Consider the following 57,533-nt stretch of genomic DNA (forward strand, 5'->3'; position numbering starts at 1 on the left):
GTGTTCCGGGGCGAGGTGCCGACCCTCTCGGACGTGCTCGGCGTTGATTTCGCCGACCGGGAGATCACCGCGGCGGAGGCCGGCCGGTACGTCGAGGCGGTGGCCGCGGTGAGTCCCCGGGTCATGGGTTCGAGCCTCGGCACGTCCTGGTCGGGCCAGTCCATCCCGTACGCCCTCGTCGGCCGGCCGGACCGGCTCACCGGGGATGCCCTGGCGCGGATCCGCGACCTGCTCGCCCTGCTCCGGGACCCGTCCGCCCCGGCCGCCCGGGTGGCCGCCGCGGCACACGTCTGCCCCGCGGTCGTCTGGCTGGCGGCCGGGGTGCACGGCACCGAGCGCAGCGGCACCAACGCGGTGCTCCGGATCATGTACGAACTCGCGGACCGCTCCGACGCCGAGGCGACGGCCCTGCTGGATGCCCTGCTGCTGGTGGTCGTGCCGGTGCAGAACCCGGACGGTCACGACCAGGGTGAGCGGGGCAACTACTACGGCTTCGACCTCAACCGGGACTGGTTCGCGGCCACCCAGGCCGAGACACCGGGCAAGCTCGCCCTGCTCGGCGAGTATCCCCCGGTGACCCTGCTCGACCTGCACGAGATGGAGGGGGACGGCTACTTCTTCCCGCCCTACCGCGAGCCCATCCATCCCGAGGTACCGGCGGCGGTCCGCCGGTCGATCGACGACGTCTACGGGCCCGCGATGGCCGAGCGGTTCCGGGCGCTCGGGTTCGACTTCGTCACCGGTGCCGAGTTCGACCTGTACCACCCGGGCATGGCCGACACCGCCACCGCGCTCCGTGGACTCGGCGCCGGCATCACCCTGGAGAAGGGTCACGCCAGCGCGCTCGCCGACCGAGTGGCCGAGCACCGGGAGGCCGCCTGGGCGGTCGTCGCCGCGGTGGCCGCCCGCCGGGTCGAGACGCTGGGCACCTGGCACCACGCGCACCGCGAGGCGGTCCGGCAGGGCCGGGACGGCGTCGTGCAGGGGGTGCCCGGCGTCCGGGTGCGGAACTATTTCCTCGCGCCCCCCACGCCGGCCACCGAACCCGACCTGCACCGGCTCGTCCACCGGCTGCAGCTCGCCGGGGTCCGGGTGTACCGGCTGTCCCGGCCACACCACGTGCCGGACCTGCGTCCGTTCGGCGGCACGGTCGCCGGCCCGGCGGTGCTCGACCGGGGCAGCTACTGGATACCGCTGGCGCAGGCCGGCAAGCACTGGGTGCAGGCCCTGCTCAGCGACGTCAGCCATGCCGAGGGGCCGACGTTCTCCGACGTCACCTGCTGGAGCCTGCCGCTGTTCGCCAACCTCGCCGGCGGCGCCTCCGCCCTGGACCTGCGGCTGGACGCGGAGCCCTGTCCGGTGCTGCCGGCGCCGCCGTCTCGGCCGCCGGACGGCGCGCTCCGGGTGGGAATCCTGCGGATGTCCTCACCGCTCTGGCCGATCGACGGCTCCCTGGCGTGGCTGCGGTTCCGGATCGAGCAGACCTGGCGGCTGCCGTTCCAGGGGTTCACCCCGTTCGTCGTCACACCGGAGCGGCTCCGCGAGGTGGATGTGCTCCTGGTGCCGGACGGGGAGGCAGACTTCTGCCACCAGAACCTCGGGGAGGCCGGGCGGGCGGCACTCGTGGACTGGGTACGCGCCGGGGGCCGGTTCATCGGCTGGCGGGCGGCGACCCGACTCGCCGTCCTGCTCGGGATCTCCGGGGTGCGGCAGGCGCCGCCCGGGTACGAGGCGGCCGGCGTGCTGATCCGGGTCCAGGCCGCCGCCGGAGGGCTGCTGGCCAGTGTCCACGGCAGCATCTGGCACTTCTGCCAGCGCGAACCGGTGCTGTACCCGGCCGACCCCGGCCACGTGGCACTCTCCTTCCCGGACGCCGGCTCGGCGCGGTGGTTCGTCTCCGGTTTCCAGCTCGGCGCCGAGCAACTCGCCGGCTCGGCGGCGCTGACCCTCGAACCCTGCGGCGACGGCGACGTGCTGCTCTTCGCCGGCGAGCCCGATTTCCGTGGCCTCGGCGACGCCATGGCGAAGGTGCTGCTGGACGGCATTCGCGGTGCGGGGCTGGCGTCCCGGCCGGCCGAGCCGAGCGCGGCGGCGCGGCGGGCCGCCCGGCGGGCCGTCGCGGAGCTGCCGGCCTCGGCCGCCCGGTACCGGGTGACGGTCGCCGACGGCGAGGCGGCGGCGGTGGCGGCGGTCCTGGCCGCCCAGGGCATCGGTCACCGGCGCCGTCGCTGCGGCGCCGCGGCCACCACGTTCGAGCTGCTCGGCCCGGCCCGCCGGGACCATGGCCCGGACCCGGCCGTGCAGGTCCTGCCGGCGCTGCTGGCCCGCGCCGGCGTGGTGCCGGCCGCGCTGGTGACGGAGTGAGGCCGGTGGGCGAGTCAGTTGCCATCGGTGTTGCACCCGGCCACCACCAGCCACTCCTAGCGTCGAGGCAACCGGGTCGGCGGTGGTCCCGACCGGCCGGAGAGGAGCTGTGATGGTCGCCGGGAAGTCACCTTCCGGGATGCCCCGTTCGCTGTTCCGGGTGGAGGCGCTGCGCTCCGACGACGAGGCGGAGGCGAGACCTCCCGAGGCGTGGGCGCCGCGCTGGCCGACCGTCGTGCTGATCGGGGTGCTGGCCGCCGACATCGCCTTCGCCGTCTCGTTCGCCGTACCGGAGTTCGCCGAGGCGACGGTGGTGACCGGCGACCAGCAGACGGCGGTGGCCCTGCTGGATCCCGCCGGGCCGGTGCCGGGGACCGGTGCGCCGGCCTCGGTGCGGGGCACCCACGGCCATACCCTGGCCGGTTCGGTCACCTCGGTCGACCGGTTGGAGAGCGAGTCCGCCCGGGCCGCCGCCGGCCTGCCGGAGGGCGTACCGGTTCCGTCGCTGGCGGTACGGTTACGGCTGGACCCCGCGCCGGCGGGCGTCCAAGCGGGCCTGCCGGCGTCGGCCCGGATCAGGCTGGGCGAACGCTCGCTGGTGGCGCTCGCGGTCGGCCTCTGGGACGGCCGGGAATGAACCGGGGCGGACTGTTCGGCCCGCGGCGGTCCCACCGCGGCCCCCGGGTGCCGGTGCGCAACCAGATGACCACCACCGAGTGCGGGGCCGCGTGCCTGGCCATGGTCCTGAGCGCGCACGGCCGAGACACCACGGTGAGTGCCTGCCGCGAACAGCTCGACGTCGGCCGGGACGGGTCCAGCGCGGAGCAGATCGCGCAGCTGGCGCGGCGGGAGGGGCTGCGGGTACGGGCCTTCTCGCTGGATCTGCCCGCACTGAGCGAGCTGGCCCTGCCCGCCATCCTGCACTGGAACTTCAGCCACTACGTGGTGCTGGAGGGGTGGCGCCCGGGCCGGTACCGGATCGTCGATCCGGGACACGGGCGACGCGTGCTGACCGAGGCGGAGTTCTCCCGCGCCTTCACCGGGATCGCGCTCGAACTGCAGCCCGGCGAGGACTTCCAGCGTCGCCGTTCCCGGGCGGCCGGCAGCGCGGTCCGGTTCGCCGCGGCGTTCCTCGGCGCGTCCCGGCGCCTGCTCGCCCGGGTGATCGCGGTCTCGCTCCTGCTGCAGTTGCTGGTGCTGCTGCCCGCACTCGCCCTCAAGTTCACCGTCGACACCGTGGTCGCGCACCAGCAGGTCGACCTGATGGCCATGTTCGGGCTCGGCCTGGTGCTGCTGCTGGCCACGAACGTGCTGGCCGGCTTCGCGCGCAGCGTTCTGCTCGTCCGCCTGCACACGCAGGTGGACGCCGGCCTCATGCGGCGGTTCTTCGGGCACCTGCTCGACCTGCCGTACCGGTACTTCCAGAGCCGGGCCACGGGCGACCTGACCATGCGGCTGTCCAGCAACTCGGTGGTCCGCGAGGTGATCACCGGACAGACGTTGTCCGTGATCGTGGACGGCATGTTCATCGGGGTCTACGCGGTCGTCCTGGTCCTGACCATGCCCTCCTACGGGCTGTTGGTGCTGGCCCTGGGCAGCCTGCAGTTCGCCACGATCCTGGCCAGCTTCCGGTGGATGCGCGACCTGGTCGCCCGGGACGTGCTCACCCAGGCGGAGGAGCAGTCCTACCTGGTGGAGGCGTTGCAGGGCATCGAAACGGTGAAGGCCGCCGGCGCCGAGGAGCGCGTCTACGACCGCTGGTCCGGGCTGATGCATCGGCAGCTCGCCGCGGCGCAACGCCGGCGGATCGCGGACAGCGGCTTCGAGTCGGCCTTCAACGTCATCAAGATCGGGACGCCCCTGGTCCTGCTCTGGTTCGGCACCCACCAGGTGCTCGCCGGCACCCTCGGGCTCGGCACCATGCTGGCGCTCAACTCGCTGGCCGGCGCCCTGCTCGCCCCGCTCGGCCAGCTGGCAACCGCGACCCGGCAGCTCCAGCTCGTCGGTTCGCACCTCGAACGGATCCGCGACGTGCTGGACGAGCAGGTCGAGCAGGACCGGTCGGCGCCGCTGCACCGGATCGATCTGCGCGGCCGGGTCGAGCTGCGCGGCGTCTCGTTCCGGTACGGGGGCACCGAGGCGCTCGCCACCGACGGTGTCGACCTGGTGGTCCCGGCCGGAGCCAAGGTGGCGCTGGTGGGGCGGACCGGCTCGGGCAAGAGCACGCTGGCGAAACTCATCCTTGGCCTGTACCGCCCCACCGAGGGGACGGTGCTGCACGACGGACGTGACCTCACCGGCCTCGACCTGCGGGCGCTGCGCGGACAGTGCGGGGTGGTGGTGCAGGATCCGGGCTTCTTCGCCGCCTCGGTCCGGGACAACATCGCCTTCGGCGACCCGGCCGTGCCGATGGCGGCGGTAATCGCGGCGGCCCGTAAGGCGCAGATCCACGACGAGATCATGGCGACGCCGATGGGCTACCACACGCCCGTCGCCGAGGGCGGCAGCGGGTTCTCCGGTGGACAGCGCCAGCGGCTCTCCCTGGCCCGGGCGCTGGTGCGCGATCCCGCGCTGTTGGTGCTGGACGAGGCCACCAGCCATCTCGACGTGGTCACCGAGCGGGCGGTCGACGACGTCCTCTCCGAGCTGTCCTGCACGCGGGTGATCGTCGCGCACCGGCTCAGCACCATCCGGAACGCCGATCTGATCGTCGTACTGGACCGCGGCCGTGTCGTCGAGCGCGGCACCCACGACGAGCTGCTGGCACGGCAGGGGGCGTACGCGGCCCTGGTGCGCAACCAGCTCGAACAGGCCCCTTCACAACCGTGACTGGGAAACGAACCGACTGGAGGTCAGAAGTGGACAATCGAGACATCATCCGGGCGTGGCGGGACGACGACTACCGGATGAGCCTCAGCGCCGGTGAGCTCACGGCGCTGCCGGAGCACCCGTCCGGCAGCGTGGAGCTGCCCGACGCCGTCCTGCGGCACGCGGTGGGCGGCCGCACCGAGTTCGCCGGGACGTTGGGCTGCTGCGGCGGTTTCACCAGGACGGAGACCGAGGCCTGCCAGGGCACCTGCGGCGACACGGTGTGGTGCTGCACGGTGACCACCCGCCGGGCGGCCGACATGATCGGCGCTATGTGCTGATAACCGGGTGCCACCGGCGGCACTCGCCGCCGGTGGCACCCGCCCCCGCTCGCCGCACCGACAACTCTTCGCGAGGGAAGACCCATGAGCAGTGACACGGTTACCGGAAGCCCGTACGTGGACGTGGCGGACCCGCAGTGGGCGCTCGCGACCTCGGTGTGGGACCGCGGTGCGGCACCGGAGACCCCGGACGGCGACGTCGAGCTGGCCCGACGCAGGTTCGAGCGCTGGCTCGCCGAGGCGGGTTTCGGCGGGGACGCCGACCGGCTGGCCGAGCGGCTCGGCGAGGCCGGGCTGGCCGAGTCGGACTTCCGGGGGCTGCTCGGCGAGCCTCCGGCGCAGCTGCGAGACCGGCTGCGGCAGCGGGAAGGCGGCGCTCCGGAGTGGCTGCGGACGCTCGCCGAGACCTACGCGGAACACACCGACGACCCACGCCTGGTGCCCGACCTCATTCACAACGAGATGGGCCTGCTGCTGGAGATCGTCGCGCCTCTCCTCGGCCGTGCGGCCCGGCGGCTGTCGACCCTGCTGGACGAGCTGGAGGCGGACCGGCCGGGCGGCTTCGACGTGCCGGCGGTGCGCCGCCTCCTGCTCCGGCAACTCTGCGCGGCACTGCTGTTCCGGCTCACCCGGGTCGCGGTGCTGGAGGTCAACATCGCCAACCTGCAGGGCACCCTGACCGCGCCGGACCCCGCGGCGCGATTCCGCGAGTTCGTCCAGCTCCTCCGCCGGCCCGAGCGCTCGGCCCGGCTGTTGGCCGAGTACCCGCTGCTGGCCCGCGACCTGGTCACCTGCGCCGAACAGTGGTGGACCGCCGGCACGGAGCTGCTGCACCGGATCGCCGACCAGCGGGACCGGCTGGCGGCGTTCTTCTTCGCCGGTCGCGACCCCGGCGCCGTGGCCGACCTGGTCTGCGGGGTGGGCGACACGCACCGCGGGGGCCGCTCGGTCGCCATCGTGCGCTTCGCCGACGGCTCCCAGGTGGTCTACAAGCCCCGATCGCTCGCCGTGGACGTGCATTTCCAGGAGCTGCTGAGCTGGCTCAACGCCCGCGGAGCCGAGCCGGACTTCCGCCCGGTGCCGGTCCTGGACCTCGGCGACCACGGCTGGATGGAGTTCGTCGCCTCCGCCCCCTGCGCCAGCCCGGCGGAGGTCGCCCGGTTCTACCGGCGCCAGGGGGGATACCTCGCGCTGATGCACTGCCTGCACGCCGTCGACTTCCACTACGAGAACCTCATCGCGGCCGGCGAACACCCGGTACTGATCGACCTGGAGGCGATGTTCCACCCCAGCCGCTCCGCCCTGGCCGCGCCGACGGTCCCGGCCGCCGGGACCCGCGCGCTGGAGGCGTCCGTCCTCGCGATCGGCCTGCTGCCACAGCGCCAGCTGGTGCAGGGACAGCCGGACGAGACCGCCGAGTTCAGCGGCATCACCGGGGGCTTCGGGCAGCTCAGCCCGACTCCGGTGGCCTGCATGGAGAACGAGGGCACCGATCGGATGCGCGTCGTCCGCCGGCGGGTCGAGATGGCCGAGGGCCACAACCGGGCGAGTCTGCATGGCGGCGAGGTCGACGCGCTGGACCATGTGACCGACGTGCTCGCCGGGTTCGAGGCGGTGGCCCGGCTGCTCAGCCGGCACCGCGCCGCGCTGCTGGCCGACGACGGCCCGCTCGCCCGCTTCGCCGGCGACGAGGTCCGGTGCATCGTCCGCCCCACCCAGGCCTACGCCAACATGCTGGTGGAGACCACCCATCCCTACCTGCTGCGCGATGCCGCCGCCCGGGACCGCTACCTGGACAACCTCTGGAGCAGCCGGGAGGTGAACGGCACCCTCAACGCCGTCTGCGGCTGCGAGCGCCACGACCTGTACCGCGGCGACGTTCCGGTCTTCACCACCCGACCGGGGTCCCGGGACATGCGGTGCGCGGAGGGGCACCGGCTGCCCGAGCGGCTCGCCGAACCGATGCTGGCGGTGGTCCGGCGGCGGATCGCCGCACTGGACGAGGCGGAGCTGCTCCGGCAGGCCTGGATGATCCGGGCCTCCTTCACCGCACTGACCCTCGGCGAGGGCCGCAGCCGGTGGCCGGAGACCACGGTCGTGGAGCGGGCCGAACCGGCGGACCCGGCCGAACTCGTCGAGGCGGCCCGGGAGGTGGGCGAGCACCTGCGGCGGCTGCGGCTGCCCGACGGCGACGGGGTCACCTGGCTCGGACTCTCCCTGCTGGGCGAGCGGGTGTGGGAGGTTCGGCCGCTGGCCGGGGATCTCTACACCGGCCTTCCCGGCGTGCTGCTGTTCTTCGCCTATCTCGACGTCCTGCTGCCCGACCGCGGGTACGCCGAGGTGGTCGAGGAAGGGCTGGGTGGCCTGCTGACCGAGCGCGACCGGGCCCTGGACCGGCTGGACGAGACCGGCGGCAGCGCGGTCGGCGCCTTCGAGCAGATGGGCGGGGTGGTCTACCTGCTCACCCACCTGGGCGTGCTCTGGGACCGGCCCGACCTGCTGGCCTCGGCGCGGGACACGGCGCTGCGAATCGCCCGCGGGCTGGGACCGGCGAGCGGGTTCGACATCATCTCCGGAGCCGCCGGGTTCCTCTGCGTCCTACTCGGCCTGCACCGGGCGACCGGCGACGAGGTGCTGGCCGACGAGATCGGCCGCTGCGCGGACCTGCTCGTCGCGCTTTCCGTGCCGACCCCGGCCGGCAGGGCCTGGCCCGATCCGGCACTGGGACCGGAGCCGCTCGCCGGGTTCTCGCACGGCGCCTCCGGCGTCGCCCGGGCGCTGCTCTGGGCCTACGAGGTGACCGGCCGGCCCCGGTACCTCGACGCCGCCGAGGACGCGATGGCGTACGAGCGGGGCCTGCTCGACGGGCCCCGCCAGAACTGGCCCGACCTGCGGGAGCTGGATCCGACGTTCGCCGCGCAACATCCGGACGGCGAGCCGGTCTTCATGACCGCCTGGTGTCACGGCGCGCCCGGGATCGGGCTCACCCGGCTGCACGCGCTGCGCTGCTCCGCAGATCCGGGAGTCCGCTCCGACCTGGCGGCGGCTCTCGCCACCACCCTGCGCGAGGGCCTGACGCTGAACCATTCCCTGTGCCACGGATCGCTGGGCAACCTGGAACTGCTCCTCGCCGCCACCCGCACCCTGAGCGATCCGGACCTCGGGTCCCGCCTCTACCGGCTCGCCGGCGGCATACTCGACGGTCGGCGCCGGCACGGCTGGATGTGCGGGGTGCCGGGCGGGGTGGAGACCCCTGGTCTGATGACCGGTCTGGCCGGCATCGGCTACGGGCTGCTCCGGCTGGCCGCGCCGGACCGGGTGCCGTCCCTGCTGGATCTCTCTGCGCCGTCGCTGGCCGAGCCCTCCGCCGGCGGGGCCTCGGAGCAGGCCGCCGCGACGGCTCACTCGGCGGCCGGGTCCGCCCGGTGATCCCGACCGGGGGGGCCGGTCGCGCCGCCCCGGTCGGTCCCGCCGATTTGCCGGCGGAGGCGGTCCGCCTCGGCGGTGCGGTGCTGGGCCCGGTACTGGCGCAGCGCCTCCCGCCAGTGGGCGTCCGCCCGGTCCAGGTCACCGAGGGCGGCATACGTGTCGCCGAGGTGTGCCAGGGTGTCGGCCTCGACGACGCGGTAACCGAGGTCCCGGGCCAGGGCGATGGCCTGCTGGTAGTAGCAGAGGGCGAGGTGGTGCCGGCCGGTGCGGTGAGCCAGGTAGCCGAGGCTGTCCAGGGCGTTCGCCTCGGTGCCGCGGTCGTCGCGGCTGCGGGCCAGCCGCAGCGCGGCCTGCAGGTGTCCGCTCGCCTGCTCGTGCCGGCCGAGCCGGGCGGCGTACCAGCCGACGCCGTTGAGCGCGTGGGCCAGCGCGCGGCCGTCCAGCGACCGGTAGAGCCGCAGCGCGACCACGGCGTGCTCGAAAGCGGGCCGATCCTCGCCGACGAGGCCGTGCGCCCACGAGATGGCCCGGTGCGTGTCCGCCCGCGCACGTAGGTCGCCGCCGCGCTCGGCCAACGTGAGGGCCTGGTGCAGGTGCTCGACGGCCGGGGCGTGCTGGCCCGCCGTGGCGAGCACACAGCCCAGGAACCGGCCCGTCAGGGCCTGAGCCGTCGGGTCGCCGGCCTGCCGGGCGGCGGCCAGGGCGAGCTGCCAGATGGCGAGCCGGTCGGCGGAGCGACCCCGCCGCCGGTAGAAGACGTCGGTGAGCCAGGCCAGTTGCCAGGCCGCGCGGTGCCGCCCGTGCTCGGCGGCGATCTGCTGCACGGCGAGCAGGCAGCGGTCCTCCGCCTCGTACCACCGGATGACGGCCGCCTCGTCCGCCAGCGGGAGTGGGTCGACACCGGCGGCGCAGTCATCCAGCGCGACCGGTTCCCGACCCGGTTCGAGCCGGCCGTCGGCGCGGTGCGCGGTCCCCAGGTAGAAGCCGACCAGCCGGTCCACCGCCGCCGTCCGCTCGGCGTCGGGGAGATCGCGCACGGCCCGTTCCGCCGCGTAGAGCCGGATCAGGTCGTGCGGGCGCCAGCGGCCGGCCGTCTGCTGGACGAGCAGTGACTGCCGGTCCAGGATCCGCAGGACGGCCGCCACCTGGGCATGCGGTAGACCGGTCAGCGCGACCGCCGCCGGCGTGCTGATGTCCGGTCCCGGGTTCAGGCCCAGCAGGGTGAACACGCGCGCGGCCGCCGGGTCCAGGGCGGCGTGCGACCACGAGAGCACGGCGCGTAGCCCGCCCTCCGGGTGTTCCTCGTCGAGCGCGTCGAGCCGGGTGGCGGCGTCCCGTAGCTGCCCGGCGATGACCGGGAAGGCTTGTCTGGACTGGACCGCCACCCGGGCGGCGGCGATGCCCAGGGCCAGGGGCAGTCCGCCGCAGGCGGCCGTCACCTGGGCCACCGCGTCCGGCGAGGCGGCCATCCGTTCCGTACCCAGCCGTCGGCTCAACAACTGCCGGGCGTCCGCCTCGGTCAGGACGTCCAGCGGCACCGGGTGTGCGCCGTGCCGGCTGACCAGCGTGGTCAGCCGGTCCCTGCTGGTGACGATGGTGGCGCAGCCGGCCGAGCCGGGCAGCAGGGGTACGACCTGCTCCGCGTTGCGGGCGTTGTCCATGACCACCAGGATCCGCCGCCCGGCCAGCAGGCTCCGGTAGAGGCCGACCTGGGCGTCCGCGTCGGCGGGCGCCGCCCCCGGTGCCACCCCGAGCGCGTCCAGGAAGCCCAGCAGCGCCGCCTCCGGCGCCGTCGGCCGGCCGGACGGGTCGAACCCGCGGAGGTCCACGAAGAGCTGACCGTCGGGGAAGAGTTCGCGATGCCGGTGTGCCCAGTGCACCGCGAGCCAGGTCTTGCCCACGCCGCCGCAGGCGGAGACGACGGCGGTGCGGGTCTGCTCGGTCGGTCCGGTCAGTACGGCCGAGAGCGCGGCCAGCTCCGCGTGCCGGCCGGTGAACATGCTGGGATCGGCCGGCAACTGCGCGGGTACCGGCCGACCGTCCGGCGCGGCCGCGCCGTGCTCGCCGCCGGCGGGTCGTACCGCGCCGGTGGACCGGGCCGGGTCCGCGACGCCGGCGGCGGGCGGCGCCGGTGCGGGGACACGGAGGGGGCCACCGGTCCCCGCCCCGGCCGGTGCCGGGTAGCCGACGGCGGAACAGGCCGCCGCGCCAGGCGGGGAACACGACGCGGCGGAGGCGTCCGAGCGGATGTCCCGGTGGATCCGCCGGACCGTCTCGCCGGGCCGGACCCCGAGTTCCGCCTCCAGCAGCAGGCACAACCGCTCGTACACCCGCAACGCCTCCGGCCGGCGGCCGGTCCGGTGCAGGGCCACCATCAACTGGCCCCACAGCCGTTCGCGCAGGGGGTGGCGGGCGGTCGCGCTGGTCAGCTCCAGTGTCAGGTCGAGGTGTTGTCCCAGCGCCAGGCGCGCCTCGACATGGTCCTCCAGCGCCGTCAGCCGGGCCTCCTCCAGCCGGGCGGTGCAGGGGCCCAGCCACCCGTAGCCGTCCAGCCCTTCCAGCACCCTCCCCCGCCAGAGGCCGAGCGCCCGGGCCAGCCGTTCCGCCGCGACCGCGGGCCGCCCCGCGGCAAGGGCGCGGCTGCCCTCGGCGGCCAGACTCTCGAAGATCGCGGCGTCGCACTCGCCCGGCGACAGCTCCAGGCGGTAGCCCTTGGCCACCGAATCCGGCCGCGGGCGCTCGGCTGGCGCCACCCGGGCCAGTGTCCGGCGGAGGTCGGAGACGTAGGAGTGCAGGTTCGCCCGGGCGGATGCCGGCGGCCGCTCACCCCAGAGGGCGTCAAGGATCTCGTCGGTCCGGACGACCGTGTTCGCCCGCAGCAGGAGCAGGGCGAGCAGTACCCGCTGCTTGCGGCGGGCCAGCGTCGCCGGCTGGCCGCCGGCATCACGGATCTCCAACGGGCCCAGCATGCGGAACGCGGGCATGGATTCCTCCACAGAGCCGCCCGACCCCTTGCGGACGTGTCCGTCCGGGGAGATCCATTGGCCGCAGCAGCCTATCCCGGGCTCCGCGGAACATCCATCGGAGCCGATCGGCTGGCCTGTTCCGGCCACTGCTGCTGACGGAGTGAGGCCAGGAGCGTGACGCGAACCCTCCTACTTGTCGTGCTGGGCCCGGTTGGCGTTGGTCGCATCGGCGGTGTAGTCCAGCGATCGGGCGGTGAGCACCAGCGCGGCCACTGCCGCCACCGCCGTGAGGCCCTGGAACACGATGTGCACTGCCTGTCGCAGCTGGTCTGCTCCGGAGCGGTTACCCCGCCGGGTGCTCGTGTGGATCATCCCGTACGAGCGGGAGGGCTGCCGATGGCGCCTAGAGATCTGGCCGGAGGGACGGGGTCCAGGTGTTCCTGCTGTCCGACCACTGGGTGGCGTCGGCGCCGTAGCGTGAGTTGCGGGACATCGGGACGCTGCGGGAATGGAGACCGCCGCCGCGACCCGCGCGAGGCGGTGGCGAACGAGCGGCTGTGGTCGTGGCTCGAGCCCCGCCGGCACCAGTCCTGGGCCATGGTCGGTGCACTCCGTCCGATCCGCCCACTGGTATTCCGAGAACTTGGCCCCGCCTCCGGGCCGGGTCGTCGTGGCGGGCGACCGTACGAGAGCCGGTACCACCTACCGTCTGGCCTGCAAGGTACGGCGTTGCAGTGGCGCGGCGACTTCCACAACGCACGTCAACTGCCGCATGCGGTGGGTCGTCGCGTCGACCAGAGACCTTGGGGCCGGGTGAGAGCGCCTGCAGCGCGCGCCGGCCCTCATCTGGCCCTCGCCTCGCGGAAGCGCCGAGGATGCGTCGAGATCCGCTAGCAGGCTCCCCACCAAGACGCCAGAGGCCAGACGGCCACTTTGCGTGCAATTTTCGGATACTGACAGCGATCAGTACCACTCGTAAGCTTCCGACTACCGCTTGTTGAGGGGTCACCTGCGGAGGGGTCGATGCTGGACGCGAAACAGCATCAGGGGAAGTTCGGCGAGGATTACGTTCGGGTGCTCGCCTCGGCGGCCGGATTGGTGGTGCTCACCCAGGACAACGACTCGGACGGCGTCGATCTGGGGTTCCGTGCGACGGGTAGGTACGGCCACGTCCAGTCACCCATGATTGAGGCACAGGTGAAGACCTGGTCAAGGCCGACCGAGTCGTCCGGCCGTCTGCACTACCGCGGTCTGAACGAGTGGCAGTTCAACAAGCTCGCCGGACCGAACTTCAGTGTGCCGCGTTACCTGTTCCTCATCTGTGTGCCGCCGGACCCGCTCGAGTACGCAGCCTTCCGCTCCGAGGGCGTCCTGCTGCGGCACCTCGGCTATTACGTCTCGCTTCGGTCCGAGGTGCCGATCGCGGAGCCCAACCGTCAACGCAGTCGGCCGGTCATGGTGCCGACGGCCAACGTTCTGACTGCTCACGAGCTGCGCAGACTGACCGAGTCCCGGACCGCGTGGTGACTCGGCATGACAACCGCGCGTTGCGCGTCAACGACATCGCCTCCTACTTGGCGCAGACCGGGTGGCTGCGCGCACCGCACGACTGGCACGGCGCCGGGGTGTGGAACCATCCGGACGACTACGAGGTCCTGGTTCCCGCCCACGACGGCTTCGGCGACGCCCGGGCCCGCATCAACGAGGTTCTGCGTTGCCTCGCCATGGTTGAGGATCGTCCGGTTCTGGAAATCGCGGCGGAGATCGCCCGGCCGGACGTGGATACCCAGCTCTTTCGGACCTTTCCCGCCGACCGGGACCCGGGCTACACGTCGGTCACCGAAGGCTACCGGGCCGTTCAAGGGGTACGTGATGTTTTGGCGATCGCCACCCGCACCGTGGTCCAGGGCCCGCACTTCGCGTTCGCCGGCCGTCCGCCCAACGTGGTGGCGGACCTGCTCCACAGCGCCGAGATGGGACCGACCCGCGCCGGTAGCTATGTGCTCGAAGTACGCCTGTCCGCTCGCGCCGCGCTGGCGGGGGGCGTCACCGGCCGCACCGTCACCGGGCAGATCTACGAGGCGATCGCCGCGGCCGGGGAGGCCGTCTCGACGAGCCGGGTGTCGGCTTTCGAGGACGAGATCGTGACGGCCGGTCTCTCCTCGAATCTCTGCATAGCCCTCAGCGACCTGAGCGGTACCGATCACGAGGCGCCGTTCGAAATCGGTTTCCGCTGGGGCCGCGCTGTGCCCACCGAATCGGGCACAAGTAGCCACCGTTTCCCGGCGGGCGCGGGCGTACTGCTCCGCGAGGCGGCCAACCGGCTCCGCAACCTCGATGCCTCCGGGACAGCGGCCATCACCGGCCGGATCGAGACGCTGCACCACGGCGCCACCCGCGATGAACAGTGGCGCATCAGCGTACGCGGCGAGTTCCGCACCGGCAGCGGGCTGGTTCGTCGGCGCAAGATCTGGGTTCGCCTGCCCGATCAGGCAGCCTACGAGCGGGCGATCGCGGCACACCACCGTCAGCTCGCCGTCCGCGTCTCCGGCGAGCTGTCCAGCTCCACCGGCCGGGTCGAGCTAGTGCCCGAGCGCAGCTTTGACCTCATCGACTGACCCCCCTAGACCGCTCAGGAGGCTGGACGTGACCGCCGAGGAAATGACAAACCGGGATCAGATGACGCTCTTCGCGCTGCTCGCCATTGCCCGCCCGGCGACCAACCGCGAGCTTCGCGACATCGCCGGGCTCGAGATCGACGCGGGCAACAAGCGCCGCCTCAAGGGCTATCTGCAGAGCACCAAACGACGCTCGACCACCGTGCATGCCATCACGAAGGCGGGCCGTGACTGGTGCTTGACGGCGATGTCAGCTGGTCGGCCCGCGGATACGAAGTTCCCGGCCGGGCCGCTCTACGCGATCCTGAATGGACTGCGCACCTACCTGATCCGTACGGACCAGGAGCTCGAGGACCTGTTCAAGCCCGACGCGGAGTCCTGGATTAGGTCCGTCTACGACGAGCTGACCGTCCGGCGCAAGGGCCAGTACGTCCGCCTAGCCGACGTGTGTGAATGGCTGGACGACGACGTGGACCTCTCCGCGGAGCTGGACCGCATGGTCGAGCAACCGGACGTTCATCTGAAGGCTGAACTGGACCAGCGGAAGCTCACCACCGAGGACGAACAGGCGGCCGTCCTGATCGGCAGCGAGCCACGTCACCTGCTGAAGATCGAATTGGCATGAGCGCCGAACTCGAGGCCCTAGAGGCGCTGGACACCTCGGAATGGGCGCCGACCAGGGACGAGATATGGAATCTCCCCGGCTACCACGTCGACAGCCTGCACCCGGAGGTGACCCGCCGGCTCAGCAAGTCGATCGACGGGCTCACGCGCGGACGCCGGCCGGTCACCGCGGTCGTCTTGGGCGAGCGAGGTTCCGGCAAGACCCATCTGCTCAGCTGGGTCCGGGAACAGGTCCAAGCCAAGAACGGCTACTTCTTCCTGCTGAAACCGGTCGCCGGTACGTCGGCCTGGGAAAGCGCGGTCGGTGACACCTGCAGCGGGCTGCTCCGCCGGTCGATCGGCGGGGCGAGTCAACTCTCCCGCCTGCTGACGGCCATCGCCGACTCCGCCGGCCTGGATCCGGCGACCCGTGCCGCAATCAGCGGTCGCGACGACCTGACCCGGGAACGGCTGGAGGAGTTCCTGGCCGGGCTACGCTCGCTGGATCCCGAGGTCGGCATCCCTGCCTCAGACACCGCCCGCGCCCTCGTCCTGCTCGCCTCGACCGGCCCAGCCGTCCAGATCGGGCACAGCTATCTCATCCGGCCGGAGGCCCACGACGCGCAGCGCGCGGAGTGGGGCATCGGCGGGCCCCGCGCGTGGCAGTTGGTCCTACGCGACCTCACCCACCTAATCGCGCTGGCCGGTCCCATCGTCTTCGCCTTCGATCAGCTCGACCCGCTCGCCCATGAGTCTACGGTCGCACTGGGCTCCCGGACCGGAGTTCGAGAGTCCTCGACCGCGCGCCGGATGCGCGACGACATCGCCACCACCCTGATGGAACTGCGCGACGAGAGCCGCCGGACGCTCATCGTCATCGCCTGCCAGACGGACACCTGGGACATGATCGCGCGATCCACACTGCTCTCCTCCCGGGACCGATTCGAGCTGCTGCCCGAACTCGGCGCGATCCCCGATTCCGAGACTGCAGCCGCGATCGTGAGCAGCAGATTCGCGCCTGGATACGCCTCGCGGAGCTTCACCCCGCGCTATCCCACCTGGCCAATCACGAAAACGGCACTCGGCCAGGTACCGAATCGCTACACCGCGCGGCAACTGCTGATCCGCGTCAACGACCATGTCCAGGGCTGCATCGAGAGCCGACGCGCGACCGAGATGACCGCTCTGGCCGGATCCGCCCCACCGCCCCCGCCCCCCGTTCCGGACGACACTGCCGATCTCAACGCCGACTTCGAACAGCTCCGGGCCGCCGCAGACGGCCAACCCTTACTGGAGCGGGTCCAGAACGACGCTATGCCGAAGCTGCTGTCCGCCGGGCTGCGCAGCCTGGTACTGGAAATGGGCGGCAGTCCACATCGGTTCACCGTCGAGGAGGACTTCGGCACGTCGGCGGAGCTGCATGCGAGGCTCCGCCTGACGATCGACGAAGAAACCGAGCAGGAGGTCCACTGGTCATTCCGGGCCATCGCCGCGACCCACCACACAAGTTTTCAAACCCAGCTGAAACGAGCCATAACCGCCGCTGGGCTGGGCCAAGGGCTACCGAGCCGCCGCCTCTTCGTCCTGCGCAACAGCGGATTCCCGCGCGGCCGGGTGACCGAGGAGTTGAAGGCCGATTTCGAGCGGCGAGGCGGCGAGGCGCTCGTAGTGACCGCGTCCGATCTTCGTACACTCGCCGCGCTACGGATCATGTTCGAACGCCGGCCCCAAGGGCTGCACCAATGGCTGCGCGGGCAGAAGCCGGCCAGCAGCTTGGAGATCTTCAGGATCATCCTGGCCGATGTGCGCGAGAACTCCGGCGACCGCGACAACTCCGTGGGACCAGCCCCAGCAGACCACGTCGCGATCCTCGTCGGGGAGACGCAACGTGGCCGTCGCCCGTTCACGATCCCGCTCGCAACGCTGCGAAAGCACGCAATCGTCATCGGCAGCACCGGATCCGGCAAAACCGTCCTGGTCCGGCATCTTGTCGAGCAGTGCGCCCTGCGCGGTGTCTCCGTCATCGTGGTGGACCCAAACGACGATCTCGCCACGCTCGGCGACCCTTGGCCCACACCACCGAAGGGATGGGGCGAGGCGCAGGAACGCGATGCCCGACGTTACTTCTCCGAAACCGAAGTCGTCGTCTGGACGCCGGGCCTCCACAGCGGCCGTCCACTCACCTTCCACCCCCTGCCCGACTTCGGACCGACGCTAGACAATCCGGACGAGTTCCGTCGCCTGATCAGAACGACGATCCTTTCGCTCGCCGGGCCGGCCGGGGCGACCGGCCGTACTCAGCGCACGACCCAGCAGCTCTCGGTGCTGACCAGGGCGCTCGAATACTGCGCGAAGAACGGCGGTCAAACGCTCGACAATCTTCTGGACGTCTTGAACGAGCCGCCCGACGGCGTAGCCGACAGTCCGGACCGGAGCCGGCTAGCCAAGAACATGGCGGCCACGTTGGACGCGGCCAGGGACACCGACCCGCTGCTCGACGAGACCGGCACCAATGCTGATCCCACGAATCTGCTCACGCCGTCACCCGGGAAGGCGGCCCGTATCTCGGTGGTCAACCTGATCGGTCTCCCGATTCCGCAGCGACCCAGCTTCGTAAATCGGCTGGAGGAGGCCCTGTTCGCCTACTTCAAGGCAAACCCGGTCCGCGATCGTCCGCTCGGCGGCCTCTTCGTCCTGGACGAAGCCCAGATCTTCGTCCCGGTCATCGGCCAGGTGCCGAGCAGCGAGACCACTCGCACTTTGATCGCGCAGGTCCGCAAGTATGGCCTGGGCATGCTGCTCGCCACGCAGACGCCGAAAGGCCTACACAACAGCGTCCCCGGCAACACCAGCAGCCAGTTCATCGGAAAATTGACCGCACCGGTGCAGCAGGCCGCCGCAGATCAGATGGCCGCTGCCCGGGGTAACACCCTCGACAACATCTCCCGACTCAAGCCTGGTGTCTTCTTCGGCGCCACCGAGGGCACCTCGTTCAGCAAAATCGAAGTACCCATCTGCCTCAGCCATCACCGCGAAGCGCTCTCTGAGGAGGAGGTCCTGCAACGAGCACGGCGGCAATAGGTAACGATTGGCGCGGAAAGCTCGATGCCCAGCATCGACATGCTCAGGCCATCTGTCGCCGGCTGCCAAGCCTCACGGAGCATGATGCGCGTAGGGCCCTGGCAAGTCATGAGCCCCACATCGTCGGGCTCGTCGGCACCCCGACCCGCGCCCCAGCGGTGCAGGGGCTTGTTCGTCAACCTACTGCATGCGGTTCTACCGCCGGGACGATTGTCAGCCGACCTGTGTGCCGACGACGAGGAGCAGGCCCGCCAGGAGGACGGCGCCTACGACGACCCAGATCGTACGGTTCGCGGTCCGCTCGCCGCCGAAGAAGCTGATCAGGGTCACGGCGGCGAAGGCGATCGTCAGGATCAGGAGGAGCATCAGGTGAGGGCCATGGCCGCGAGGGCCGTGACGCCGACCGCCAGGGAGCGGATGGACCAGGTGATCCGGGTGAACTTGCGGTACGCCACGATGTTAGCTGCCCAGATCTGCCCGGCGACCGCCCGCTCGAACGCGTCGTGGTCACCCGCCGCCTCCACCCAGGCGTCGACGAAGGCTTCCCGGTCGTCGCCGTACCGACGGGCGACATTGTCGTAGTAGTGCAGCGACCACGCGGTCGTCACCCGCCGCTACGGCGTCAGTGTGTAGAGCGCCAATACCGCGCTGAGCACGACGCAGACGCCGGCGACGAGCAGGACGCCTTTGCCCCAGAAGCCGTGAGCCGACGGCAGTTGCCCGACCAGGACCCCGGCAGCGGCCAAGACGGCGGCCGCCTTCACGTCGGCGAAGCGGATCATCTCGTTCGTCTGTTGCAGTGAGGCACGTTCCAGTTCCCTCATGAGGCTTCCAGCCGTTCCGCCAGGTCGGGCCGGTCATAGGAGGAGAAGAACTGCCCCAACTGCCCGAGCAGATATCGGCGATCGCCGTCTTCGAGCCGTCCAAGAAAGTCACCAATCAGCCTGGCGATCACCAGGAACCGGGACTCGCCGACATCACCGAGCTTCTCGGCGATCGATGGTGAGTAGCTCTTCCGGCCGGTCAGGGTGGTGGTAGAGCCAGTAGCTGCGGGCGACGTCGGGATGGGAGTAGATGCTCTCCCGCAGGTACCGGATCCGCTCCAGTTCGGCCTGCTGCTTCAGGCGTTCGAGGGCGGTCTGCCGGTTGATCTCCAGGATGGCTTCCGCGGCGGCGCGGGCTTGCGGGCTGACCGCCAACTGAACGCGGACGCCGTTGGCGATGCGGGTGTTGATCTCGTTCTCGGCGTTGCCGGCCTGCGTGACGGAATATCGGACGGTGACCTGGTCGGCCCGCTCCGTGATGTTATGCCGTGCCCTCCAAAAGGCGGCCTGGTCATTGTCCTGCCACCAGAAGTGGAAGGTTGCGGCGAACGCGACGTTCGGATGGCAGCTGCGCAGTTCGGCTCGGAAAGTGATTGGTTGTGCGGGGTCCTCGGGTCTCGCCCACAAGCCCGACAGACGGTCGCGCCAGTTCTCGCTCATGCGACGACCAGCGGGTTCGCGCGGTGCAGCCGCTCGTTGAGTCGGTCACGCATGTCGCGGGCGGCCGGCGCCTCCGCGTCGCGAGCTAACGGCCGCCAGTCGTACAGCAGGTCGGACATGCGGGCGAAGCGGCTGCTGGCGCCCTGGCCGGTCCCGCCGGCGAGGACCATCAGGTCGGTGACCAGATCCTCATACGCGGGTTCGCCGGCCGCCGCGTCCAGCCAGCGGAAGAGCGCTCCGCGGAATTCGCCCTGCGGCCCTTCGCCGGTGAACAGGAGCGTGAAGGCGTGTACCAGTCCGGTCTGCAGTTCCGCGTCGCCGGCCAGCTCGGCGAGGAGGAACCCGGCCCGGTCCGGGGTTTCGGAGATCGCCGCCAGAGCACGCAGGCCCGCGTCGCGCCGAGGGTCTTGCCCGGCGGTCCAGTCGATGACCCGGCGCAGCGCCGCCTGCCGGTGCAACGGCCGTTCCCAGAGCGATCGCAGGGCCGCCACGACTCCGTCGGTAACGGCATCGATCCCTCGCCCCGCCAGGTTGTTCAGCCGGGTCAGCACCGCCTGCGGGTGAGCATCGGCGAGCGCCCCGCCGCAGACCGCGGCGACCGCGCAGAGCAGCGGCTGACTTCCCGACTGGACGGCCCACTGGTTGAGCCGACCGCGCATCGCAGTCCGGCATACAGGAGCGACCGCCGGTGGTGAGGACGGGCTACCGGTGGGGGTTCATTCGGTTCTGACGCGGTCGGCGATGCCGGTGATGAGGTCGGGTGTGGGTAGTGACAGGCGTTTGCCGTTGCGCCGGATCAGGGTGGCCTGTTGGTCGAGGAGATCGACGGCGATGGTGAGCAGCGTGACGCTGGTGTCGTCGGCGCCGTCTCGGCGTACGCCGTCGGGCAGGGGCGCTCCGGTCAGGATGTTGAGGAACCAGGGTGTCTGGGGGTGGTCGGGGATGGTCAGGTGTTTGAGGAATCGGGCCCGGTCTTCACTGTTGGGGTAGGAGCTGGTGATGCCGGTGGGGAGGTGCAGGGCGTGGTTGGTGTGCCAGTGAAATGGTTGTGGGGGCTTTACCCGTGTGGTCCAGGCGTGCCCGGCGGCGGCCTCGATCACGGTGACGTCGGGGTGGCCGAGCCGTCCGATGGTGTAGGCGAAGCCGCCGGCGCTGGGTGTCGTGGTCAGGCGTTCGGCGACGTGGGCGGGGGTTGGCTCCCGCTGGAGGGCTCTGGCGACGAAGTGGCGGCCGGGCGCGTGGGCGGGGTGTGGGACCGTGAGGTGGTCTATCCCCCAGGCCAGACCGTTGCCGGTGAGGACGAAGGTGTTGGCTGGGATGAAGCCTGGTAGCCACCAGGTGGTGATGGGCGGGTCGCCGTTGATGTCCAGGGTGAGCAGGGTACAGCGGCCGTCCAGCCAGGCGATGCCGTCTTCGTTGTGGGCGATCACGGCTCGTGTGGGGGTGCTGTAGGCGAGGTCGGTACAGCCGGTGCCGTCGTCGGTGCCGAGATCGCCTCGAAGGTTGAGCAGGAGCAGGTCGTCGAACGGAACCTGCGCGCCTTCGGCGAGGGCGGTCAGTTCCGCCCAAACTCGTGGGTAGTGGTGCTGGCTGGCCACGCTGACGGCGGCGAGTGTCTGCGCGACGGTCGGTGCGGTGGTTCTGCGCCGTAGGTCGACCAGGTCGGGCATTTGCTCGACGGTGGCCTGTATGCCGTGTCGGGCGTGCGCGCCGAGTGCCTGGAAGACGGCAAGTCGCTCGCCGCGCAGGATCAGCCACGGGATGTCGCCGAGCTGCTGCTCGGTGATGGTTGGGTGAGTCATCGGGTGAGTTCCGACAGTGCGAGTCGGAGCCGGCCGAGAGCATCGGCGATCCACGGCAGAGCGAGCGGGTCGGTGGATCGCAGGGCCTGTGCGCGCTGCTGCGGGTCGTTGCCGGTGAGCATGCCGGTGCAGATCCGTAGGGTCAGTGGGTCTGTCGATTCGCCGAAGGTGCGGCCCGGGAGCGTGGCGATGCCGTACCGGTCGAACAGTACGTCGGCCAGGTCGCTACCGGTGTGGATGTGGTGGATGGCGGCGATCCGTTCTCGCTGGGGGGTGAGGTCTGGATAGAGGTAGAACGCGGCCTGCGGCGACGGGACGGCGGCACCCACGGTGGTGAACGCGTCGGCCACGGCCATGGTGATCCTCTGGTAGAGGTGCCGTGCGCGGGCTATGTATTCCGTTAGGTCGTCCGGTTCATCGAACGCCAGCGCCGCGGCGAACTGCACGGGCTGGGCGACGCTCGACCAGATTTCACTGGCGGCCGAGAGCATCCGTTCGCGTAGCCGGTCGCCGATGTCGCCAGCGGGCAGCCGGGCGACCCCGATGCGCCAGCCACCGAGAGCGAGACTCTTGCTCAGGCCGCTGGTAATGACCACCCGTTCGGGGGCGAACTCCGCCGGGCTGCGGGACGACCCGTCGTACACCAGGTCGCGGTATATCTCGTCGGAGACGACCACCAGGTCCAGTTGACGCGCGATGGCGGCCACACGTTCAACAGTGGCGGCGGAAGCGAGGGTGCCGGTCGGGTTGTCCGGCACGGTGAGCACCACGGCACGGACGTCGCGGCCGATATGGCGTGCGCGCCGTACGGCATCCAGCAGCCGGTCAGGGTCGGGTACACCACCTTGGCGGGGCAGTGTCGGCACCCGCAGAGGCTGCTTGCCCAACAGCGTGATCTGTGCCGCGTAGCTGACCCAACTGGGCTGTGGGATAACGACATCGCCACCAACGGCCTGCAGCACGGTGTAGAGCAGAGCCTTGCTCCCAGGACCGGTCAGGACCTGAGCAGGACTGGTGTCCAACCCTCGCCGCCGCCAGTAACCGGCCGCCGCGTCCCGCAGCTCCGCCGACCCCGCGACGGAACCGTAGCCGTTGCGGTCGGCGGCATCCGTGATGGCCTGGCGTAACCGTGGGTGCACCGGCAGACCAGCCTGGCCGAACGCCAACGGCAGGGTGCTGAGTCCCTCGGCCTGCCTGCGGCGTACCGCCTCGTCGGCGGCCAGGGTAGCTGACACAACCAAGATCCACTCCCGTCACTCGTCGTCGCTGAAACCCAGTTCGGGCTCATTGCAACGATCAAGCGGCACAAGCGTCAGGTCAAGCACGGGTCTCCGAAGCTCAAGCATAAGATTCTCTGATGCTTGACCTGCGCCGGCTGCGACTGCTGCACGAGTTCAGCCGTCGCAGGACCATCGCCGCCACCGCCGCCGCACTCGGCTACAGCCCGTCCGCCGTCTCACAGCAACTCGCCGCACTCGAACGCCAGTGCGGTCGCGCGCTGCTCGACCGCACCGCACGCAGCGCCCAACTCACCGATGCCGGACGACGACTGGCCGAACACGCCGCCCGAATCCTGGCCCAAGCCGAGGCCGCCGAAGCCGACCTCGCCGCCACGGCCGACACCCCCAGCGGGCAGATCGCGATCTCGACTTTCCCCACCGCCGCGCTGGCCCTCACCGCACCCGCCGTCCAACGCCTACGCCGCTATCCCGAACTCCACGCCGTCATACGACAGGCCAACACCGACCACGGCCTCGACCGCCTGCACACAGGCGAGATCGACCTGGCCCTCGTCGACGACTGGTTCGGGGAATCGACCCACCGACCCGCATCAGTGCAGTTCATCGAACTCCTCCATGACCCACTCGTCCTCGTCGTCCCACAGCAGCACCCACTCGCCGCCGATCACGACCCGGTCGACCTCGCGGCGCTCACCCACCAACCATGGATCGCCGCACCCCCCGACGAACCATCCCGCCGCGCTCTCGACGACCTGTTCAACACCCTGCACTCCCGCCCGACCATCACCTGGGAGTTCCAAGGACTCCACACCATCGTCAACCTCGTCGCCCAAGGACTCGGCATCGCGGTCACTCCACGCATGGCGCTGACAGACCGCCACCACAACCTCGTGACCCGAAACCTGCCAACCCCCCATCACCGCACCATCTACATCGCCATCCGCCACACCAGCAGAAAACGACCAGCAGTCACCGCCACCATCGACGCGCTACGAGCAGCAGCCAACGACCACACCACCCTCTTCGACTGATACACCCAGACCGCACTCTCATCGGTCGCCGGCCGGGCGCCACTCAGATGGGAACTGTCACTTGCGAACACATCGTCCGCGACGAGTACCCGACGTGCTGGCCCGGATGGCCGCCCTCGGGGCGGTGACGGACGCCCGCTGGCAGGCTGCTCGGCAGCCGGACCGGTCGGCGGCTCGGCGCGCGGGGAGGTCACCCGGGTACGGACGATTCGTGCGCACGGCCTGACCCTGACGGCGACGTCGCCGTCGTGCGCCGTCTGGTCCTCCGCCGCCGCCGAGACCTGGAACGGCGTCATCAGGGCGAGGAGCAACGACGCGTGCCGCGTGCCGGGGCAGTAGTGGCTGCCCGGTCTGGGTGTTGGCTCGCGCTGGGCGTCGGCGACGCTCCGCCCTGCCAGGCCAGTACGGCAGCCGCCGTTTGGGATCTTGCTGCTCGGGTGGGGTGGACGCGAGACGGCCACCGCGTGATCGTCTGTGCGTTGTGGACACGACATCAGATCTTGCGGTGGCCGCGTGCCACAGCGTAGCCGTCGTCGGGTGGGATCGGGTGCTGGCCGGCGTGCTGGGGTGCTTCGCAGGCCGGTTCGGGCGGGTGGAGCCGCGTCGCGCAGCGGCGGAGTTCGTGACCGGGTTTCTGGCTGATCTTGAGATCAAGACGTGTTGGCAGTTGGCGGAGCGGGCCGGTCACACCCGGCCGGACGCGATGCAGCGGCTGCTGTACCGGGCGGTGTGGGACGCCGACGCCGTCCGCGACGACCTGCGGCAGCTGATCACCGACCGGTTCGGTGCCCCGGAGGCAGTCCTGGTGGTCGACGAGACCGGCGACCTGAAGAAGGGCACCCACACGGTCGGGGTCCAGCGGCAATACACGGGCACCGCCGGGCGGATCGAGAACAGCCAGGTCGGAGTGTTCCTGGGCTACGCCGGCTCGGGCGGGCACACGCTGATCGACCGGCGAGTGTATCTACCGGCGTCGTGGACCGAGGACCGTCAGCGGTGCGCAGCTGCTGGCGTGCCTGACGAGATCGAATTCGCTACCAAGTCGGAGCTGGCCGCCGACATGATCACCGCCGCGGTCGACGCCGGCGTGCCGGCGGGCTGGGCCGCCGCGGACGAGGCTTACGGCAATAGCGCCGCGTTCCGCGCTCACCTGCGCGAACACCGCCTCGGCTACGTCCTCGCGGTGTCCCGCAGCCACCTGGTCCAGCTCGACGGCGACAAGACCAGAGTTCGCGCCGACCGCATCGCCGACGACCTACCCGACTCGGCCGGGCAGCGCCGATCGGCCGGCGTCGGCTCGAAGGGCCCCCGCTACTACGACTGGGCTTGGCTCGACGATGTCACCATCGACGCCGACCCCGACGATGGCGGCCACCACAGCTTGCTGATCCGCCGCAACACCACTACCGTTGAGCTGGCCTTCTACCGCTGCTGGACCCCGCGCCGGGCCACCCTCGCTCAACTCGTCCGCGTCGCGGGCATCCGATGGACCGTTGAGGAGAGCTTCCAGGCCGCGAAGGGCCAGGTCGGTCTGGACCAGCACCAAGTCCGCCGCTGGGACTCCTGGCCCCGGTTCACCACCCTCGCCCTGGCCGCCCTCGCCGTCTTGGTGATCTGCGCCGCTGACGCCGCCAAAGACGATCCGGCCGGCACTGGGTTGATCAAGCTAACGGTCAACGAGGCCCGACGACTGATCAACGCCTGCATCATCCGCCCGATCACCCAACTCGCCCATCGTCTGCGCTGGTCACAATGGCGACGCCGGCATCAAGCCCGAGCCCGACGATGCCACTACACACGCCGCCTCAACCTCGAACTTCAGCCCTGATCACGAAGGGCGGCTGCCGTACTAGATGTTGCGGGGCACGAGGTTGACGACACGCGCCTCGGACGGAATCCGGTTGCGTGGTGACCGGTGGGTTTGAGTAGTGTTGGTGGCATGTCGAGCCCTGAGGCATCCAAGGTGAGGGCTTTCGGTCACGCCGTCAGCCCCCTGAACCACTGAGTTCATAGTCCGCTTCCCGGCAGCCTTCGCTGCGTGGGCATTTGCGCGCACCCTTGGGCGCTGGCCGCGGTGACGAGACGTCTCGTCGTTCTCTCTCACCTCGGAGTTCTTGATGCCTTTGCCGCTGTACCTGCTTGCCGTGGCGGTCTTCGCCATGGGCACCTCGGAGTTCATGCTTGCCGGCTTGGTGCCGGACATCGCCGCAAGCCTCGACGTGTCGGTCGGGGCCGCCGGGCTTCTGACCTCGGCGTTTGCTGTCGGGATGGTCGTCGGCGCGCCGCTGATGGCGGCGCTTGCGCGCGGGTGGCCTGTCCGGGCCAGCCTGCTGGGCTTCGTGCTGGTTTTCGCCGTGGTCCACGTCGTGGGCGCCCTCACGACGAGTTTCGCGGTTCTGCTTATTACCCGGGTGATCGCCGCCGGGGCCAACGCGGGCTTCCTGGCTGTGGCACTGAGCACGGCGGCCACGCTCGTCGCATCTGATCAGAAGGGGCGCGCGCTGGCGGTGCTGCTCTCGGGTACGACGGTAGCCACCATCGCTGGAGTTCCCGGCGGTGCGGTGCTCGGCACGGCGTTTAGCTGGCGGGCAACGTTCTGGGCGATCGCACTGCTCTGCCTTCCCGCTGCCTTCGGCGTCGTGAAGGGCATCCCGGCCCGTGTCGGAAAGATCCCTCGGGACACTCCGGCTGACTCGTCTCTTCGGGACGAGATCGCCCAGCTCGCGATGCCCAGGCTGGTCCTGGTCATGCTGCTCGGTGCCCTGGTCAACGCTGCCACCTTCGCCACATTCACCTTCCTGGCACCGATCGTGACTGACACCGCCGGCCTGGGCGAGCTGTGGGTCTCGGTCGTGCTGGTGCTCTTTGGTGTTGGGTCCTTCGTCGGCGTCACCCTCGCGGGACGGCTCTCCGATCAGCGTCCCGGCATGGTGATCGCAGTCGGTGGCCCGTTGCTGCTGCTCGGCTGGGTCGCGTTGGCGACCCTGGCTGGCCAGCCGGTGGCGCTTCTGCTCCTCGTGTTCGCGCAGGGCACGCTTTCCTTCGCGTTGGGCAGCACCCTGATCGCCAGGGTGCTCTATGAGGCAGCGGGCGCCCCCACCATGGGAGGGTCGTATGCGACCGCGGCGCTCAACATCGGTGCTGCCGGCGGCCCCGTCGTTGCAGCAGCGACCCTCGGGGCCAATGCCGGCGACCTCGGCCCGGTGTGGGTCAGCGGCCTGCTGGTTGCGATCGCACTGCTCATTGCCCTGCCGCTCCGGCGATTCATCGCATCCCGCGTCGGCCAGGCGATTCGATGACCCACGCGAACGCTCCGTTGAGCGTCGAGGGACGGCGGCGACTCATCGAGCGATGCCGAACCCGCCCAATTGCTCATGTCGCCGAAAAAAATCGGCGGGCCGCCACTGCTGGTTGCGGCCGTCCCCTGGCTGCCGCATCGATGCGGCATGAACGTCTACATCAGGTCGAACATCGCCCGGGCAGCATCGATGACAGACACGATCTCAATCAGCGCCGGCCCGTCGGCAGACTAGCGGCGAGCGAGGCCGGCCGTCATTCGCTCGTCGGCAGTTGCGGGCGCCGGCGATATACCGTCCGCCGCCACGTTACGTAACGGGCGGAACGCGGCGTGAGCGGATACGCGATTACCGTGGCCCCAGTCGTCGGGTTCAGGCCGGGCCCGGCAAGTCTGGTGCCAGGGCTTGCTCGCGCGCGAGGATGGCGCCATGTGGGTCAGTCACCGGGCCGGGCCGGCCGATGAACCGCCGACGCCCGAGCAGATGCATCACTGGCATCGGCGGATGTCCCCGCCGGAGAACGAGTTCCCCGCCGGGGTCGGGCTCACGGCCCTGATCGGCCGGACCGACGAAGCGGCGGTCGGGATCACCCAGATCGAGGCGTACTCCACCGGCTTCCAGTTCACGCTCGCCGTCCGCCTGCGCCAGGCTCGACCGAACCGCGCCCGCGGCGGGCTGTTCATGCTCATCAGCTCTCACGCCCACCCAGGCATCGAGATCCCCCTGGAGGACCGCCTCCTGCTCGGTATCGAGTATTCCGACGGTCGCCGCGCGTCCACACTGAAGAACATGCGAATGCTGGGCCCGGCCGCGATGGCGGATGGCGGCCAGTTGGTACTCGTCGGGCAGGGCGGGGGCGGCGGCGAACAGAGCGTGCACCAGACCTACTGGGTGTCCCCGCTACCTCCCGAGGGGCCGGTGACCTTCGTCCTCGCCTGGCCGGCCTTCGGCATGCCGGAATCCCGGACCGTCCTCCACGCTGCGGTCATTCGCGCCGCAGCCGACCGCACCCAACAACTCTGGCCCCCGCAACCCGCCGTGCAGTCCGCAGAGCCGCCGCCCCCACCTCGCCCAACATCCGGATGGTTCGCCGAACCACCCGACTGATGACCAACACCGTGATCGCCGGCCTGTCAGGCGCCAACGCCTCCCACCGCCCACCACTGCGGGCCGCCACCACGGCAGAACTGAACCAGCCACTCGACAACCAGTACCCGCCTCTGTTCACCACGCTCGCCACGCCAACAATCGCCATGCGAATCGCGGTCGACCCGCCGCAAGCCGCCCACCACCGACTTCACCGCGCTCGGCTCACGGCATGAGTGGATGCGGGTCCGGCATGCGCGGGCGGAGCACCCCTGTCGGAAGCATGAGCGGGCGGCAGGCCAGACGAAGCGCGATACGAGCCGGTGTGAGCAGTAGCTGACGGCGATCGTCTACCGGGGGAACAGGGGCGTTGCGGGACTACCCTTGCTCCACGTGCCCACGTCGAGATCGAGATCACCGCGGAGCTGGTGCGGGCTCTGGTACGCGACCAGCACCCTGACCTCGCCGATCGCCCGGTTCGGCTGGGCCGCGTGGCTGGGACAACCAACTGTGGCGGCTCGGTGACGACCTAGCCGTCCGGCTTCCCTGGGCGACCGGGTCCGCGGACGCGCTGCTGCGCAAGGAGCATTCCTGGGTGCCCACGCTGGCCCCGCGTCTTCCGCTGCCGGTCCCCGTCCCGCAGCGATTCGGCGAGCCCTCCGAACGGTTCCCTCGGCCCTGGCTCATCACCACCTGGGTTCCGGGCACACCCGCCGACCGCGCCCCTGTCACACGCGCAGCGGACGCGGCCGAATCCTTGGCCACCTTCCTGACGGCTCTTCACCAACCCGCCCCCAGCGGCGCGCCCACCGGCCGAGACCGTGGCGGGCCACTGACCGACCACACCAAGGGATTCAACGCACGGCTCTCCTCAGCCACCGAGCGAGGGCTGATCAACGACCCGGACGCCGTCCGCACCGTCTGGCACGACGCGGTCACCGCGCCTCAATGGACGGGACCGGCGCTATGGCTGCACGCCGACCTGCACCCAGCCAACGTCCTCACCGCCGACGGCACCCTCTGCGGCGTGATCGACTTCGGCGACCTCTGCGCGGGCGACCCGGCATACGACCTCGCCGCCGGGTGGCTCCTGCTCCCCGCCACCACCACCGACCACGTCTACGCGGCCTACCAACCCACCCCGGACACCGCCACCATGCGCCGCGCCCGCGGCTGGGCGATGGCACGCGCCCTCAGCGGCATTCTCATCGGCGACGCCGGCACCCACGGCCGCCCAGGCGGCAAGCCCACCTGGGGGCCACCCGCCCACACCGCCCTGCAACACCTCACCGCCACAACCTGCTGACCCCTCGATCGCCACTACGTCCGACAGCCGGCGCGATCAACCATCCACACATCGCCATGAGCGGATGGCCCGTCAGCAGGCTGGTGTGAGGAGCTGAATGAGCCCGTCCGGCGTGCCGCTCCAAACTGAGGATTTTGCGCGGTCAGCCGACGAGGTCGATGGCCTTCGGGAAGTACCGGCGGCAAAACCTGGTGGCGCGCCACCAGGGACTCGAACCCCGACGCACGGCTTACGAAGACCGACCTGGACCACCATTGCTTCAGGTCTGCGGTTCCGACGATCGACCCTCGGGCAGTAGTACCCGCTCCATGACCTCAGCCGCCTTCCGCTGTGCCGGCGGCAGCACGTGCGTGTAGATCTCCGCCGTCACGCGCGAATCCGAGTGCCCCATCCGGTCCTGTCGCGCATGCTGCGGCACCCCGGCATCCGCCCCGACGGTGGCCAAGGTGTGCCGGGCGTCATGCAGTGCGATCACCGGGACACCAGCACCCTCGCACGCCCGGCCGAACCGCCGCGTGAAGTATGCCGGCGGGTAGCCGAGTCCGTCTTCCCGGCAGAACACCCGATCCTCGTCCCGGTAGATCTCGCCCGCCAGGGCCCTCTCCGCATCCTGCCGTCGCCGGTGTTCGGTCAGCACCGCGATCACCGACTCGCCAATGGCGATATTCCGGGCGCTACTGCCCTTGGTCTCCTTCTCGACCACTCCCCTATCACCTTGCCCGGTGGCCGTGGTTCGCTGCCAGTCTGTACAAATCACCCCACGGCTCACCCCACGGCGCAGGTCGACCTTGGACCAGCGCAGGCCCGCCAGCTCACCACGGCGCATCCCGCACACCACGGCCAACACCCAGACGGCGTACGGGCGGTCTTCCCGTACGGCCCCGAGGAAGGCGACGGTCTCCTCCGCTGTCCAGACGCCCTTGCGACCCTTGCTGAACCTGTGCGGCTTCCGAGGCTGACGCACGCCAGCGATCTCGACTCCGATGTCCCGCAGCGCCTTATGCAGGATCCGGTGCACGGTCCGCACCGTCCCGGCCGCCAGTGGCCGACCGCGACGAGACCCGCTTCGGAGCAACGTCTTGTAGAAGTCGTGCACAACGTTTTTGTCTAGCGATGCGACCTGGCGCGAGCCAAGGTGCGGGTTGATGTACTCCCGGATGAAGTCCCGGTACGTCGACAGCCCGGTGATCGAGAGGTCCAGCTCACGCTCATCCAACCATCGGTCCAACTCGGCCGCCACCGTACCGTCCGCGGCCAGCTCGGCCCCGCCAAACTGCGCGAGCGCTTCCTGCTGCCGCTCACGGGCGACCCGCTCGCTGGCGAAGCCGCGACGCCGCATCTGCCGCCGTCTCCCGTCGGGGCCTGCCGGTAGATCAACGACGAAGTGCCAGGTCTTGCCCTTGGGATCCCGACCAACCGCCACGACGACCTCCCGTGGTCACAGAGCGACGACTACCCATACGACGGTAGTCGATCTCCGTGACCACAGATGTGACCACAAGATCAATGACTCAGAGAATCCGCAGCTCAGCGGTAAGGCGACGGACGAGTCGACCTGTACGCCGGATTTTGTGCCCGGCACGCACCGTTGCCGGTGAGGCCGGCGGCGGTCATCCATCTCGGCCTACCGTTGCCGGCAGGCTCCAGCGGCCTACCCGCAGACATCGGGCGGGCAGCCCTCGAACGCCTGCGCAGGCCGTCGCCTTCCGGTGACGGCCGTCTCTTGGCCTTGCTCCGGGTGGGGTTTACCGAGCCATCCCGGTCACCCGGGATGCTGGTGGGCTCTTACCCCACCGTTTCACCCTTACCGAATCGGCTGTTCCGCGCGTAATGCCCGGGATGCCCGATCCGGCGGTCTGTTTTCTGTGGCACTTTCCCGCGGGTCGCCCCGGGTTGCCGTTAACAACCACCCTGCCCTGTGGAGTCCGGACGTTCCTCGGCGGCGGGCACGCGGCCCGCCGACGCGACCGCCCGGTCGACTCGTCCGTCGCGCACCAATGGTACCGATGTTCGGGAAAAGCGGACCACCACCCCGGCGGCCCGCACCACCGGGGGTCAACGGCCAAAGAACGGCACCGGCAGAAGCCGGCCGGCCATGGCACGAGCCACAGCACACCCCTACGACGAGCCGGACCGCCCCTCCGCCACTAGCCTCGGCACCGATGGACATCCCCGAGGCGCTGCTGCTGCTCGCCGCCGGGCTCGCCGCGGGCAGCGCCAACGCGGTGGCCGGTGGCGGCTCGCTGATCACGTTCCCCGCGCTGATCGCGGTCGGTCTGCCGCCGGTGGCGGCGAACGTGACGAACTCGATCGCGGTCTGTCCGGGCTACCTGGCCAGTGTGGCGGGCAGTTGGGCGGATCTGCCGGACCGGCGGCGGCTGCTCTGGCTGGTGCCGAGCACCGTACTGGGCACCGCCGCCGGCTGTGCGCTGCTGCTCTCCACCCCGGCCCGCGCCTTCGAGCTGGTGGTGCCGTTCCTGGTGATCGGCGCGGCCGCCCTGCTCGGCTTCCAGGACCAGTTGCGTCGGCTGGTCGGGCATCCGCGCCACCTCAGCGCACGGCGCGGCACTGTCGCCGTACAGCTGATGGTGGTGTTCGGCGCCGTCTACGGCGGCTATTTCGGGGCCGCGCTCGGCGTCATGCTGGTCGCCGGCCTGGGGCTGGTGCTGGACGAGTCACTGGTCCGGATCAGCGCGATCAAGAATCTGCTCTCCGCCGTGGTCGGGCTGACCACCACGGTGGCGTTCGCGGTGTTCGGCCCGGTCAACTGGGTCGCCGTGGCGGTGCTGGCCCCGGCGACCATTCTCGGCGGGTACGCCGGGGCCAGACTGGTCCGCCGGCTGCCGCCGGAGATCCTCAAGGCCGTCATCGTGATCTTCGGTTGGACGGTCGGCCTACTCCTGCTCGCCCGCGCCTACGGCTGACCGAGCCGCCCCACGGTGCCCGTCCGGCGGGCGCGCGTGACAACGGCAAGATCCCCGTGATCAGGGAGCCCGGAGCCCGACGCGCCGACGACACGCGGGAACAGGTCCCTGATCACGGGGATCTTGGGGGTTAGACCTTGGGGGCGGGTTCTGCGGAGGGGTCGGGGGTGGGGGCGTCGCGGGGGGTGGGGATCACCGGGACCACCCTGGGGTCGCCCTCGTCGGCGAAGTAGTCGTCCTGCTCGGTGCCGTCGACGCCCTCGCTCACCTTGGCCGCCCGCAGGATCAGCGTGACGAGCACGGCGACCAGCAGGTTGACCGCGACGGCGACCAGTCCGACGTAGATCGTCTTCGGGGTGTCGAAGCCGAACTTCTCCAGCGGGAACGCCGAGCCGCCGAAGTGGGCGCGCTTGCTGGCCGGGTTGGGGATCTGGTAGAGCATCCAGGTGCCCAGGCCCAGTCCGGCGGCCCAGCCGGCGATCAGAGCGCCCCGGTGGAACCAGCGGGTGTAGAGGCCGAGGGCGACCGCCGGGAGCGTCTGCAGGATGATCACGCCACCGATGAGCTGCAGGTCGATGGAGAACTGCGGGTCGAGGAAGACGATGCAGGCGACCGCGCCGACCTTCACCACCAGCGAGGTGATCTTCGAGACGTTCGCCTCCTGGGCCGGCGAGGCGTCCTTGCGCAGGTACTCCTTGTAGATGTTGCGGGTGAAGAGGTTCGCCGCGGCGATCGACATGATGGCCGCCGGCACCAGCGCGCCGATGCCGATCGCGGCGAACGCCACCCCGGCGAACCAGCTCGGGAACTGCTGCTCGAACAGCAGCGGTACCACCGTGTTGTTGTCCACGGTGCCCGGGGTCGAGCCGGGCAGTGGGGTCACCCCGGCCGCGATCGCCATGTAGCCGAGCAGCGCGATCAGCCCCAGCAGCAGGCTGTAGGCGGGCAGCGCGGACATGTTCCGCTTGATCACGTCCCGGCTCCGGGCGGCGAAGACGCCGGTCAGGCTGTGCGGGTAGAGGAAGAGCGCCAGCGCCGAGCCCAGCGCCAGGGTGATGTACTGCAACTGGTTGTTCGCGTTGAGCAGGATGCCGTCTCCGGGTGCCGGGCTCGCGTCGAACTTGGCGTCCGCGGCGTCGAAGATCTCACCCCAACCCCCCAGCTTGTACGGCAGGTAGAGGACCGCCACCAGGATCACGATGTAGATCAGCGTGTCCTTGACGAACGCGATCAGCGCCGGCGCCCGCAGTCCGGACTGGTAGGTGTACGCGGCCAGGATGGCGAACGCGATGATGATCGGCAGGTGCCGGGCCAGCGTGCTCTCCCCGGTGACCCCCATCGCCTTGAGTACCGACTCGATGCCCACCAGTTGCAGCGCGATGTACGGCATGGTGGCGGCGATCCCGGTGATCGCGATGATCAACGCCAGGGCCGGCGAGTCGAACCGCTTGCGGACGAAGTCGGCCGGCGTGACGAAGCCGTGCCGGTGCGACACCGACCAGAGCCGGACCAGCACCAGGAACACCAGCGGATAGATGATGACCGTGTACGGCACGGCGAAGAACCCGGCGGCCCCGGCCCCGAACACCAGCGCCGGTACGGCCACGAAGGTGTAGGCGGTGTAGAGGTCGCCGCCGACCAGGAACCAGGTGATCCAGCCGCCGAAGCTGCGGCCGCCGAGGCCCCACTCGTCGAGGTGGGCCATGTCCTTCGGGGCGCGCCACCGCGCGGCCACGAAGCCCATTCCGCTGACCAACAGGAAGAGCAGCGTGAAGACGATGATCTCAGTGAGATGGTCCTGCCACACCGCGGGTCACCTCCGCTTCTTCGTCATCTGGTAGACCAGCGTCGTGGTGGCCACGCCCAGCAGGACGAAGGCCAGTTGCAACCAGTAGAAGACCGGGAAGCCGAACAGCCGTGGCGAGTCGGTGTTGAACAGCGCCGTGACCAGTGGCACCACGATCGGGATGAAGAGCAGCCAGTTCCAGGGACTGTGATCCTTTGCTCGGGACACCGCCGTGATCGGCGCCGTCCCCGGGTCAGGTTCGCTCATGTCAGCACTCCCCTGCGGCGGTGGTTCCGGGATCTGTGTGTGCCGCAGGAGGGTAGGGCACCGTGACCGCCGTCACCAATCCGACGCGGTCGCGCTGCGCTCAGCGGCGACCGTCCTGCGCCGAATGGCGATCTTCGAGCGGCACAAGTCACCCGCAAGCGGACGGATCACGGTAACAGAAATTGAAGTTTGGCTATGGACGCTTGATCGGCCGTCGGCCGGTTGCCATGCTGGCCGGGTGCCGCGATTCCCCTCGTACGACGGAACGGAACTGGCCTGCCACGTCGTGGGCGCCGGCCCGCCGCTGGTCTGCCTGCCGGGCGGCCCGGGCCGCGCCTCGGCCTACCTCGGCGACCTCGGCGGGCTGCGCGCGCACCGGACGCTGATCCTGCTAGACCAGCGGGGCACCGGCGAGTCGGCGGTCCCGCAGGACCCGGCGACGTACCGGTACGACCGGATCGTCGACGACGTCGAGGCGCTGCGCCGCCATCTCGGGCTCGACCGGATGGACCTGCTCGCCCACTCCGCCGCCGGGAACCCGGCCCAGCTCTACGCCAGCCGGTTCCCCGGCCGGCTGTCCCGGCTGGTCCTGGTCGCACCCGGCCTGCGCGCCGCCGGCGTGGAGCCGGTCGGCTTCGCCGCGGCGATCGAGGCCCGCTCCGGCCAGTGGTGGTACCCGAAGGCGAAGGCCGCGCTGGACGCCTGGCAGGAGGCGGCGGCCCGGGGCGCCGGCCCGGCGGAGGTGGCCCCACTGCGCTGGGCCGCCGCCCCGTTCGGGTACGGCCGGTGGGACGAGCGGAGCCGCGCGCACAGCGAGGCCGAACAGTGGGAGTGGTCCGGGGCGGCCGCCGCCGGCTTCTACGCCGGGGTGGCGCCGGACGTCGCGGCCGTCCGGGCCGGACTCGCCGCACTCGACGCACCGGTGCTGATCGTGGCCGGCGAGCTGGACCCGGCGCCCACCCCGGAGGCCGCCCGCGCGCTCGCCGCGCTGCTGCCCGCCGCCGAGGTCGTGGTGCAGGACGGCGCGAGCCACTTCCCCTGGCTCGACGACCCGGCCCGGTTCGTCAAGACCGTCCAGACCTTCCTCAGCCAGGGGTGAGCGGCTCCGCTCAGAGCGCGGCGAGGTGCGCGGTGTCGTTGACCGTCCGGACCGCGACCCCGCCGTCCGGCCAGCTGTCCAGGATGGAGAGACCGGCCGGGTCCAGGTAGAGCCGGTGCAGGAAGGCGTCGCCGGCGGCGAGCGCGTCGCGGAGCGCGATCTTCAACGGGGAGACGTGCGAGACCACCACCACGGTCTCCCCCGGATACGTCGCCAGCAGCCCCGCCACCGCCCGGCTGACCCGGGTGCCGACCTGTACGAAGGACTCGCCACCCGGCGGGGCGACCTCCGGCGAGGCCAGCCAGGCGTCCATCTCCCGGGGCCACCGCTCGCGCACCTCGGCGAAGGTGCGCCCCTCCCACTCACCGAAGTCGCACTCCACCAGGTCCCCCTCGGTCACCACCGGCGGGTCGCCGAGCGCCTCGGCCAGCAACCGCGCGGTGGCCGTACACCGGGACAGCGGCGAAGTGACCACGGCCGCGACCGACGGGGCGAGCCCGGCCAGCCGGGCCGCCGTCGCCCGTGCCTGCGCCCGGCCCCGCTCCGACAGCGGCACGTCGCCGCGACCGGAGTAGCGCCGCAGCGCGGTGTGTTCCGTCTCCCCGTGCCGGACCAGCAGCAGCCGGGTGGCCGTCGAGGCCGGACGCGGCTCCCACGAGCTGCCCGCGGTGGACCCCTGGGCGGCGACCTCGTGGGCCCGCGCCACCCGGTCGGTGGCGGGCGCCTTCCCGGCCGCCAGGTCCATCGCGGCGTTCGCCAGCGCGTCCGCGTGCCGGTTGCGCTCCCGGGGGATCCAGGTGTACGTGACCGTGCCGAACCGCCGGACCAGGCCCGCCGCCTGCGCCGCCAGCGGCCGCAACCCCGGGTGCTTGATCTGCCAGCGGCCGGCCATCTGCTCGACGACGAGCTTGGAGTCCATCCGGACGTCGACGCTGCCCGCGCCGACCTCCTCGGCCGCCTCCAGCCCGGCGATCAGGCCGCGGTACTCCGCGACGTTGTTCGTGGCGACCCCGATCGACTCGGAGCGCTCGGCCAGCACCTCGCCACTGTCGGCGTCCCGGACCACGGCGCCGTAACCGGCCGGGCCGGGATTGCCCCGGGCGCCACCGTCCGCCTCCACGACCACCCGACGGGTCGCGCGCGCACCGCCGGCGGCAGCCGCGGTCACAGCCCCGACTCGGCGGTACGGACCATGATCCGCCGGCACTCCTCGCAGCGCACCACCTCGTCCGGGGCGGCGGCCTTGATCCGGCCGCGGTCGGCCCCGTACAACTCCAGCCGGCAGCCGCCGCAGCGCCCACCCGCCACCAGCGCCGCGCCGAGGCCGCCCGACGTCTCCCGGATCCGGTCGTAGAGGGTCACCAGGTCGGCGGGGAGGTCCCGCACCAGCGGCTGACGCCCGGCGGCCTTGAACTCCTCCTCCTTGGTGATCTCCGCCAGCGCCTGCTCCCGGCGCCGCTCGGCGTCCTCCCGACGCTCCCGGGCCGTGGCCAGTCGCTCCTCGATCCCGTCGAGTACGCCCTGCGCCGTCTCCCGCTGCTCCATCAGCTCCAGCTCGGCGTCCTCCAGCTCGCCCTGCCGCCGGTTGAGCGACGCCAGCTCGTGTTGCAGCGCCTCCAGTTCCCGGGCCGGACCGGAGCCGACGGTCAGCCGCGCCTGGTCCCGGTCCTTGCGGACCCGCACCTGGTCGACATCCCGCTCCAGCCGGGCGATGTCGCGATCGAGGTCGTCCACCGCGACCTGGGCCCGGACCCGCTCGTCCTCCAGCGCCGACAGCTCACGGGCCAGCGCCTCCACCTCGGCGTGCTCCGGCAGCGTACGGCGCCGGTGGGCGAGCTGGGCGAGCCCGGTGTCGATCGCCTGCACGTCGAGCAGGCGGCGCTGGTCCTGCGGGTCAGCTTTCATCTGCGGGGCTCCTTGGTCGCGGGGAATGCGGCGTGCACGGTCCACGGATCGGTGTCGAGATCCGACACCACGGTCTCGACGGACAGCTGGTCGTGCAGGTTAGCGGCGAGTTCGTCCAGCCAGGGCCGCTCCGTCGCCCAGTGCGCGGCGTCCAGCAGGGCCGGTCCGCCCCCGGCCAGGTGCTCGCTGGCCGGATGGTGGCGCAGGTCGGCGGTGAGGAAGGCGTCGACGCCGGCCCGGACGGCGTCGTCGAGGTATCCGTCGCCCGCGCCGCCGCTCACCGCCATCGTCTCGACGATCCGGCCGGGGTCGCCGGCGGCGCGTACGCCCCAGGCGGTGGGCGGCAGCACCCGGGCCGCGTACGCGGTCAGCTCCGCCAGCGTCATCGGACGCGGCAGCCGGCCGAACCGCCCCACGCCCCGGCCACCACCCTCGGCGGGGCTGCCCGGGGCGGCCGGGCGCAGCGGGCGCAGCCCGGTCAGGCCCAGCCGGGCGGCCAGCGCGTCGGAGACTCCCGGGGCGGCCACGTCGGCGTTGGTGTGCGCGACGTACAGGGCCACGTCATTTTTGATCAACGTGTGCACGATCCGGCCCTTGTACGTGGTCGCGGCCACCGACGAGACCCCGCGCAGCAGCAGCGGGTGGTGCGCCACGATCAGGTCGGCGCCCTGCTCGACCGCCTCGGCGACCGTCTCCGGCACCACGTCCACCACGCAGGCGACCCGGCGTACCGGCGCGGCCGGCTCGCCCAGCACCAGGCCCACCCGGTCCCATCCCTCGGCCCAGGCCGGCGGATAGCGTCGCTCCAGCCACGCCACGACGTCGGCCACGCTGACCGTCCGGGATCCGGTTGCACTCACGGCGGCCCAGCTTACCGGCGCGGGCCGACCGGCAGGGGCGCCGGCTCGATCACGGCCGCGCGGTCCGCCCCCGGCGCGCCGATCCGGGACCCGGCCGGCGGCTCACCTCAGGACCCCGGCGGACGGGTCGACCCGGACCGGACCGGCCGGTGGGTCAACTGACCTGGCCGCCGACCGAGACCCGGGCGCGCAGCGCGTCGAGCGCCATCCGCCACGGAAACCTGTCCAGGTGCCGGTCGCCCGTCCCGGGTGCGTGCAGCGGCATGACGTGGTCACCGAAGAGCACCGTGACGTCCCACTCGCGAAGCCGGGCGAGGTTCTGCCGGAACGCCGGATGCGCGGCCATCGCGGCGTTCGTGAACGGCATCGCCACGATCGGCAGCCCCTTGCCCTGCCCCTCCACCAGTAGGCCGAGCACGAGGGTGTCCGCGATGCCGGCCGCCCACTTGTTGATCGTGTTGACCGTGGCCGGCGCGACGATCATCGCGTCCGCCCCGGGCAGCACGTCGGGCTCGCCCGGATTCTTGTACGTCGACCGGACCGGGTGGCCGGTCTGCCGTACCAGCGCGGGCACGTCGACGAACTTCGTCCCGTCCGGGGTCGCCACCACGCAGACCTCCCAGCCGTCGCGGAGGGCGTGCTCGACCAGCCGACCGACGTCACGGGCCACGGGCGAGCCGCAGGCGAGTACGTAGAGGACCCGGGGCCGGGTCGGGTCCGTCACCGGGGGCCGCCCGGCCCGGCGGTCATATTCCTACTCCCATGTGCTCAGCCAACTCCGCAATCTGCGCGGGCGGCGCACCTCGTGTGCGACGCAGCACGTTCGCCATCACCTCGTGGGCGATCGGCCGGCAGCGGATCTCGGAGGGGGCCAGCCGGTCACCGTCGACCAGCGCCTCGCCCGCCCGGTCCAGGTCCCCGATCTGCGCGAAGCCGCGCGCCAGGTCGAGCATGTGGTGGGCGCGCCGCTCCGGCAGCAGGGCAGCGAAACCCTCCCGGCCCATGATCCGCTGCTCGTGGGTGTCCACCGCGTTCCGCCCCTCGCCCAGCTCGACCGCGGCAGCCGCCCGGTGCAGTTCCAGGTTGGTCGGCCCGAAGCTCGTCCAGTAGTGGTTGTGGTCCTCGCCCAGCTCGACCGCCGCCTCCTCGGCCCCGGTGACCAGGTCCCGGACGGTGTTGTTGTCACCCATCCGGGCGGCGGCCATGGCGCCCTGCAACAGCAGCATTCCGTAGACCGAGAGCTGCGCCGGGCCGGAGCCGTTGCCGGCCCCCGGCGCCAGGCGGTTGGCGACGCTGACGTTGACCTCCAGCGCGGGGCGGGCCCGGCCGAGCGCGAGCAGCGACAGACCGACCCGGTAGGCGGCCACCCCGGCCAGCAACGGGTCCTCGGCGCGCTGGGACACCGCCATCGAACGGTCGGCGGCCAACCAGGCCAGCTCGTACTCGCCCAGCTTGCGCAGCGCCGAGGAGGCGATCTGGTAGACCTGCCCCAGCAGGTGTGCGGCCCTGCGCGCGTCGTCGCCGCTGGAGCTGCTGTCCAGCGCCTGCGCGTCGCGCAACAACTTCGGCAACGCCCGGGTGAGTACCCCGTAGCGGGCGTACTGGAAGGTCAGCCAGGCGTGGTTGACGGACTTGTCCAGCTCGGTCAGGGACGGCGGGTTCGGGGCGGCGAAGAACGAGGCCATCGAGTCGTACCGCTCCAGCGCGGAGCGGATCTCCTCGACCTCGACCTCGTCGATGCAGGTGAGGCCGTCGGTCCGGCGCTCCGGCGACTTGCCGAGCAGCAACTGCGCGTCGAGCTGCAGGACGTCGGCGATCTCGTAGAGCACCGAGAACTTGTCGAGCCGGCGTACGCCCCGCTCGACCTTGTCCACCCAGCTCTTCGACTTTCCGAGTCGATCTGCGAAGACCTGCTGGGACATCCGGCGGCGACCGCGCCAGTAGGCTACGCGGCGCCCGATCGGCAGCTCGTCCACGGCCGTGCCTCCCTCCTGCGTCGTCGGCGTGCCGGCCGGTGGGCTCCGCGCCGGAAGAAGCGTGGTGCGCTCGCGTCTGGGCTGGTCGCACAGCATGTACGTCAGCCCGCGGACGACCGCTCGTAGGTTTCCATGCAACTTGCGGCTGTCTGCCCGGACAAACGACCGCGTATGGCGCCAGTGACGGGGATCAACCCCCAGAACTGACGGCGATCGCTGAATTAGGGGGTTCGTACACGATGTGGGGGAAAGTTCTTCCGCCTTCGGTCCGCCTCAGCCAACTCGACCGGGTACGCCTGCGCCGGGTCGCGGTCCGGTACGCCGGACACGGCTGGGATGTGACGCCCGGCGCCTGCCTCGCCCGGCACCGGTTCGTCTGTGGCCGGGCCGGCTGCCCGACCACCGGCTGCCATCCGGCACTGGAACAGTGGGAACAGAGCGCCACCGCCGACCCCGCCCGGGTCGCCACCTGGTGGCAGATCCGGCCGTACTCGGTCCTGTTGGCCACCGGCCGCGCCTTCGACGTGCTGGAGGTCCCCGCCTACCTGGGCCGGTACGCCCTGGAGGTGGTCCGGCCGCGGCACAGCCCGCACGGGCCGGATCCGCTGCGCGGGCCGGTCGCGGTCAGCCCGGGTGGCCGGTGGATGTTCCTGGTCCGCCCCGGCGACTCGCTCCGGCCCGAGCTGGAGCGCTGTCTCTACGTGGTACGCCACGGCCTCGGCTCGTGGATTCCCGCGCCACCGACCCGGTTGCCCGAGGGCGTGGTGCGCTGGGCGGTGTCCCCGGAGGAGACCCGCTGGCGGCTGCCCGACTCGTACGTGGTCCAGGAGCTGCTGGTGGACGCGCTGGACGCGGTCTCCCCGGCGCTGCCCGCACCGCTCTTCCCCGCCCGGCTGCCCGCCCAGCGTCGCGGGAGCTAGGCCGGCCCGTCCCACCCGTCCGGCCTGTCCCCGACCGGCCGGACGGGTGGGGCGGGCCGGATGACAAACCGCGCCCCGCCACCGGCGACGACCGACAGCCGGTACGGTCGTTAAGGCAGGTAGCGCACGGTTCCCGGGCGCTGACGGGGGTGTGGATGATGTCCAGCGAGAACGTGGTGTCCGCTTCGGGCCCGATCGAACCGACCGGCGGTCCGGCTCCGGGCTACCGCTGGGCGGGCACCCGTCCGGCCGGCTCCCGGCCCGGCGGAGCCCGCCCCGCCGGCTCCCGCCCGGCCGGCACCCATCGCCCGGTCCGCTAGCGCCGGTCCGTCGACCCCGGCGCGGTCGCCCCGCCCGGCCGCGGACCTCGCGGACCTCTCAGCCCGCCCACCGGCGCCGGTCCGCACCGGCCCGGCACAAACCCCGCCGGATCCCGTGCGCTGAGCCGTTTCCGCACGTCTCCGCCGGTAGGGCCGGGCCCGACCGTCCGAGGGCAATCCGGGCGCCGCACCGAACCGGTCCGCCGCACCGGTCGCCGGCCCGCCCGCCGGGTTATGCGGCCGGCTGGGCGAGAACGACGCGTCTGCCCGGCACCGCTGAAAACCGGCCCGGACCAGCGGGAGGAGGAGCGTGAGAGCCCACCGTGACCGGGTACTCGGCGCCGGACTGGTTGACGCCTGAGGAAAGGGCCAGCGTCATGCTCAGCAAAGAGGATCAGCGCCGGTTTGACGAGATCACGCACCACCTCCGCGCGACCGATCCGGAGTTCGTCGCCCGGCTGGGCGACCGGGCCCGACTGCGCCGCGGACGACTGATACTCGTGATGACCTTCGTACTCTGGGCCGCGGTACCGGCCCTGGTCGTCCTCGGGGGGTGGGTGGCCGCCGCGATGGCCCCGGCCGTCCTGGTGGCGGCGACCCTGCTGATGTGGCAGGCGCGCCGGCACCGGTGAGCGGCCGGGACACCCGACGGTCCCGGCCGGGACCGTGCCGGTCAGCGCCGGCCGGAACCGTGCCGGTCAGCGCCGGCCGGAACCGTGCCGGTCAGCTCCGGTCCGCACCGAACCGGTCATAGGCCCGGCGGAGCCGCTCGGTCAGACCGGGTCCGCCGATCGCCGCGCCGGGGGGCCCGAGCTGGCGCAGCAGCAGCTCCGGTGCCGTGGCCAGGGTCGGCGCCCGGGACGGCAGCGGCACCGGGGGCAGCCAGAACCGCTCCGCCTGGTCCGCCACCGGCTCGTCCGGCAGGTCGGCGAGGGCCAGCTCGGCACCGACCGGTGGCGGGCCGTCGAAGCGCTCCGCCCGCCCGGCACGGTCCGCGCCCACCCGGGTCGACCCCGCGGTACGCCCGCGGCGCCCCGCCGGACGCCGACGGCCGGCGCCGTCCTCGCCAGCGCGGCCCTGGTCCTCGCCAGCGCGGCCCTCGTCGTCACCGTCTCCGTCGTCACCGTGTCCGTCGCCGCCCTCGCCCGCGCCGGTACGCAGCGCCCGTAGCCGGGCCAGCAACCGGGTCCGGTCCCGGCCCCGCCAGTGCAGAAGCTGGAACGGGTCCGCGTCGAACGCCTCGGCCAGCAGGTAGAAGCTGGCGGCCAGGTGCTTGCACGGCACGGCGAAGTCCGGACAGTCGCACCGCAGCGCCAGCGCGCCGATCGTGGCCGGGAAGAGCGGGGCACCCGCCTCCGCGAAGACCCGCTCCAGCTCCGGCGGTACGTCCCCGGCGAGCAGCCGCGCGCTGAACAGCGCCTGCGTCGCCAGCAGCGTCTCCAGCCGCGCCCAGACCGGCTCGGGAAACGGCGGCAGGCCGATCGACACCCGGTACGGCGTGGACCGGGAACCCTGCACCACGGCGGTGACCAGGCCCGGTGCCACGTCCAGCGAGAGCACCTGCCCGGTCCGGGCGTACGAGCGGCCACGGGTGAGCCGGGTGCCGAGCGCGAACGACTCCAGCACGTCCACGAAGCGGCGGGACCACCAGGACTGGCCGATCGACCCCCGGGCGTTACGGGCGCGCAGCCCGCCGGAGACCTTGCGCGGCGGGCCGAACTCGGCGAACCTCCCCCCGCCGGTCCGCGGGCGCCGACCGGCGCCGTCCGGCCCGTCCCCGCGCTGCGGCCCGCTCATTCCACCACCGCCCCGGCCTCCAGGGCGAAGAGCCGGCGCAGCTCCGTTGTGGACATCTCGGTGAGCCACTGCTCCCCACTGCCGACGATCTTCGCGGCCAGTCCCCGTTTCTCGGCGATCATCGCGGCGACCTTCTCCTCCACGGTGCCCGCGCAGACGAACTTGCGGACCTGCACCGGCCGGCGCTGCCCGATCCGGAACGCCCGGTCGGTGGCCTGGTCCTCCACCGCCGGATTCCACCACCGGTCGACGTGGATCACGTGGTTGGCGGCGGTCAGGGTCAGCCCGGTGCCGCCGGCCTTCAGGGAGAGGATGAACAGGCTCGGCCCGCCCGGTCCGGAGGTCGGGTCGGGCCGGTCGTCCGGGCCGGACCGGCCGTCCTGGAAGCGCGCCACCAGCTCGTCCCGCTCGGCCTTGCCGACGCCGCCGTGCAGGAAGAGCACCTCGCGGCCGAACCGGGCCGCCAGGTGCGCCCGGAGCATCCCGCCGAACTCGGCGTACTGGCTGAAGATCAGGGCCTTCTCGCCGGCCGCGAGCACCTCGTCGAGGATCTCCTCCAGCCGGGCGAGCTTGCCGGACCGGCCGGGCAGCGCCGAACCGTCCCGGAGCACCTGGGCGGGGTGGTTGCAGACCTGCTTGAGCCGGGTCATGGTGGCCAGCACCAACCCACGCCGCTCGATCCCCTCGCTGGATTCGATCCGGGCCATCATGTCGTCCACCACCGCCTGGTAGAGCGACGCCTGCTCCCGGGTGAGGTTGCAGAGCACCTCCATCTCCAGCTTCTCCGGCAGGTCGGTGATGATCGAGGAGTCGGTCTTCACCCGACGCAGCACGAACGGGCCGGTGATCCGGCGCAGCCGTGCCGCCGCCTCGTCGTCGCCGTGCCGCTCGATCGGCTCGGCGTACCTCTTCTTGAAGGCCGGCGCGTTGCCCAGCAGGCCCGGGTTGGCGAACTCCATGATGGACCAGAGGTCGGCCAGCCGGTTCTCCACCGGCGTACCGGTGACCGCGACCCGGTGCCGCGCGGGCAGCGAGCGGACGGCGGCGGCCTGCCGGGTGGCGGCGTTCTTGATCGCCTGTGCCTCGTCCACCACGATGCGGTGCCAGTCGACCTCGGCGAGCGCCACCGCGTCCCGGGCCGCGATCGAGTACGTGGTCAGCACCAGGTCCGCCGCCCGCACCGCCGCGGTGAACTCCGCGCCGCGCGGGCGCTCCGCGCCGTGGTGCACGTGCACCCGCAGCCCGGGCGTGAACCGGGCCGCCTCCCGCTGCCAGTTGCCGACCAGCGACATCGGACAGACCAGCAGGGTCGGGCCGGCGTCCGGGGCGTCCCCGGCGAGCAGGGCGAGCATCACCACCGTCTTGCCCAGCCCCATGTCGTCGGCGAGGACGCCGCCCAGGCCGAGCGACTGGAGGAAGGCGAGCCAGGCCAGCCCTCGCCGCTGGTACGGCCGCAGCGCGCCCCGGAAGCCGTCCGGCGGGTCCCGTTCCGCGAGGTGCCGTTCGGCGCGGCCGGCGAGCAGGTCGCCGAGCGGGCCGTCGGCGCTCACCTCCAGCACCGGCAGCGCCTCCTGCTCGTCCTGCGCGGCGAGCCCGAGCCGGAGCAGGTCGCCGACGGTCAGCTCGCCACCGGTACGCAGCAGCCGGAGCCCGGCGGCCAGCCGTCGCGGGTCCAGCTCCACCCACTGGCCGCGCAGCCGCACCAGCGGGGTCTTCAGCTTGGCCAGCCCCCGCAGCTCGGCGCCGGAGAGCGGCTGGTCGCCCAGCGCCAGCTCCCACCGGTAGTCGACCAGCGCCTCCATCCCGAGCGCGCTGCGGGTGGCGACCGTGCCCGGCGCGGTGCGGGTCCGGGCCTGCAACCGGGCGCCGAGCCGGGCGCCCGGACGCTGCCACCAGGAGGGCAGCAGCACCCCGAAGCCGGCGGCGTGCAGCACCGGGGCGCCGTCCCGGAGGAACCGGTGCGCGCCCTCGGTGTCCAGGGTCAACCCCTCCGGCGCGGCGGTGCGCAGCGCGTCCTCCAGCTCGGGCCAGAGCCGGCTGGCCCGGCCCAGCTCGGTCAGGAGCGTCTCCTGCGGCTCGGCCAGGTGCCGGGCGAGGGCCCGCAGGGCGCTGCCGGCCGTCCAGATCCGGTCCGCCCCGACGATGAGGCTCGGCTCGTCCACCGCCTGCAACGCGAACTCGACCCGCCACCGGTCGTCCCGGGCCGGTCCGGCCGGAGCCCCCGGCTGCACCGGCCCGGCCGGTCCCGCCACGGCGGCGGTCGCGTCGGCGAGGAGTTCGATCTCGGTCGGCGCGGGCGGCTCCACCAGCCGGAAACAGGCCCGGACCGCGCTTCCGGCGGCGTCCCGCTGCCACGCCCGCAACTCCGCGTCCAGCACCGCCAGCGCCTCCGGCGGGGCGCTGAAACTGCGCTCGCGGCCGGTCAGCGCGCGCAGCCAGGCCCGCACGCCGGCGTCCACGCCGCCGGCACGGGCGGTCTCGATCAGCCGTACGCCCTCCAGCGCGCCCCGGGCAGCGGCGTCGGTCAGCGTGTCCAGGGCGTCGGCCACGATCGCCGTGGCCGGGTCCCCGCCGGGGGAACCGCCGTCGACGGGGCGCTCCGGAAGACCGGCCCGGGCGGCCGGCGGCAGCGCCATGGTCAGGGCGCGGGCCCAACCGGCGTCCGGGCCGGTGAGCAGCGGTCGCCACACCGCCTCGGCGGCGCCCGTCCCGCCCAGCCCCGGCAGCACCCGGCCCCGGCGTACCAGCTCGGTGGCGAACTCGGCCAGCCGGCCGAGGTGGCGCAGCGAGGCGCCGGGCGTCGGCCCGGCACCGCCCGGTTGCCCCGCTGGGCCGTCCGGGCCGAAGGCGAGCAGCACCGGCAGCGCCAGGTCGGCCTCGTACTCCAGGACCGGCACCCGCCAGCCGGCCAGGGTGAGGCGGCCCCGACCGGACCCGGCCGGCTCGGTCCGGACCAGTTCGGGCGAGTCCACCGGCGCACCGGCCCGGGTCGGCAGCAGGAGCGGGACGCTCCCGGTGGTCGCCTTGGCCGCCAGCTCGCCGAGCGCCTCGGTCAGCGCGGGGTGGCCCACCGCGAAGGGGTGCGCGGCGTCGCGCGGCGGCCGACCGCGGCCCCGGGCCGGACCGACCGGTGCGGTGGAGTCCTCCACCCACAGCGCGAGCCGGCCACCGAGCCGCCACACCCCGTGTACGACCAGCACGGACGGGTCCCCTCTCGGCGCGGGTGGTTGGCGGGCGGGTCCCTTTCTAGCACCTCCCGCCGACCGGCCAGGAGGTGTCGGGTGGATCCCGGCGGAACCTAGCCGCGTCGGACGAAGCCTCCGCGTGGCGCGATCAGTTCCAGGTTGTTGCCGTCCGGGTCGTTGAAGTACGCGACCTCGGTGCCCACCGAGTCCTTGGCCGAGACCTCCTCGTCGCTGAACCGGTACGGCTCACCGAGGAACTCGATGCCGGCCCGGCGCATCCGGGCGTGCACGTCGGCGAGGTTCTCGACCTCGAAGCAGAGGTGGATCGACCCGGGACGGTTGGCGGTGGCCGGCACCGGCTCGCCCCTCGGCTCCTGGAACTCGATCACGTCGATGTTCAGGTTCTCCAGCTGGAACGTCGCGTACCGCAGCTTCGTCGTCGGCAACCCGGCGCCGCGGGCGAACCCGGGTCCCTCGATCGTCTCGTTCCGGACAGCGGGTGCCACCCCGGTGAGCGCCTGGTAGAACGCGACCGAGCGGTCCAGGTCGGAGACGGAGATGCCGACGTGGTCGATCATCCGCAACCCGAACGAGGTGCCGGACGGCCCGGCACCGCTGGTCGTCGTCATCGTCATCCGCTCCCTTGTCCGAGGTGTCCGGGATTTCCCAGGTCAGCGGCGGACAAACCGCCCCCTCGCCGGGCCCGCCTGGCTCGCGGCCCCGGCCGGTTCCCCGCCCCGCGCCAATTCGTGCCGATTCCCAGTCACCAATCGAACAGTTACGAGCTCCGGTACGTACCAACGGGAAGGATGACGACAGGCGTGGATGTGTCGGCGTCGTGGACCGAGGTGGTGACCATGGACTTTCCGATCGTGCAGCGGGCCACGCCCGGCCGCTACCTGCTGCGCGGCCTGCTCGCCTGCCGGCCCTGCGACGAACTCCTGATCCCGTCCTTCTCGTCCAGCGGGCGCCGCTACTACGGCTGTCCCCGGCGGCGGTGCCCCCGCCCGTGGATTCCGGCGGAGCAGACCGAGGAACTGGTCTGGGCCCACGTGGCGTCGACGTACCCGGGGGCCGCCGGGGACGTGCCGGCGGAGCAGCGGATGGCGGTGCTGGTGGCCGTGCTGACCCGGGTCAGCATCGGGGTGCGGATCGCCGACCTCCGGTACGACTGGCGGGTCTGAGCCACCCGCCGCCGCGACCGGCCGGCGGGAGCCGGCGTGCCTGGCGGATCGGCTGCGCCCGACGAGCCGCCGGCGGCAGGATGGGCGCATGGAGGGCAGCACCGAGGTACCGCTGGTCGGTGGCGCGGGCGACGGCGACAGCGTGGTCGTCGAACTCGACGTGCACGGCCGCCCGCCGCTCACCCACCACCACGTGACCGACGGCGGGCTCGGCCGGGCCGAGATCTACGAGTTGGAGTCGGTCAGCGGTTCGGGGTCGCCCTGGCGGTACCGGTGCCGGGGGCGGGGCCGGGGCGCCGTCTGAGCGGAACCCGTGGTCAGCGCTTGAACACCCGTATCGTGGCCAGGCCGCCCAGCGCCAGCGCGCCGATCAGTACCGTCCAGATGACGGTGGCGCTCAACCCCGTGCCGAACTCCGCGTTGGCCTGCGCGGCGGCGACCAGGGAATCGTCCTGCGGAGCGGGCAGCGCCACCGGGGGCAGCTCGGCATAGCGCACCAGCCCGGTGCTCTCCAGCAGTGTCATGTGGGTCATGACGAAGCCATTGGCCTGCTCGGCCAGCTTGCGCACCGTCTCGTTCCGGGTGCCGGAACGGACCGCTCCGATCACCGGGAAGATCGCCCCGTGCGCGGCGCGCAGCCGGTCCACGAAGATCCGGTCGAACCGCGCACCGGAGGCGTTCTGCATCTCGGTGAGCCAGCCCTTCTGGGCGGTGTTCGGCTCGGTGGGCAGCTGCACGCCCAGTTTGTTGGCGGCCTCCACGACGAGTTGGTCCAGCTCGTCGTGCTGTGCGGCGATCTCGGTACCGACCTGCCGGACCCGGTCGGTGGTGCCCTTCTCCGCGGCCATCGTCCCGGCCGGCATCTCCCAGAGCCCGGCCAGCCGTACGCCGTTGAGCAGCGCCATGTCGGCCGCGCCGAGCTGTGTCGGGCCGGCGGGTGCCGCCAGGCCCACCCCGGGCAGCATGGCCAGCCCGGCCACCAGGCCGGCCAGCACGATGCCGGTCCGGCGCATCCCGTTCATCGCAGATGGGGCCGTGGCCACGTCCTCAACCTCCCACAAGACTGGCGCCGACCTTCCAACAGAAAATGGCGCCGGAAGCGGCAGAATGATCTCGCTCAGCACGTTATGGGTGCGGCCGGTTATGCGTCAATCTCGGACGGCCGAAGATAGCGAAGCTTAGGCGACACTTAAAGAAAACCAATGCCGAAGCCTCGCCGGGACCGCCGTGCCGAGGGTACGTCGCCCCGACCCGGCGTGCAGATCGGGTTGGGGCGACGCATCCGGTCACCGACTCCAGACCAGCGGCTCACCGAACTGCCTCGAGCGGAGTTCCAGGACCGCCGGCATCGTCGTCAGTGGCCGGTCGGCGGCTCCGTACACCGCGATCGTCGCGACCGCCCGGGCGGGTCGTGCCAGCCGGCCGACGCCGCCGTCCAGGGTCCCGCTCGCGAGCACCCGGCCTGCGGTGTCGCGCAGTTCGGCCCGGGTCGCCGAGCGGGAAGCGACGACGAGAATGTGCCGCTCGTCGTTCGGGATCTGGGCTGTCACCAGGTCGGGGCGGCCCACCCCCGTCTGCCAGGGTACGAACACGTCGGATTGATCCATCCGCCCGTCGCCCACCTGGAGCACGGCCGCGCAGCCGCCGGTCGACCAGCACCCGGCGACCAGCACGGCCGGTGGCGCGTCGTCGGCCGTGCCGGGTATCCGACCGGCCCACACCACCCGGGGCGGGGTGGCGGCGAATCCGTTGACCTGGAGCGTCTCGGTCAGCTCGCGGCCGGCGTTCGCCGCGATCGTCGGATCGGTGCCCGCCGGGACGTCCGCCGGCACCGCCGAGGCGTCCGGCCGAGGAAGCTCCCGCCCTATCCCGGTTGCCGGACCGGTGTAGAGGACGACCCCGTCGCAGCTGAACCGCCACCGCTCGCGGACGGCTTCGGGACCCCGGACGATCAGGCCGTCCCGGCTGGCCAGCTGCCAGGTACGGACCACCGTCCCGCCGTCGGTCAGCCTCCCGTCGACCGAGGTCTCGGCCAGACAGCCGGCCGGGGCGAGTCCGGTCGCGTTCTCGACGACGCCCAACATGTTGATGCCGGTGGTGACGTACGGGAGCGCCGGGTCCGGATCCAGCGGGGTACTGGTCCTGTCGATCAGTTCGGGCACCGAGGCGCCGGGGGCGGCGACCGCCTTCCGGAGCAGCGCGTGGGTGTCGTCGAGGAAGGCCACCACGACCGTCCGCCCGTTGGGCAGGTCGTGGGCCAGCAGCACCCGCACGGTGTCGAGCGCGGGGTCGACCAGCAGCTCCGTCCGGGCGGCGAGGTAGCCCCGGGCGATCCGGTCGACCAGCGCCCGGTCGCCGGCCAGGTTGCCCCGGGTCGGCGAGTCGAGCAGCCGGCGGGCCAGCGGGTCGTTGACCGGGGCGGCCGGTTGGAACTCCGACGCCCCGGGTGGGGTGGCGGGGTCGGCGCCCGGGCGGTCCAGTACTCCGGCGAGCAGCGGGACCGCCGCGACGACCACCGCGAGGGCCGCGGCACCGGCGCCCGCCCGGCGGCGCCGGCGCCGCCGGGCCCGCTCCAGCAACCGGCGGTACGGCTCGGGCCAGGGCACGACCGGCCGGGCCACCCGGGCGAGTTCCTCCCTGAGTTCGCTGTCCATCATCGGCTCCTTCCGGACGTCCTGGTGGGTGGCGGCACGACGGCGTCGGCGGAAACCGGCGTCGCGGGCGGAAGCGGGTCCGGCGGTGGATCCGCCGAGCGCGGCAGTACCGCCCGCAGCCGGGCCAGCCCTCGGGACGCCTGACTCTTGACCGTGCCGACCGAGCACCCCAACGTGTCGGCGATCTCGGCCTCGGGAAGGTCGTCCCAGTAGCGCAGCACCAGCACCGCGCGCATCCGCGCCGGCAGGCCGCCCAGGGCGCCGAGGAGTTCGTCGCGGACCACGACGCCCTCGGCGAGGTCCCGGTCGTCGGGGGCGCGCGGGCGACTCCACTCGCCGACCATCCCGGTCAGCAACTCCCGGGAGCCGATCCGGTGCCAGAGGCTCAGCCGTTCGTTGACCATGATCCGGCGCACGTACGCCAGCGGCTCCCGCACCCCTGCCCACCGGCGCATCGCCCGGAGCAGGGCGTTCTGCACCAGGTCCTCCGCCGCGTGGCGGGACCCGGTGAGCAGGTACGCGGTCCGCAGCAGGTCGCCGTAGCGGACCTCGACGAACTCGCGGAACCCGTCATCCTCGGTCACGTGCTCCTCCTCGCCAGCCAAGGCTCGTTGACGCAGGACAGACCCGGGGGCGGGCCGAAAGGTTGAGCGCGGGGGCGGCATTTTCCGGATCGCGGAGCGGGGGACGCCGGACCACCCCCGGGACGGGTCGAACGGACGCCCTCCGTCTCGGGGCGGCGGTCGGTGGTGGTTGTCCGGCAGGAACGCGAAAGGGAGGCCGGATTCCGAGGAACCCGGCCTCCCTTCCACCGTTCGAGGTGTCGATGGTCGGTGGTGGTGGGCGCGGCAGGTTTCGAACCTGCGACCCCTCGCTTGTAAGGCGAGTGCTCTCCCACTGAGCTACGCGCCCGGAACGCCCGTACGGCCTACCGGCGCCGGCCAGCTTACCCCGCGGTCGCGGATCCGGTCGATCGAGGCGACGCTTCCGCCGGGAACGGCGGGGCCGTGCGGGGAGCGGGTCAGCCCGTCACGGTGGCCAGCACCTTGCGCCAGCTCTCCTGGTCCCGCGCCTCGCCCGGCGGGTTCAGCTCGGCGTAGCGGACGACGCCGGACCGGTCGATCACGAACGTGCCGCGGTCGGCGAAGCCCGCCGTCTCGTTGAAGACGCCGTAGGACCGGGCCACCTCGCCGTGCGGCCAGAAGTCGGCCAGCATCGGGAAGTCGTACCCCTCGCGGTCGGCCCACACCTTGTGGGCGTACGCGGAGTCGACGCTGACGGTCAGCACCTGCACGTCGTCGTTGGCGTACTCGTCGAGGCGCTCCTGCACCTCGCGGAGCTCACCCTGACAGGTGCCGGTGAAGGCCAGCGGGTAGAAGACCAGCAGGACCACCCGGCGCCCCCGGTAGTCCGAGAGCCGCACCTGCTGGTTGTTCTGGTCCTTCAGCACGAAGTCCGGCGCCTCGGCACCCACCTCGATCGGCATGCACCCTCCCGCAGATCTCACCGTCCGACGACCGGGCGGCGCCGGCCCGGAACCGGGCCGTCGCAGCCGCGACAGGCACAGCCTGCCACGAGCACCGCCCGCGGCGGGCGGCGCCCGTGCCGTGGCCCGCGCTACTTCTTGCCCTTGACACCACGGCGGAGGACCAGCCGCCCCCCGCTCCAGTCCTTGCCGGCGTTGATCGTCGACGTCTGCTGCAGCCCGGCGGTGGGTGCCGACTCGCTGATCTCGCTCGGTTCGACGTGCCCGTCCCGTCCCGCCTTCGGCGTCAGCAACCACACCACGCCGTTGTCCGCGAGCGGGCCGAGGGCGTCTACGAGCAGCTCGAACAGGTCGCCGTCGCCGTCCCGGTACCACAGCAGCACCGCGTCCACGACCTCGTCCGTGTCCTCGTCGACCAGCTCCCCGCAGCGATCGGTAAGGGCGTCGCGGAGATCCTGGTCGACGTCGTCGTCGTACCCCATCTCCATGACGACCATTCCCGGCTCGATGCCGAACCGGTCCGCCAGGCTCCGTACCCCGTCGGCGGCCTGACCAGCGGTCGCGCTCACTGTCACGTGCCTCCTCATCTCAACTGCCAGCGGCGTCCGTCGACGCCGATGACGCAAAGTCCACACAGTTGTGCCGCCGGGCGCAAGTGGCGCACCGAGTGGAAGGGAATTTACCGTGCCAGCAGCGTTCGGGCACCCTGGGTAATGGCCTCTTCGGAGACGAGTACCTGACGGGCGGCCGGACCCAACGGGATGAAGGTGTCGATAGCGGCAACTCTCCGAGCGGATCCGACAAAACCGGCGTCGACCAGTGCGGCCACCACCCCCTCGCCGACCCCGCCGGAGCGCCTCGTCTCGTCCACGACCAGCACCCGGCCGGTCGCCGAGGCCTCCCGGATGATGTCCGCCACCGGCAGCGGGGCGAGCCAGCGCAGGTCGAGCACCCGGGTGCCGATCTCCTCCTCCGCCAGCTTCGCGGCGGCCCGCAACGACATCCGTACCCCGTTACCGAACGTGATGATGGTGATGTCCTCGGCCGAACCGACGCCGTACACCCGTCCCCGGCCGATCGGAACGTGACTCGCGCTCCAACCGCCCGGCCCGTGGTACGGGGCCAGCCACCCGCCGTCGCCCTCGGCGTGCAGGTCCCGGGTGTGGTACAGCGCGATCGGCTCCAGGAAGACGCAGACGCTGCCGTCCACGGCCGCACTGGCGAGGCAGGAACGCAGCATCGGCGCCGCGTCCTCGGCCCGCGCCGGCACCGCCACCACCAGCCCCGGCACGTCCCGGAGCACGGCCAGCGAGTTGTCGTTGTGGAAGTGCCCCCCGAAGCCCTCCTGATAGGCCAGGCCGGCGATCCGGACCACCATCGGGTTGCGGTAGGCCCCCCGGGAGAAGAACTGCATGGTGGCCGCCTCGCCGCGCAACTGGTCCTCGGCGTTGTGCAGGTAGGCCAGGTACTGGATCTCCGGCACCGGCAGCATGCCGCTCAGCCCGGCGCCCAGGCCGAGGCCGAGCACGGAGGTCTCGTCCAGCAGGGTGTCGAAGACCCGGGACTGGCCGAACCGCTCCCGCAGCCCCTTGGTGACCCCGTAGACCCCGCCCTTGGCCGCCACGTCCTCACCGAAGACCGTCATGCCCGGGTACTCGAAGAGGCCGTCGGAGAGCGCGGCGTTGATCGTCTGGGCGAGCGTCAGCGGCCCCTCGGACTCGGGCGGGCGGCCACCGAAGGCGAGGTTCCGGGCCGCGACCGCCGGCCCCGCCGACCGCCCGGCCGCCTCGGTCACCGCCCGGGCGACCCGGACCGGACGGCGCGGCGCGAGCGGCGCCACGATGTCCGCCGCGCTGGTCAGCTTCGGCTCCCCCAGCACCTCCTCGGCGACCTTGCGCACCTGCCAGCCGACCTCGTCGTACCGGGCGATCAGCTCGTCCGGGGTGGCCAGGCCGGCCTCGGCGAGCAGCCGGGCGGTCGCCACGACCGGGTCCCGGGCCACGTCCCGGTCGATCTCGGCGACGGTCCGGTAGCCGATCTCCGCGTCCGCGCCGGCGTGCCCCATCAACCGCACGGTGGACAGGTGCAGCACGGCCGGGCGCCGGTGCCGGCGTACCCAGGCCGCCGCCTCGGTGGCCACCTCGTACGTCTCGACCAGGTCGCAGCCGTCGGCGGCGAAGTACCGGATGCCGGGCCGGGCCCGCAGCGCCCCGGCCACCCAGCCGTCCGGCGACTTCACGCTGATGCCGAGACCGTTGTCCTCGCAGACGAAGAGCACCGGGATCCGCAGCCCGACGTGGTCGCACCAGCCGGCGGTGTTGAACGCGGCGGCGGCGGTGGCGTGGTTGACCGAGGCGTCGCCGAACGAGCAGACCACGATCGCGTCGGCCGGCCAGGGCGAGCCGGCGTCGCCGTACTGGCGGGTCGGGGCGCCGACCGGGCGACGGCCCGGCTGCGGGGCCCGGCCGGCACCGGTGCCGAGCCGGCGGAGCCGTTCGATGGCGAAGCCGACCCCCACCGCCCGGGGCAGGTGTGAGGCGATGGTGGAGGTGGTCGGGACCACCGCGAGTTCCGGGTTGCCGAAGACCTTGTGCCGGCCACCCGCCACCGGCTCGTCGGCCGAGGCCACGACGCCGCGCAGGACGTCCCGGGCGGCCCGGGTGAGCGGGTTGGGGAACTCCCCGGCGTCCCCGTCCCGGTCCGCGTCCCCGTCGGAGGCGGACCGGTCGGCGGAGCCGCCGTCGCCGTCCGCGCCCCGCATCGCCTCGGCGACCCGTTCGACGACCCCGACCCGGGGCCGGTCGGCGGTGTCCGGGTCACCGTCGGCCGAGGCGGCGGCCTGGGCGGCGCGGGCGCAGTAGAACGCGCCGGACCGGTAGTGCAGCAGCGCGGGATCGCTCGCCCGCACGGCCAGCGCCACCGCGGCGTTCCCCTCGTGCCCGGAGGATCCGATCGTGTAGTACCCCTCGCCGAAGCTGCGCAGCCAGCGGGCCGCGAGGTCGAGGTGCCGGCTGACCAGTTGGGCGTCGAACAGCGCCAGGGCGCGCTCGCCGTCGAGCGTGCCGCCGTCGCGGACCGGCCCGTCGACCGGGCGGCCCGACGCCGGTACCTCGATGGCGCCGACCGCCTCCCGGAACCGCTCGTCGAGATCTTGAGGGGTGGTCACGTCGGACAGCATTACCGACTCCGGTGGCCGATGACCACTCAGACACGTCGGAACAGGGCATCTGTCGCAACTGTCTGTCCGTGATCCGCTCCGTGGTGTCGCGCCGCGGCGGCGGGCCGTTTCCTTCACTCGATGTTCGGCGGGTCGCTATCGGCCCGATCCGTCCGGGGAACCGGCGGCCGCCACGCTGCTCCCACCCCGTCCACTGGATCTTGGGAGATCTCGATGGCTCTATCCCGCCGTACCCTCCTGGCCACCGGCGCGGCCGTCGGCGCCGCCGGGGCGGTCACCGGCCTGCCCGCCGCGGCCGCCGCCGCCCGGCCGTTGGCCACCGACCCCTTCACGCTCGGCGTCGCCTCCGGCGACCCGGACCACGACGGCTTCGTGCTCTGGACCCGGCTCGCCACCGAGCCGCTCGCCGAGGACGGCATGGGCGGCATGCCGGACCGGGCCGTGCCGGTGCGGTGGGAGATCGCCGCCGACGAGCGCTTCCGGCACGTGGTACGCCGCGGTACCGCGCTGGCCCGCCCGGAGGCGGGACACAGCGTGCACGTCGAACTGGGCGGCCTGCTGCCCGGACGCGAGTACTTCTACCGGTTCCACGCCGAGCGGCACACCTCGCCGGTCGGCCGGACCCGCACCACCCCTGCGCCCTGGGTACTGGGCGGCGCGCTCACCATGGCCTTCGCGTCCTGCTCCCAGTACGAGCACGGCTACTTCACCGCCTACCGGCGGCTGGCCGAGGAGGAGCCGGACCTGATCCTGCACCTCGGCGACTACCAGTACGAGTACACGAAGGACAGTTACACCATCCCGGGCGGCAACCCGCGCGACCACGAGGGCCCGGAGACCGTGACGCTGGCCAACTACCGGCAGCGGCACGCGCAGTACAAGTCGGACCCGGACCTGCGCGCCGCGCACCAGGTCGCCCCCTGGCTGGTGGTCTTCGACGACCACGAGGTGGACAACAACTGGGCCGACGAGGTGTACGAGAAGCCGGAGATCCCGCAGCCGGACTTCCTGGCCCGGCGGGCGGCGGCCTTCCAGGCGTACTACGAGAACATGCCGCTGCGCCGCACCTCGATCCCGCGCGGCATCGACATGCAGCTCTACCGGCGAATCCGCTGGGGGCGGCTGGCCACCTTCCACATGCTCGACACCCGCCAGTACCGCGACGACCAGGCCTGCGGCGACGGCACGAAGGACTGCGCCGCGGCGCTCGACCCGGCCCGTTCGATCACCGGGGCCGAGCAGGAGCGCTGGCTGCTCGACGGCTTCCGCCGCTCCGACGCCCGCTGGGACGTCCTCGGCCAGCAGGTCTTCTTCGGCCAGCGCGACACCGACGCCGGCCCGGCGAAGTTCACCTCGATGGACAGCTGGGACGGCTACGCCGCCTCCCGGGACCGGATCACCCGGGGCTGGGTCCAGGCGAAGGTCCGCAACCCGGTCGTACTCACCGGGGACGTGCACGCGCACTGGGCCGACGACCTGAAGCTCAACTACGACGACCCGACCTCGGCGACCGTCGGCAGCGAGCTGGTCTGCTCGTCCATCACCTCCGGCGGCAACGGCGCCGACTCCGTGACGGGCAGCCACCCGTACTTCCCGCACAACCCGCACCTGCGGTTCCACAACAACCAGCGCGGCTACGTGCTGACCCGGTTCACCCCCGGGGAGGTCACCGCGGACTTCAAGGTCCTGCCGTACGTGACCACGCCGGGCGCCCCGGTGCACACCCGGGCGTCGTTCGTGATCGCCGACCGGGTGCCGGGGCTGCACCAGACGTACGACCGGCCGGTCGACCCGGCCGGCACGGCCGCCCGCGCCGGGACGGACCAGGCGCGGCAGACCGTGGAGCAGGAGACCGCCCGGCCCTGACGCCTCGGCGTCCCATCGGTCGTCCGGCCCCGGGCCGGCGACGACCCGGTGGTCCTGGCCGGCCCGGATCGGGGTCCGGGCCGGCCAGGACCGCCGTCACTCCCGCCAGCCGGCCAGGTCGACTCCCTTGGCCAGTTCCACCCGCAGCCCGGTCAGGATCTCCCCGGACGCGCCCGGCGGCAGCTCCAGCCGCCAGCGCAGCTCACCCAGGTCGCCCCGCTGCGTCGGCGGCGGGTCCAGGCGCAGTTCCCGGACGGCGATGCCCTCGTGCCGGGAGACCGGTAGCTGGTCGAGCACGGTCACCCGGGCCGGCCGGGGGGTGTGGTTCGCGACGGTGGTCCGGTATTCCAGCTCCCGCCGCCGGGTCGAGCCGAGCGTCGCCCTGGTGTCCCCGCGCCGGACCAGCTCCCGCTTGACCCGGATCCGCTCGTCCAGGCCGAGCGCCAGCTCGATCTGCTCACCCGGTGCCCAGGCCGGGAGCTGCGCGCCGCCGACGAAGTCGCCGCCGTGGAACACCGAGGCGGTACCGGGCAGCAGGGTGTGCGCCGAGCTGTTGACCACCGTCGCCCGGAGGTGGACCTCGGTCGTCAGGACCGGGGCCGTGACGTGGTCGAGGGTGGTGGCCAGTTCCAGCACCGCGACGACGGCCCGGTGCGCGCCGCCGTCGGCG

Annotated in this window: 48 protein-coding genes, 1 tRNA gene, 1 other RNA gene and 1 pseudogene (2 of these 51 only partly in view); 22 read left to right on the plus strand and 29 right to left on the minus strand. The window is 72.1% G+C overall.

Going from position 1 to position 57,533, the window contains the following annotated elements; translation table 11 throughout:
- The 5 genes from ACQEUR_RS14190 to ACQEUR_RS14210 form a co-directional block, all read left to right on the plus strand.
- Positions 1-2,364, plus strand: partial view of a M14 family zinc carboxypeptidase gene (locus tag ACQEUR_RS14190; RefSeq protein ID WP_433030306.1) — the 3' portion only. 132 nt of this gene lie to the left of the window's left edge; only the last 2,364 of its 2,496 coding nucleotides appear in the window; the start codon falls outside the window, past its left edge; the stop codon is at positions 2,362-2,364.
- A gap of 112 nt (positions 2,365-2,476) precedes the next feature.
- On the plus strand, positions 2,477-3,001 hold the full coding sequence (locus ACQEUR_RS14195) for a hypothetical protein (RefSeq protein ID WP_433030308.1): 525 nt from the start codon (positions 2,477-2,479) through the stop codon (positions 2,999-3,001).
- Entirely contained in the window at positions 2,998-5,193 is a 2,196-nt protein-coding gene (locus ACQEUR_RS14200) for a peptidase domain-containing ABC transporter (RefSeq protein ID WP_433030310.1), read from the plus strand. The genes ACQEUR_RS14195 and ACQEUR_RS14200 overlap by 4 nt, the downstream gene beginning before the upstream one ends.
- 29 nt (positions 5,194-5,222) lie before the next feature.
- A complete protein-coding gene (locus ACQEUR_RS14205) occupies positions 5,223-5,513 on the plus strand; it encodes a mersacidin/lichenicidin family type 2 lantibiotic (RefSeq protein WP_433030312.1) in 291 nt (96 codons plus the stop codon).
- A gap of 84 nt (positions 5,514-5,597) precedes the next feature.
- Positions 5,598-8,942, plus strand: coding sequence for a type 2 lanthipeptide synthetase LanM family protein (locus ACQEUR_RS14210; protein WP_433030314.1), 3,345 nt, complete (start codon positions 5,598-5,600; stop codon positions 8,940-8,942).
- Here ACQEUR_RS14210 and ACQEUR_RS14215 read toward each other — a convergent pair.
- A complete protein-coding gene (locus tag ACQEUR_RS14215) occupies positions 8,915-11,926 on the minus strand; it encodes an AfsR/SARP family transcriptional regulator (protein WP_433030316.1) in 3,012 nt (1,003 codons plus the stop codon). The genes ACQEUR_RS14210 and ACQEUR_RS14215 overlap by 28 nt on opposite strands.
- A gap of 1,005 nt (positions 11,927-12,931) precedes the next feature.
- Between ACQEUR_RS14215 and ACQEUR_RS14220 the strand changes: the two genes are divergently transcribed.
- Genes ACQEUR_RS14220 through ACQEUR_RS14235 form a run of 4 tightly spaced genes read left to right on the plus strand, consistent with a single transcriptional unit; the run spans position 12,932 to position 18,210 of the window.
- A complete protein-coding gene (locus ACQEUR_RS14220; RefSeq protein ID WP_433030318.1) occupies positions 12,932-13,435 on the plus strand; it encodes a DUF4365 domain-containing protein in 504 nt (167 codons plus the stop codon).
- Between the two features lie 20 nt (positions 13,436-13,455).
- Positions 13,456-14,526: a hypothetical protein gene (locus ACQEUR_RS14225; protein WP_433030320.1), complete on the plus strand. Its 1,071-nt coding sequence runs from the start codon at positions 13,456-13,458 to the stop codon at positions 14,524-14,526.
- Between the two features lie 28 nt (positions 14,527-14,554).
- On the plus strand, positions 14,555-15,151 hold the full coding sequence (locus tag ACQEUR_RS14230) for a hypothetical protein (RefSeq protein WP_433030322.1): 597 nt from the start codon (positions 14,555-14,557) through the stop codon (positions 15,149-15,151).
- The gene (locus tag ACQEUR_RS14235; RefSeq protein WP_433030324.1) at positions 15,148-18,210 is read left to right on the plus strand and encodes a helicase HerA-like domain-containing protein; all 3,063 of its coding nucleotides are present in this window, start codon (positions 15,148-15,150) and stop codon (positions 18,208-18,210) included. The genes ACQEUR_RS14230 and ACQEUR_RS14235 overlap by 4 nt, the downstream gene beginning before the upstream one ends.
- A 213-nt stretch (positions 18,211-18,423) precedes the next feature.
- Here the strand turns inward: ACQEUR_RS14235 and ACQEUR_RS14240 are convergent, their stop codons facing one another.
- The 8 genes from ACQEUR_RS14240 to ACQEUR_RS14275 are packed head-to-tail and all read right to left on the minus strand — an operon-like array spanning position 18,424 to position 22,731.
- Entirely contained in the window at positions 18,424-18,576 is a 153-nt protein-coding gene (locus ACQEUR_RS14240; RefSeq protein WP_433030326.1) for a hypothetical protein, read from the minus strand.
- Positions 18,576-18,818, minus strand: a complete 243-nt coding sequence (locus ACQEUR_RS14245; RefSeq protein WP_433030328.1) for a hypothetical protein — start codon at positions 18,816-18,818, stop codon at positions 18,576-18,578. The genes ACQEUR_RS14240 and ACQEUR_RS14245 overlap by 1 nt, the downstream gene beginning before the upstream one ends.
- 6 nt (positions 18,819-18,824) lie before the next feature.
- On the minus strand, positions 18,825-19,034 hold the full coding sequence (locus tag ACQEUR_RS14250; protein ID WP_433030330.1) for a hypothetical protein: 210 nt from the start codon (positions 19,032-19,034) through the stop codon (positions 18,825-18,827).
- Positions 19,031-19,165 carry a hypothetical protein gene (locus ACQEUR_RS14255; protein ID WP_433030332.1) on the minus strand — a complete coding sequence of 45 codons (135 nt, stop codon included), beginning with the start codon at positions 19,163-19,165 and terminating at the stop codon, positions 19,031-19,033. Before ACQEUR_RS14255 ends, ACQEUR_RS14250 begins: the two co-directional genes overlap by 4 nt.
- A gap of 22 nt (positions 19,166-19,187) precedes the next feature.
- The gene (locus tag ACQEUR_RS14260) at positions 19,188-19,694 is read right to left on the minus strand and encodes a hypothetical protein (RefSeq protein ID WP_433030333.1); all 507 of its coding nucleotides are present in this window, start codon (positions 19,692-19,694) and stop codon (positions 19,188-19,190) included.
- A complete protein-coding gene (locus ACQEUR_RS14265; RefSeq protein ID WP_433030334.1) occupies positions 19,691-20,353 on the minus strand; it encodes a hypothetical protein in 663 nt (220 codons plus the stop codon). Before ACQEUR_RS14265 ends, ACQEUR_RS14260 begins: the two co-directional genes overlap by 4 nt.
- Before the next feature lie 57 nt (positions 20,354-20,410).
- Positions 20,411-21,496: a C45 family autoproteolytic acyltransferase/hydolase gene (locus tag ACQEUR_RS14270; protein WP_433030336.1), complete on the minus strand. Its 1,086-nt coding sequence runs from the start codon at positions 21,494-21,496 to the stop codon at positions 20,411-20,413.
- Entirely contained in the window at positions 21,493-22,731 is a 1,239-nt protein-coding gene (locus tag ACQEUR_RS14275; protein WP_433030450.1) for a pyridoxal phosphate-dependent aminotransferase, read from the minus strand. Before ACQEUR_RS14275 ends, ACQEUR_RS14270 begins: the two co-directional genes overlap by 4 nt.
- 122 nt (positions 22,732-22,853) lie before the next feature.
- On the opposite strand from ACQEUR_RS14275, the gene ACQEUR_RS14280 reads away from it, so the two are divergent.
- The 6 genes and pseudogenes from ACQEUR_RS14280 (at position 22,854) to ACQEUR_RS14305 (ending at position 29,456) form a co-directional block, all read left to right on the plus strand.
- Positions 22,854-23,768, plus strand: a complete 915-nt coding sequence (locus tag ACQEUR_RS14280; RefSeq protein WP_433030338.1) for a LysR family transcriptional regulator — start codon at positions 22,854-22,856, stop codon at positions 23,766-23,768.
- A gap of 562 nt (positions 23,769-24,330) precedes the next feature.
- A complete protein-coding gene (locus tag ACQEUR_RS14285; RefSeq protein WP_433030452.1) occupies positions 24,331-25,596 on the plus strand; it encodes an IS701 family transposase in 1,266 nt (421 codons plus the stop codon).
- A gap of 289 nt (positions 25,597-25,885) precedes the next feature.
- Positions 25,886-27,067 (plus strand): Cmx/CmrA family chloramphenicol efflux MFS transporter, encoded by a 1,182-nt coding sequence (locus ACQEUR_RS14290; RefSeq protein WP_433030340.1) that lies wholly within the window; start codon positions 25,886-25,888, stop codon positions 27,065-27,067.
- A gap of 426 nt (positions 27,068-27,493) precedes the next feature.
- Positions 27,494-28,171, plus strand: coding sequence for a hypothetical protein (locus ACQEUR_RS14295; RefSeq protein WP_433030342.1), 678 nt, complete (start codon positions 27,494-27,496; stop codon positions 28,169-28,171).
- On the plus strand, positions 28,171-28,386 hold the full coding sequence (locus ACQEUR_RS14300) for a hypothetical protein (protein WP_433030344.1): 216 nt from the start codon (positions 28,171-28,173) through the stop codon (positions 28,384-28,386). The genes ACQEUR_RS14295 and ACQEUR_RS14300 overlap by 1 nt, the downstream gene beginning before the upstream one ends.
- 171 nt (positions 28,387-28,557) lie before the next feature.
- Positions 28,558-29,456 (plus strand): annotated as a pseudogene (locus ACQEUR_RS14305) (aminoglycoside phosphotransferase family protein).
- A gap of 259 nt (positions 29,457-29,715) precedes the next feature.
- Here ACQEUR_RS14305 and ACQEUR_RS14310 read toward each other — a convergent pair.
- Positions 29,716-30,879, minus strand: a complete 1,164-nt coding sequence (locus ACQEUR_RS14310) for a tyrosine-type recombinase/integrase (protein ID WP_433030346.1) — start codon at positions 30,877-30,879, stop codon at positions 29,716-29,718.
- Positions 30,880-30,998: 119 nt separating this feature from the next.
- Positions 30,999-31,439: RNase P RNA component class A (gene rnpB, locus ACQEUR_RS14315), an RNA gene on the minus strand.
- Positions 31,440-31,618: 179 nt separating this feature from the next.
- Between rnpB and ACQEUR_RS14320 the strand changes: the two genes are divergently transcribed.
- Positions 31,619-32,380 carry a sulfite exporter TauE/SafE family protein gene (locus ACQEUR_RS14320; protein WP_433030348.1) on the plus strand — a complete coding sequence of 254 codons (762 nt, stop codon included), beginning with the start codon at positions 31,619-31,621 and terminating at the stop codon, positions 32,378-32,380.
- Between the two features lie 130 nt (positions 32,381-32,510).
- Here ACQEUR_RS14320 and mctP read toward each other — a convergent pair whose 3' ends face one another.
- Both mctP and ACQEUR_RS14330 read right to left on the minus strand, forming a co-directional pair.
- The gene (mctP, locus tag ACQEUR_RS14325; RefSeq protein WP_433030350.1) at positions 32,511-34,187 is read right to left on the minus strand and encodes a monocarboxylate uptake permease MctP; all 1,677 of its coding nucleotides are present in this window, start codon (positions 34,185-34,187) and stop codon (positions 32,511-32,513) included.
- Positions 34,188-34,193: 6 nt separating this feature from the next.
- Entirely contained in the window at positions 34,194-34,433 is a 240-nt protein-coding gene (locus ACQEUR_RS14330; protein WP_433030352.1) for a DUF3311 domain-containing protein, read from the minus strand.
- A gap of 238 nt (positions 34,434-34,671) precedes the next feature.
- Between ACQEUR_RS14330 and ACQEUR_RS14335 the strand changes: the two genes are divergently transcribed.
- Positions 34,672-35,532: an alpha/beta fold hydrolase gene (locus ACQEUR_RS14335; RefSeq protein ID WP_433030354.1), complete on the plus strand. Its 861-nt coding sequence runs from the start codon at positions 34,672-34,674 to the stop codon at positions 35,530-35,532.
- A 10-nt stretch (positions 35,533-35,542) separates the two neighbouring features.
- On the opposite strand, the gene ACQEUR_RS14340 is transcribed toward ACQEUR_RS14335, so the two are convergent.
- The 5 genes from ACQEUR_RS14340 to ACQEUR_RS14360 all read right to left on the minus strand — a co-directional run bounded on the left by ACQEUR_RS14340 (position 35,543) and on the right by ACQEUR_RS14360 (position 40,273).
- Positions 35,543-36,700: a bifunctional RNase H/acid phosphatase gene (locus ACQEUR_RS14340; protein WP_433030355.1), complete on the minus strand. Its 1,158-nt coding sequence runs from the start codon at positions 36,698-36,700 to the stop codon at positions 35,543-35,545.
- Positions 36,697-37,437 carry a zinc ribbon domain-containing protein gene (locus tag ACQEUR_RS14345; RefSeq protein ID WP_433030356.1) on the minus strand — a complete coding sequence of 247 codons (741 nt, stop codon included), beginning with the start codon at positions 37,435-37,437 and terminating at the stop codon, positions 36,697-36,699. Before ACQEUR_RS14345 ends, ACQEUR_RS14340 begins: the two co-directional genes overlap by 4 nt.
- On the minus strand, positions 37,434-38,297 hold the full coding sequence (locus tag ACQEUR_RS14350; protein WP_433030358.1) for a Nif3-like dinuclear metal center hexameric protein: 864 nt from the start codon (positions 38,295-38,297) through the stop codon (positions 37,434-37,436). The genes ACQEUR_RS14345 and ACQEUR_RS14350 overlap by 4 nt, the downstream gene beginning before the upstream one ends.
- 154 nt (positions 38,298-38,451) lie before the next feature.
- Positions 38,452-39,021: a flavoprotein gene (locus ACQEUR_RS14355; RefSeq protein ID WP_433030360.1), complete on the minus strand. Its 570-nt coding sequence runs from the start codon at positions 39,019-39,021 to the stop codon at positions 38,452-38,454.
- A 22-nt stretch (positions 39,022-39,043) separates the two neighbouring features.
- Positions 39,044-40,273 (minus strand): helix-turn-helix domain-containing protein, encoded by a 1,230-nt coding sequence (locus ACQEUR_RS14360; RefSeq protein WP_433030362.1) that lies wholly within the window; start codon positions 40,271-40,273, stop codon positions 39,044-39,046.
- Positions 40,274-40,512: 239 nt separating this feature from the next.
- Between ACQEUR_RS14360 and ACQEUR_RS14365 the strand changes: the two genes are divergently transcribed.
- Positions 40,513-41,193, plus strand: coding sequence for a bifunctional DNA primase/polymerase (locus ACQEUR_RS14365; protein WP_433030364.1), 681 nt, complete (start codon positions 40,513-40,515; stop codon positions 41,191-41,193).
- A gap of 697 nt (positions 41,194-41,890) precedes the next feature.
- A complete protein-coding gene (locus ACQEUR_RS14370) occupies positions 41,891-42,145 on the plus strand; it encodes a DUF3040 domain-containing protein (protein ID WP_433030366.1) in 255 nt (84 codons plus the stop codon).
- Between the two features lie 91 nt (positions 42,146-42,236).
- On the opposite strand, the gene ACQEUR_RS14375 is transcribed toward ACQEUR_RS14370, so the two are convergent.
- The 3 genes from ACQEUR_RS14375 to ACQEUR_RS14385 all read right to left on the minus strand — a co-directional run bounded on the left by ACQEUR_RS14375 (position 42,237) and on the right by ACQEUR_RS14385 (position 47,124).
- Complete coding sequence (locus ACQEUR_RS14375; RefSeq protein WP_433030368.1) at positions 42,237-43,310, minus strand: SWIM zinc finger family protein; 1,074 nt, start codon at positions 43,308-43,310, stop codon at positions 42,237-42,239.
- Positions 43,307-46,510, minus strand: a complete 3,204-nt coding sequence (locus ACQEUR_RS14380; protein ID WP_433030370.1) for an SNF2-related protein — start codon at positions 46,508-46,510, stop codon at positions 43,307-43,309. The genes ACQEUR_RS14375 and ACQEUR_RS14380 overlap by 4 nt, the downstream gene beginning before the upstream one ends.
- 98 nt (positions 46,511-46,608) lie before the next feature.
- Positions 46,609-47,124, minus strand: a complete 516-nt coding sequence (locus tag ACQEUR_RS14385) for a VOC family protein (protein ID WP_433030372.1) — start codon at positions 47,122-47,124, stop codon at positions 46,609-46,611.
- 180 nt (positions 47,125-47,304) lie between these two features.
- On the opposite strand from ACQEUR_RS14385, the gene ACQEUR_RS14390 reads away from it, so the two are divergent.
- Both ACQEUR_RS14390 and ACQEUR_RS14395 read left to right on the plus strand, forming a co-directional pair.
- Positions 47,305-47,679, plus strand: a complete 375-nt coding sequence (locus ACQEUR_RS14390; protein ID WP_433030374.1) for a zinc ribbon domain-containing protein — start codon at positions 47,305-47,307, stop codon at positions 47,677-47,679.
- 88 nt (positions 47,680-47,767) lie between these two features.
- Positions 47,768-47,983, plus strand: coding sequence for a hypothetical protein (locus ACQEUR_RS14395; protein ID WP_433030376.1), 216 nt, complete (start codon positions 47,768-47,770; stop codon positions 47,981-47,983).
- Between the two features lie 13 nt (positions 47,984-47,996).
- Here ACQEUR_RS14395 and ACQEUR_RS14400 read toward each other — a convergent pair whose 3' ends face one another.
- From ACQEUR_RS14400 to ACQEUR_RS14430, 7 genes are all read right to left on the minus strand, one after another.
- A complete protein-coding gene (locus ACQEUR_RS14400) occupies positions 47,997-48,722 on the minus strand; it encodes a DUF4142 domain-containing protein (protein ID WP_433030378.1) in 726 nt (241 codons plus the stop codon).
- Between the two features lie 243 nt (positions 48,723-48,965).
- On the minus strand, positions 48,966-50,333 hold the full coding sequence (locus tag ACQEUR_RS14405) for a hypothetical protein (protein WP_433030380.1): 1,368 nt from the start codon (positions 50,331-50,333) through the stop codon (positions 48,966-48,968).
- On the minus strand, positions 50,333-50,917 hold the full coding sequence (locus ACQEUR_RS14410) for a SigE family RNA polymerase sigma factor (RefSeq protein WP_433030382.1): 585 nt from the start codon (positions 50,915-50,917) through the stop codon (positions 50,333-50,335). The genes ACQEUR_RS14405 and ACQEUR_RS14410 overlap by 1 nt, the downstream gene beginning before the upstream one ends.
- Before the next feature lie 253 nt (positions 50,918-51,170).
- Positions 51,171-51,245, minus strand: a tRNA-Val gene (locus ACQEUR_RS14415).
- 109 nt (positions 51,246-51,354) lie between these two features.
- Complete coding sequence (locus tag ACQEUR_RS14420) at positions 51,355-51,819, minus strand: peroxiredoxin (protein ID WP_433030384.1); 465 nt, start codon at positions 51,817-51,819, stop codon at positions 51,355-51,357.
- 131 nt (positions 51,820-51,950) lie between these two features.
- Positions 51,951-52,388 carry a DUF3052 domain-containing protein gene (locus tag ACQEUR_RS14425; protein WP_433030454.1) on the minus strand — a complete coding sequence of 146 codons (438 nt, stop codon included), beginning with the start codon at positions 52,386-52,388 and terminating at the stop codon, positions 51,951-51,953.
- Positions 52,389-52,498: 110 nt separating this feature from the next.
- Positions 52,499-54,934, minus strand: coding sequence for a transketolase C-terminal domain-containing protein (locus ACQEUR_RS14430; RefSeq protein ID WP_433030456.1), 2,436 nt, complete (start codon positions 54,932-54,934; stop codon positions 52,499-52,501).
- A gap of 276 nt (positions 54,935-55,210) precedes the next feature.
- Between ACQEUR_RS14430 and ACQEUR_RS14435 the strand changes: the two genes are divergently transcribed.
- Positions 55,211-56,863 (plus strand): alkaline phosphatase D family protein, encoded by a 1,653-nt coding sequence (locus ACQEUR_RS14435; protein ID WP_433030386.1) that lies wholly within the window; start codon positions 55,211-55,213, stop codon positions 56,861-56,863.
- 96 nt (positions 56,864-56,959) lie between these two features.
- Here ACQEUR_RS14435 and ACQEUR_RS14440 read toward each other — a convergent pair whose 3' ends face one another.
- A protein-coding gene (locus tag ACQEUR_RS14440) for a DUF4139 domain-containing protein (RefSeq protein WP_433030388.1) crosses the window boundary here: on the minus strand, positions 56,960-57,533 show its end. It continues 1,109 nt past the right edge of the window; 574 of the gene's 1,683 nt are visible here — the last part of the coding sequence; its start codon lies beyond the right edge, outside the window; it ends in the stop codon at positions 56,960-56,962.

It is taken from the genome of Plantactinospora sp. CA-290183, assembly GCF_050936375.1.
GTDB lineage: Bacteria > Actinomycetota > Actinomycetes > Mycobacteriales > Micromonosporaceae > Plantactinospora.

Bases quoted from the DNA above. Each gene is read 5' to 3' on its own strand.
- ACQEUR_RS14215 (WP_433030316.1), bottom strand. From the start codon at position 11,926: ATGCCCGCGTTCCGCATGCTGGGCCCGTTGGAGATCCGTGATGCCGGC.
- ACQEUR_RS14405 (WP_433030380.1), bottom strand. From the start codon at position 50,333: ATGGACAGCGAACTCAGGGAGGAACTCGCCCGGGTGGCCCGGCCGGTC.
- ACQEUR_RS14365 (WP_433030364.1), top strand. From the start codon at position 40,513: ATGTGGGGGAAAGTTCTTCCGCCTTCGGTCCGCCTCAGCCAACTCGAC.
- ACQEUR_RS14200 (WP_433030310.1), top strand. From the start codon at position 2,998: ATGAACCGGGGCGGACTGTTCGGCCCGCGGCGGTCCCACCGCGGCCCC.
- ACQEUR_RS14195 (WP_433030308.1), top strand. From the start codon at position 2,477: ATGGTCGCCGGGAAGTCACCTTCCGGGATGCCCCGTTCGCTGTTCCGG.
- ACQEUR_RS14210 (WP_433030314.1), top strand. From the start codon at position 5,598: ATGAGCAGTGACACGGTTACCGGAAGCCCGTACGTGGACGTGGCGGAC.
- ACQEUR_RS14295 (WP_433030342.1), top strand. From the start codon at position 27,494: ATGTGGGTCAGTCACCGGGCCGGGCCGGCCGATGAACCGCCGACGCCC.
- ACQEUR_RS14435 (WP_433030386.1), top strand. From the start codon at position 55,211: ATGGCTCTATCCCGCCGTACCCTCCTGGCCACCGGCGCGGCCGTCGGC.
- ACQEUR_RS14385 (WP_433030372.1), bottom strand. From the start codon at position 47,124: ATGACGACGACCAGCGGTGCCGGGCCGTCCGGCACCTCGTTCGGGTTG.
- ACQEUR_RS14240 (WP_433030326.1), bottom strand. From the start codon at position 18,576: ATGCTCCTCCTGATCCTGACGATCGCCTTCGCCGCCGTGACCCTGATC.
- ACQEUR_RS14220 (WP_433030318.1), top strand. From the start codon at position 12,932: ATGCTGGACGCGAAACAGCATCAGGGGAAGTTCGGCGAGGATTACGTT.
- ACQEUR_RS14280 (WP_433030338.1), top strand. From the start codon at position 22,854: ATGCTTGACCTGCGCCGGCTGCGACTGCTGCACGAGTTCAGCCGTCGC.
- ACQEUR_RS14290 (WP_433030340.1), top strand. From the start codon at position 25,886: ATGCCTTTGCCGCTGTACCTGCTTGCCGTGGCGGTCTTCGCCATGGGC.
- ACQEUR_RS14370 (WP_433030366.1), top strand. From the start codon at position 41,891: ATGCTCAGCAAAGAGGATCAGCGCCGGTTTGACGAGATCACGCACCAC.
- ACQEUR_RS14395 (WP_433030376.1), top strand. From the start codon at position 47,768: ATGGAGGGCAGCACCGAGGTACCGCTGGTCGGTGGCGCGGGCGACGGC.
- ACQEUR_RS14250 (WP_433030330.1), bottom strand. From the start codon at position 19,034: ATGAGGGAACTGGAACGTGCCTCACTGCAACAGACGAACGAGATGATC.
- ACQEUR_RS14375 (WP_433030368.1), bottom strand. From the start codon at position 43,310: ATGAGCGGGCCGCAGCGCGGGGACGGGCCGGACGGCGCCGGTCGGCGC.
- ACQEUR_RS14390 (WP_433030374.1), top strand. From the start codon at position 47,305: ATGACGACAGGCGTGGATGTGTCGGCGTCGTGGACCGAGGTGGTGACC.
- ACQEUR_RS14320 (WP_433030348.1), top strand. From the start codon at position 31,619: ATGGACATCCCCGAGGCGCTGCTGCTGCTCGCCGCCGGGCTCGCCGCG.
- ACQEUR_RS14265 (WP_433030334.1), bottom strand. From the start codon at position 20,353: ATGCGCGGTCGGCTCAACCAGTGGGCCGTCCAGTCGGGAAGTCAGCCG.
- ACQEUR_RS14300 (WP_433030344.1), top strand. From the start codon at position 28,171: ATGACCAACACCGTGATCGCCGGCCTGTCAGGCGCCAACGCCTCCCAC.
- ACQEUR_RS14345 (WP_433030356.1), bottom strand. From the start codon at position 37,437: ATGAAAGCTGACCCGCAGGACCAGCGCCGCCTGCTCGACGTGCAGGCG.
- ACQEUR_RS14420 (WP_433030384.1), bottom strand. From the start codon at position 51,819: ATGCCGATCGAGGTGGGTGCCGAGGCGCCGGACTTCGTGCTGAAGGAC.
- ACQEUR_RS14270 (WP_433030336.1), bottom strand. From the start codon at position 21,496: ATGACTCACCCAACCATCACCGAGCAGCAGCTCGGCGACATCCCGTGG.
- ACQEUR_RS14330 (WP_433030352.1), bottom strand. From the start codon at position 34,433: ATGAGCGAACCTGACCCGGGGACGGCGCCGATCACGGCGGTGTCCCGA.
- ACQEUR_RS14260 (WP_433030333.1), bottom strand. From the start codon at position 19,694: ATGAGCGAGAACTGGCGCGACCGTCTGTCGGGCTTGTGGGCGAGACCC.
- ACQEUR_RS14235 (WP_433030324.1), top strand. From the start codon at position 15,148: ATGAGCGCCGAACTCGAGGCCCTAGAGGCGCTGGACACCTCGGAATGG.